The following is a 56,242-nucleotide window of genomic DNA, read 5'->3' as shown; positions in this document are numbered from 1 at the left end:
CTTTCTTGTCGAGTTTGACCCCGGTGTTTTCCAACCCGAGATTGTCCAGCATCGGACGCCGACCGGTCGCGTAGAACACGCAATCGGCTTCCAATTGGCGACCATCCTTGAGCGTGACTTTCAGGCTGCCGTCAGCCTGCTTGTCGATGCGCTCGATGTCCGCGTTGAACTGCAGGTCCATGCCCCGCTTGGTCAGCTCTTCCTGCAAATGCTTGCGCACCGAACCGTCAAAACCGCGCAGGAACATCTCACCGCGATACACCAGCGTGGTTTGTGCGCCGAGGCCATGGAAAATCCCGGCAAACTCGACGGCGATATAACCACCACCCACAACGAGAACTCGCTCGGGCAGTTCTTTGAGGAAGAACGCCTGGTTGGAACTGATCGCATGCTCATGCCCCGGAATCTCCGGGATCTGCGGCCAGCCGCCGGTGGCGATCAGGATGTTTTTCGCGGTGAAGCACTCACCATTGACCTCGACCTGATGCGGATCGACGATCTTCGCGTGCCCCTCATGCAAGGTCACGCCACTGTTGACCAGCAGGTTGCGGTAGATGCCGTTGAGGCGATTGATCTCACGGTCCTTGTTGGCGATCAGCGTCGGCCAGTCGAACTGCGCTTGGCCCAGCGTCCAGCCAAAACCCGAGGCCTGCTCGAAGTCATCGGCGAAATGCGCGCCGTACACCAGCAATTTCTTCGGCACACAGCCGACGTTCACACAGGTACCGCCCAGGTAACGACTCTCCGCAACGGCCACTTTCGCGCCAAACCCGGCCGCAAACCGCGCCGCCCGCACACCGCCGGAACCGGCACCAATCACATAAAGGTCAAAATCGTAGGCCATTTTCAATCTCCTTGGCAGGTGACCAGCATACCTGCGGACGCCCACGGAGCAAGCATTGTGCAGAAATGCGCAGCCCAATCTTCGTTTTCGATCAATGCCCCTCTGCAGATTGCGTTTTCGATGGCCGCAGAGTGCGCCAAGCCATCAAAATCGCCGTGAGCGCCAAGCCGAACGTCACCCACGAAACCAAACCGATCCCACCTTCGAATGCCCTTCCCGCCTGCGCCATCAATTCCCTTGCTTGATCACCCTTCAAACCTGCCGCCACATGATAGGCGCCAGACAGCGTCTCACTCGCCAGCATCATCTGCTCTTCGCTCAGAATCCCCGGAAGCTGCAATGCGCCGCGATAGTAGGCCGTAACGACACCGCCGAGCACTGTCGTCCCCAAAACCACACCCACTTCATATGCCGTTTCGCTAATGGCAGACGCGGCGCCCGCCTTTGCTGTTGGTGCGGATGACAAAATCACATCATTGGATACCGTCGCGATCGCGCCCACGCCAATGTTCAGCAAGGCAAAAGCCACCACTAAAACGGTCAGGCTACTGCCCATACTGGCGACCAGCAAAAACGCCGCTCCAGCAAACGCCATCAAAATCGGTATCAGCACATGCACCTGTAATCGCTGTGCGACAGGCACGACCGCCATCCCCACTACAATCGCCATGACCTGACCAGGAATCAACGCGAGGCTAGCACTCAAGGGCGACATCTGAAGAACGATCTGCAGAAACTGAGTGGTAAAGAATACGAAGCCGACGAGAAACGCGAGGCTCATCAAATTGATCGCGACAGAGCCGCTAAAGGTGCCACTGCGGAACAGAGCCAGGTCCATCAGCGGCACTGGCAAACATAACTGTCGACGCACAAACATCCAGCCCGCAACTACGCCTACTGCTAACGCTGTCAGCGTCATCCAGTCGATACCATTACTCGCGCTGTGTTTAATGCCATAAACGATGGCACCAAGGGCAACCATCGATTGCACGATACTAAGCGGATCCAGTGGTCCTGAAGCGTCTCGCTCAGATTCGGGCAACAACATTGGGCCCAGTATCAGCAGCGGCACCAACACGGGCACCGCCAACAGGAAAATCGCCCCCCAACTGAAGAACTCCAGCAACACACCGCCCACCAAAGGACCGAGTGCCGAGCCAACCGTCAACGTCGTTGCCCAGATCGCGACTGCCAGTCTGCGTTCTTCTCGGTCCTCGAACACCGAACGTATCAAGGCCAACGTTGAGGGCATCAGCATTGCACCGAAAACGCCCATACAAGCTCGCCCGGCAATCAGTTGCGTTGAGGTATCGGAATACGCGGTTAGCACCGACACAATCGCAAAACCCAATGACCCTGCCAGCAACAACTTACGATGACCGACTCGATCTCCCAGACTACCCATCGACACCAGCAACCCCGCCAGTACCAGCGAATAAGCATCGATCATCCACAACTGCTGGCTAGCGCTCGGACCCAGAGCCTCGGCAATTTTTGGCAACGCGAATCCAAGCACCGTATTGTCAACTGTCACCAGGAGTACAGGCAGCATCAGCACGCTTAGGCCTAACCAACGCTTTGATCTCGCTCCGCAGAGTGTCGGCTCACTTATTAATGCCATGGGTAAAACTCCTTACTGCACACAAAAAATTCACGAGGCATTTTCATTGCGCTCGTGAAACCTTTCCTGCGCACTTCCTTGGTGTCGTAGTCAACGCTGCCTATCTCATCCATGCCAGCGGAATTGAGCAACACATGAGTCCCGATAGCGGTAAATAACGAACTAGAATCGCCTGAGGAAATTGCCAAGCGCTCCGCCCAACTTGACCATAGAAACTGGGCTTGTCGGTCCATATCTAGTTTTAATCGACCATAATCGCTCGAAAGCAGACCGCTTGTTACCTCCCCGAAACATCCATTCATCGCGCCCGCAGCTTTTGACGCTGCATTTTTGCGATCCGTCTCACCTATGCGACATACGCTTAGACCTCGTGTTGATAGCTCATAAGCAATTGAGCCACCAACTGCTCCTGCGCCCACGACAATAACGTCGAACACCATGTACACCTCGAACCGTCACCAGCGACGGAGAAATAAATTATCATTCGGGAAACAATTTATTTCTAAAACTTCGGCACACTGCAATTCAATACGTAAATCATTTCATATTATATCCACGTTACAAATGGAAATAGACACATGCAAAATGTATGAAAAAGCCTTCAGACAACAGGAGACAAACAACAAAAAACACCTTAATAAAATTACGCCAACCCTTTTTTGCGAACACACGCGCCCAGCAAAACAAATAATTTACTGCCAGCATTTTAAACGAGTTAGCTATTAGTCTCGCGCAATGGGTGACATCAATATTTGAAAGGTTTTTTTCGACGCGCAAAAAAAACGCCCCGAACAAGTCGGGACGTTTTCTTAGTCTCACCTATGTTTTACACAGCGTGAGTTTATTTTTTCAGTACAAGCAACCAAGGCGCTATCAGTAAGCCTTGCCTGTCTTGTAGAAGTTCTCGAAGCAGAAGTTGGTCGCGTCGATGTAGCCTTCGGCGCCGCCGCAGTCGAAACGCTTGCCCTTGAACTTGTAGGCAATCACGCAACCATCCTGCGCCTGTTTCATCAGGGCGTCAGTGATCTGGATCTCGCCACCTTTGCCTGGCTCGGTTTGTTCGATCAGGCTGAAGATATCCGGCGTCATGATGTAACGACCGATGATCGCCAGGTTCGACGGGGCATCTTCCGGCTTTGGTTTCTCGACCATGTTGCGCACGCGGTACAGGTCGTCACCAATCAGGTCGCCGGCAATCACACCGTACTTGCTGGTTTCTTGCGGATCTACTTCCATGATCGCGACGATCGTGCAGCGATACTGCTTGTACAGCTTGACCATCTGCTTCAGTACGCCATCACCTTCCAGGTTGACGCACAGGTCATCCGCCAACACCACGGCGAACGGCTCGTCGCCGATCAGTGGGCGACCGGTCAGGATCGCGTGGCCCAAACCTTTCATTTCAGTTTGGCGAGTGTAGGAGAACGAGCACTCATCCAACAGGCGACGGATGCCGACCAGGTATTTCTCCTTGTCGGTGCCCTTGATCTGGTTTTCCAGCTCGTAGCTGATGTCGAAGTGGTCTTCCAGGGCGCGCTTGCCGCGACCGGTGACGATGGAGATTTCGGTCAAACCGGCATCCAGTGCTTCTTCGACGCCGTACTGGATCAGTGGCTTGTTCACCACCGGCAGCATTTCTTTAGGCATGGCTTTAGTCGCTGGCAGGAAGCGAGTACCGTAACCGGCTGCTGGGAACAAGCATTTCTTGATCATAAAAGTCCTTGAAAGGGCTGTGTGTACGAGTTTCGGCGCAGTCTAATCAGCCAGTGAGCACCTTACAATGCCCTGCGCTGGCTAACCGATGTCAACATAGAGAAATATTCGCCCGGATAGTTCCCCGCAGGTTTAGCAGACGGCTGCGCAACCCTAGCAGAGACTCGCCGATTTGCACTGACATCAAATAACAAAAACGCCCACCCTGCGCGGGTCAGCACCGGTTCGGTGCATTTGGCGCTATCATGGCGCGATTGAACCAGACAACGAGGCAAATAGATGTCGGCAGAAAAAAGCGTCAACGGGTTCCTGATCAACAAGGCAAAAGATGGTCAATGGTGGGTAGACAGCGTCGGCGGCGAGAATATCGCCGGTCCTTTCCCTTCCGAAGCGATGGCGATCGAAGTGGCATCGGTGTTGCAGCTCGAACATCCAGAGCCCACGCGACGCGGCAAGGACAAGAACTGATAGAGGCCTGACACGCCCACAGCCCTGCCCATGCGCAGGGCTTTTTTATGAAATACCCGCGCCGAAGTGGCCTTTGGCTATAACCTTTTGACTTTGGCGCTGTCACAGCCTTGCCCCCACCTTGACGACGACCACGACATGACCAAATTTTTGCCACTGATCGCAATACTGGCCCTGAGCGGCTGCGCCACCTCTGAAAAGATGTACCTGAACAATGGCGAGCAGGGCCTGGCCATTGATTGCTCCGGGGAGGCCAACTCCTGGGCCGCCTGCTACGAGAAAGCCGAAGCCTCCTGCGCAGGTACCGGGTACCAGATTGTCGGCACCGATGGCACGCCAGCACTCAAGGAAAGCGACAAGACCCTCGGCGCCGATGTGGGCAACTTCAAGAACCGCAGCGTCGTGGTGGTCTGCAAGTAGGCCGCCCTGCCCTACATGTGAATTTCGGCGAATTTGATCCCGAGCCCGCGCACGGTCTCGATCAGCTCGTCGAGACTGACGAAGGACTCGACTTCGTCGTTCTCATCGACCAGAAAAAAGCTGCGCCCGGCGCTCTTCTTGAAAAACACGATCCACTCCCCCGGGTTCGCCGGATTCTGAATCACATGGGTGGCAGAGATATGACCCTCTGCATGCCGCTCCCGTACCCGCTCTCGCTTCATGCCCGACTCCAGAAATGACAATGCCGTCCAAGCCTCGCTTCGACGGCATCGATAACGGTCGACATTCTATCAGCCGGAGATGCACGCATTCACTGCATCGCTGACATCTCGTGGACGCACCGGCACATTGGACATGCTCTCGTGCAGCTTGATGCTGCTGCCGCCGGAGCGTTCTTCGATATCGATAACAGCGGACGGCCCCGACGAAAACTTCTGCGGTACGATCACCCGTTCCCCGTCCTTATGCCGCTCGACTTGCAAGGCACCCCGGCTTTCGGCCAGTTGCTTGCTCAGGCATTCGGAGTATTCATGGGGCTTCTTGCCTGAAATCACGTTCATGGTCGGCATCGTCTCGTTGATATCGGAGACGCTTGCACAACCACTCATCGCCAAAGCCAGCGGCAGAACCCAAAAACCCCACTTCATACAAAACCTCCAATAAAGACCCTCCGACAGCGCAATCACCGTTTTTCTCCGGGAGATTGCGCTTGGGATGCGTAATAACTGTTTTTTATTGCCTCGGTAGCCCTTCCCGGCCGGATAATTAGCTGTACGGGCTGATAAACTGCGCGCCAAATCGCCCATGCTATCGTTTTGATTTTGTAGAAAAAGCCCTTCTGGAGGCGCCCCATGAAATTTATCCACCAGCGCGAGCACCTCAACGAAGACGACATCGTCGTCATTCAATGCTCCCAAACCTGCAACATCCGTTTAATGAACGACGCCAACTTCCGCAGCTTCAAGAATGGCGGTCGTCATACCTATCACGGCGGTGCGTTCGATACTTTCCCGGCCCGCATCACCGCGCCGAGCACCGGTTTCTGGAACATCACGATCGACACGGTCAACCGTCGCCCGATCAGCGTGACCCGCAAACCGACGCTGACTCATTCGATCAAGATCATCCGCCGCTCCAGCACGAAGCTGAGCTGAGTGACGGACCCGATTTAAAAAGGCAGACATCACCGTGGCTCAAACGACCAAATACGTCATCAAATACAAACTCAATGGCGAACGCCGTTTCGAGTTTGCCCAGCTTGAAAACGGCACCGAAGAAGAAGCCAAGGCAGCACTGGCCGCTCTCCATGGCGCTGGCGACGATGTGATCAGCGAAATCAGCGTCAGCAAAGCGTTGTAATCAGTGCCCAGCTGAATTCGACCGCAAGTGCCGGAGCGCTGTTTGCATCAGGATGTTTTCACGATGCGTTATGAGCCCATGAACCCGCAGACGTTCGACCTGTTTGCCGATGCCGAACCCGAGCAACAGCCCAAGTGCGTGCAGATCGGCGAACAGTCCTGCGTGTTGAGAGGGTTCGCCCTGCCGTGGCTGGACCGCGTACTGCCCGCTCTGGAAATCGTGCTGGCTGCCGCGGCGTTTCGTCAGATGGTCACACCGGGCGGTTTCACCATGTCGGTTGCCCTGAGCAGTTGCGGCACGCTCGGCTGGACCACTGACCGCAGCGGTTACCGTTACACCCGTCACGATCCGCAGACGGGCAAGCCCTGGCCAGCAATGCCCGAAGTGTTTTTGCAATTGGCGCAAGCGGCAGCACGGGAGGCAGGATTTGCTGATTTTGTGCCGGATTCCTGCCTGATCAATCGCTATGTCCCCGGTTCGAAGATGTCGTTGCATCAGGACAAAGACGAACAAGACTTCGCTGCGCCCATCGTTTCGGTATCGCTGGGCTTGCCGGCGATGTTCCTGTTCGGCGGTTTTGAGCGCAGCGATAAAAGCCAGCGCATTCCCTTGCTGCACGGCGACATCGTGGTGTGGGGCGGTGTCGATCGCCTGCGTTACCACGGCGTGCTGCCGATCAAGGACGGAACCCATCCGCAGCTGGGTGAGCAACGCATCAACTTTACGTTCCGCACGGCGGGATGAACGCTTCGAATTCGACCGCAAGCGCCGGAGTGCGATGCGGTTGTCACGCGGTTAACGTGCAGGAAATCCCTCAACGGACATGAACCATGGCCAGTCAATCGAACCCGATCAACACCGAAAACGATCCGCGCTGGGCTGCCGTTGTCGCACGCGATCCGAAGGCCGATGGGCAGTTTGTCTACGCGGTCAAAACCACGGGCATCTATTGCAACCCCAGCAGCCTGGCACGTTTGCCCAAGCCGCAGAATGTCGAGTTCTTCGACACGGCCGAACAGGCGCAGGCAGCCGGTTACCGACCCAGCAAGCGCGCGGCAAAGGATCAGAGTGAGGTCGCCGCGCAACATGCCGCGACCGTGGCGGCTGCGTGTCGCCGGATCGAATCTGCGACCACACTTCCCGCACTGGCCGAACTGGCCGATGCGGCGGGCCTGAGCAGTTTCCACTTTCATCGGGTGTTTAAAGCCGTCACCGGCCTGACCCCCAAGGGTTACGCCACGGCCCACCGCTCTCGCAGGGTTCGGGAACATCTGGCCGAGGGCAGTTCGGTGACGGATGCGCTCTATGAAGCAGGCTTCAATTCCAACAGCCGTTTTTATGAAGCGGCTGATCAACTGCTCGGTATGAAGCCTGGGGATTATCGTGCGGCCGGGCAGAACAACGACATTCGTTTTGCCGTCGGCCAGTGCTCGCTGGGTGCGATTCTGGTGGCGCAGAGTGAGCGCGGGGTGTGCGCGATCTTGCTTGGAGATGATCCTCATCAACTGGTGTGCGATCTACAGGACAAGTTTCGGCGCGCCAACCTGATCGGCGCCGACCCTGCATTCGAGCAACTGATCGCCAGGGTCGTTGGGTTTATCGAGGCGCCCGCGATGGGCCTGGACTTGCCGCTGGATGTACGCGGCACAGTGTTTCAGGAGCGGGTCTGGCAAGCGCTGCGCGAGATTCCCGTTGGCAGCACCGCCAGCTACGCCGATATCGCTCAGCGCATCGGGTCGCCAAAAGCGGTTCGCGCCGTGGCTCAAGCCTGCGGCGCAAACAGCCTGGCCGTGGCGATTCCATGCCACCGCGTGGTGCGCAGCGACGGCAATCTGTCAGGCTATCGCTGGGGCGTCGAGCGCAAACGTCAGTTGCTGGAGCGCGAGTCGCTGGCGCTGGACTTACCGTGAGGTGTAGGGCATTGCGAAATCACGACTGGCCTTGCACCAGTCGTTGCGTTACAAATCCTGCTCCACCGTCCCAGCCCGAACTCAACGTCGGAGAACACTGCACATGAACCAATGGCCAGATACCCGCATTCTTGACCTGCTCGGGATCGAACTGCCGATTATCCAGGCGCCCATGGCCGGCGCCACGCTCTCCTCCATGGTCATTGCCGCGAGTAACGCTGGCGGTCTCGGCTCAATGCCGGCCGCCATGTTGAGTACGGAGCAATTGCGCGAAGAACTGAAAACGATTCGCCAACACACCCAGCGCCCTATCAACGTCAATTTCTTTTGCCATCAACCGCCGATGGCGGATGAGCAACGTGCGCTGGAATGGAAAAACCTGTTGCAACCCTACTACCAGGAACTGGGTGCCGACTTCGAGGCGCCGACGCCGGTTTCCAACCGTGCGCCCTTTGATAACGCCACGTGTGAAGTGATCGAAGCGCTTCGTCCAGAGGTCGTGAGCTTCCACTTTGGCTTGCCGGAAAAATCCTTGCTTGATCGCGTTAAAGCCACCGGTGCGAAGGTGCTGTCATCGGCCACCACCGTTGAAGAAGCGGTGTGGCTGGAGCAACACGGTTGCGACGCGATCATCGCCATGGGCTATGAAGCCGGAGGGCATCGCGGGATGTTCCTCAGTGATGACTTGAGCAGCCAGGTCGGGACCTTTGCGCTGGTTCCGCTGATCGTCGACGCGGTGAACATTCCGGTGATTGCCGCTGGTGGCATCACTGACGCACGCGGGGTTGCGGCCGCATTCATGCTCGGCGCTTCGGCGGTGCAGGTCGGAACGGCTTATTTGTTCACGCCGGAAGCGAAGGTCAGCGCATCCCATCACAAGGCGTTGCGCACCGCCAAGGAAAGCGAGACGGCGGTCACCAACATTTTCACTGGCCGTCCGGCGCGGGGCATTCTTAATCGGGCGATGCGCGAACTGGGTCCAATGAGCGCCAAGGCGCCGGCCTTCCCGCTCGCTGGCGGCGCACTGATGCCTTTGCGCGCCAAGGATGAAGCGGATTTCAGCACCCTGTGGGCCGGGCAGGCGTTCAATCTTGGCGTTGAGCTGACCACCGCAGAACTGACCAAACGCCTCGCCGAGGAAGGTTTGGCCAGATTGCTGGGGCGGTAACACGCCACCCTGTTGCAGCTGACGCGCCCTGCTCAGCTGCAACAAAATTGTGATTTGTGCATTTTCGACGTTCCGTTTGCATACAGTTCGTTATATATTTTTGTACATAACGAATAACCCCCTGGCTGCATTTGCCTACGACGGAGCCGTTTCATGATCATCCGCGCCTCACGTTTTGTCCCCACCGGCCTCGCAAGCCTGCTTGCCGTGTTCGCCTTCGGCTCTGCCCAGGCAGACGAAGTGCAGGTTGCCGTAGCCGCCAATTTCACCGCACCCATTCAGGCCATTGCCGCCGATTTCGAAAAGGACACCGGGCACAAACTGGTTACGTCCTTCGGTGCGACCGGTCAGTTCTACACCCAGATCAAGAATGGCGCGCCGTTCGAAGTGTTCCTCTCGGCAGACGACAGCACGCCGAAGAAACTTGAAGCCGAAGGCGATACGGTCAAAGGCTCGCGCTTCACCTATGCGGTTGGCACCCTGGCACTGTGGTCGGCTAAAGACGGCTATGTCGATGCCAAGGGCGATGTGCTGAAAAAGAATGAGTACCAGCATTTGTCCATCGCCAACCCGAAAGCCGCGCCTTACGGCCTGGCAGCGACTCAGGTGCTGGCCAAAGAGGGCCTGACCGACAAGGTCAAGGACAAGCTCGTTGAAGGCCAGAACATTACCCAGGCCTACCAATTTGTCTCCACTGGTAACGCCGAGCTGGGTTTTGTCGCCCTGTCGCAGATCTACAAGGATGGCAAAATCACCAGTGGCTCGGCCTGGATCGTTCCGGCCAGCCTTCACGACCCGATCAAACAGGACGCCGTGATCCTCAACAAAGGTAAAGACAACCCGGCTGCCAAAGCCCTGGTTGACTACCTCAAGGGGCCAAAAGCGGCCGCGGTTATCAAGTCCTACGGCTACGAGATCTGAATGTCGCTATCGAGTGCCGATTTTTCCGCCATTTGGCTGACCCTTAAACTGGCGTCTCTGACGACGGTCATCCTGTTGATCATCGGCACTCCGATTGCGTTATGGCTGTCGCGCACCCGCTCCTGGCTGCGCGGCCCGGTCGGGGCGATTGTTGCCCTGCCCTTGGTGCTGCCGCCCACGGTGATTGGTTTTTACCTGTTGCTGGCCCTCGGGCCCCACGGGTTCATCGGTCAACTCACCCAGTCACTGGGGCTTGGCACCCTCACATTCAGTTTTGCAGGGCTGGTCATCGGTTCGGTGCTGTATTCCATGCCGTTCGTGGTCCAGCCGCTGCAGAATGCCTTTTCCGCGATAGGCACCCGACCGTTGGAAGTGGCCGCAACACTGCGCGCCAATCCCTGGGACACCTTCTTCAGCGTGATCCTGCCGTTGGCCCGCCCCGGATTCATCACGGCGGCCATTCTCGGTTTCGCCCACACCGTCGGTGAGTTCGGCGTAGTGCTGATGATCGGCGGCAACATTCCCGATAAAACCCGCGTGGTCTCGGTGCAGATATACGATCACGTCGAAGCCATGGAATACGCGCAGGCCCACTGGCTGGCAGGGGCGATGCTGGTGTTCTCGTTTGTCGTCTTGCTGGCGCTGTATTCCAGCCGTAAAACCAAAATCGGCTGGAGTTGATTGATGATTCGTGCGCGTCTGAAACTGGCTTACTCGGGGTTCGCCCTCGATGTCGATCTGGAACTGCCGGGGCGTGGCGTCACTGCCCTTTACGGTCACTCGGGCTCGGGCAAGACCACGTGCCTGCGTTGCATCGCCGGCCTTGAGCGGGCTGATGAAAGCTTTATCCAGGTCAATGATGAAGTCTGGCAAGACAGCGAACAGAACATTTTCGTGGCGCCACACAAACGTGCCTTGGGCTATGTGTTCCAGGAAGCCAGTCTGTTTCCTCACCTCTCGGTGCTGGCCAATCTCGAGTTCGGCCTCAAGCGCATTGCGAAGCACGAGCGCCGGGTCGACATGGCGCATGCCACCGAACTGTTGGGAATCAGCCATTTGCTGGACCGACACCCGCAACACCTCTCGGGCGGTGAACGGCAGCGCGTAGGCATGGCCCGCGCCCTGTTGACCAGCCCGAAACTGCTGCTGATGGACGAACCGCTGGCCGCGCTGGACGCCCAACGCAAAAGCGAAATCCTGCCTTACCTGCAACGCCTTCACGATGAACTCGACATCCCGGTGCTTTACGTCAGTCATTCCCAGGATGAAGTGGCGCGCCTGGCCGACCACATCGTCCTGCTCAACAACGGTAAGGCACTGGCCAGCGGCCCGATTGGTCAAACCCTGGCCCGCCTCGACTTACCGTTGGCGCTCGGGGATGACGCGGGCGTGGTGATCGAAGGGTGCGTCAGTGCGTATGACAGCGACTATCAGCTGCTGACCCTGCAACTGCCGGACACCACTTTGAGTATTCGCGTGGCCCATACGCCGATGGCGGCGGGCCATGCACTGCGTTGCAAGGTTCAGGCACGGGATGTGAGTCTCAGCCTGCATAACATTGAGCAAAGCAGCATCCTCAACCGTCTGCCGGTCACGGTAGTCAGCGAAATGAGCGCCGACAATGCCGCACATGTCCTGATACGGCTGGATGCGGCCGGCACTCCGTTGCTCGCGCGCATCACGCGCTATTCCCGGGATCAGTTGGGTGTGCACCCCGGTCAGCAACTCTGGGCACAGATCAAAGCGGTGGCGGTACTGGCCTGAATCTCACGGCACGACCGCATCGGCGCGGGGTCAATCGCAGTAACGGCCACTGACTCCAGCGCAAGGACTCTCACCATGTCCGATGTATTGCCGCCCGACTTGCATTATGTCGATGACACTCAACCCGGCATCACCCGTAAAAAACTGCGGGGCAAGTTCTGCTACTTCGCCCCAACGGGGCAGCGCATGACCGACGCGGATGAGATCAAGCGCCTCAATTCGCTGGCGGTGCCTCCGGCCTACACCGATGTATGGATCTGCGCCGATCCACGTGGGCATCTGCAAGCCACCGGCCGGGATGCCCGCGGTCGCAAGCAGTACCGCTATCACCCGCGCTGGCGGGAGGTGCGGGATGCCGACAAATACTGGCGCCTTCGGGATTTCGGCCGGGTCTTGCCGAAACTGCGTCAACAACTGGACCTAGTGCTGGCCGCGCCGGGCTTCAGTCGCGACAAAGTCATGGCCACGGTCATCACCCTGCTCGATTCGACCCTGATTCGCATCGGCAACAGCCAATATGCACGGGACAACCGCTCCTATGGCCTGACCACCTTGCGCAGCCGTCACGTTGAGATCAACGGCAGTGCGATCCGCTTCCAGTTTCGCGGTAAAAGCGGTATCGAACACCAGATCACGGTGAAAGACCGGCGCTTGGCACGAATCGTCAAGCGTTGCCAGGAGATCCCCGGGCAAAATCTCTTTCAGTACTTAGATGAAAACGGTGATCGGCACACGGTCAGTTCTTCTGACATAAACACGTACCTGCAATCGCTCACAGGTGCCGACTTCACCGCCAAGGATTACCGCACCTGGGCCGGCAGCGTACTCGCGTTGGCCACATTACGTGAATTGCGCTGGGAGACCGAACCGGATGCAAAGCGGCATGTGGTTGAGATGGTCAAGAACGTCGCCAAGCAATTGGGCAATACCCCGGCTGTCTGCCGAAAGTGCTACATCCACCCGGCCGTGCTCGATGCCTTCATTCTGGGAGCGCTGGCGGAGTTGCCCAAACCAAGGCCCCGTAAAGGCCTCACGCCCCAGGAAGTCGGTCTGGCGATGTTTTTGGAAACGATGCTGACCGCGCCCGAACCGACGAACTGACCTGTGTATTTTTTGCACGATCGCCAATGGCTTCTATAGTTGATCTGACATAAATCAACAGCGGAGACGCCATGGAAGACATTTTCGTCGTCAAGCGTTGCAACAAGATCATTATCCATGGCCGCAGAGATGGCGAGTCCGATCACCTGCCTCCGGACGCCGCCGTCTGGTACCGAATTGCGGACACTCGTACCCAGGGTTTCATCGGTGACGGCTACGATCTTGAAGAAGACGCCCAGCGTGTTTGCTTGCAGTTGAATGCCAAATCACAAGTCACAGCCAGACAAGGCTGAAGGACGCTCATCATTTTTTAACGGGTCTATACTCAATAGGCTGAAGGACCAGTGACCCCATCAGCAGTCAGCTCGCTCCCTGCGGGCTTTTTGCTGCCCTATCAGGTTTCTTGAACGGAGGTGTTTCCCATGTCCGAAAAAGAGTCCATCACCACCCTGCTCACCCTTCTTGATTCACGTCAGGCCCGCCTTGCAGCGGCGTGCAAGGAAATCGCCGATTGGGTTGACCATCAAGGCGGGCATCCAACCGCGCTGAGGATCCGTGATCGCCTGAACGACATCGAAAAGGACACGCCGCTGATTCGCAATACGCTGTCTTCGCTACAACCGGTCGACCGGCCGCTGCCTCGGTTCAGATGATCAGATCCGGACACAAGGTACGAGAAAGCGGGTTGAACCCAGGCCTAGGATCGGCGATGCCACGGTCCGCGTGAGCGTGTGCGCCTGATCAAATATTGCGTTTGCCCCCCCAACCCAGCCTGGCGCTGGGTTTTTTGTGGCTTGAAAACAATCGAACGTCACCGTGCCCGTGAGGTCAACCGTTCACACGACACGAAGGAGACGTTCCAATGGTGACTCACTTCAAAATCAGCGGGCACCTTGCCTGTGGTCACAAGGGCAGCAACCTCATATCAACGCGCGAACTCAATCGCGTGAAATGCAGAAGTTGCCGCAACACCGATGCCTACAAAGAAGCGCGCAAGGCCGAACGTAACGCAGTCCGACGCGCGAAGCGTAAAACCAAAACCGCCCGAATCCTCACGGACTGGCGCTCGGCCTGGACTGAAAGGCTGACCGCAATGGAAGGCTTGCAGCGACTGCCACGTGGCTTTACCGGCCAACCCTTCGTTTAATTACCGTCTTCACGCTTAGGGCCCTACTGGAGGGAGATGCGATGAACAGAATTGTTCTGTTCATCATCGCCAGCCTGGGGCCCACATTCGCAATAGCGCTGGGCTGATATGTCATCACGTGAACGCGGTGGCGGCAGCTGGAATTCGAAATGGTTACTGAAGGTCGGACTCAACAATTGCCGGTGCCATGATCTCGCGCAACGACATGCGCTTGAATGCTTCAACCAGCCCTCGTCCCTCCTGCGGCTCGCAGGTGATAGCCAACCGCATTGTCGCCTCGCCCAAGTGCCAGATCAGAAACGCGGCTTCCTCAATCTGTTGTGCGTCGCGTCCTGGATACACGCGAAGCATCGCCTCTGTCAGAAACCTTCCGGCCACCCGACTCTCCTCCAGTTCGAGCTGCAACAGCTGCTTGTCCGCCTGGGTGGCCGACCAGATGTCGCGCATGACCGGTGTCGCAAAAACAATCTCGTAGTACTGATCAAGCAGCCCCGAATACGCTGCCTGCAGTCCGGCCGCATCTTCAACCGCAGCCAACGCCTCTTCAATGCAACGACGACTCTCGGCGTTGTATCGCTCGGCCAGCGTGCGGATGACAGAGCTCTTGTCCGGAAAGTACTGGTACAGGGAACCGATTGAAATGTCGGAACGCTCGGCGATTTCGCTCATTTTGAGCTGGTCGCTGCCCTTGCTCGCAATCAACTGTGTCGCCACACCGAGAATTCGCTCCTGGCGCTCGCGGCTGCGTTGCTGGGTGGGACGGCGTCGAGCCGCTTCCATTGGCTGCTTCAAGGGTTCGATGGTCTTTTTGGGCACGAGCGTGCTTCCCGATCAATAACATGACATGTACTCACCTTAGCACTGCACAGGCGTGCCCCCAAGATGATGTCCATCCGTCGGGTCTTTGAATTCGTAGCGTTGACGAATAAACATGAGCATCTATCATCTTTTAAACGTGAGCATAACTCACATTAACCGATGGAGATGACCGCGATGAAAACCTCTCAAGAAACCGTGCTGGTACTCGGCGCCACAGGCAAAACCGGCCGGCGGATCACAGAACGTCTTCAGACGCTTGGCGTACCCGTTCGCCTCGGCTCTCGAGATGCCAATCCACCCTTTGACTGGGAAGATCGATCGACCTGGGATGCCGTGCTGGACGGGGTGCAGGCGGTCTACCTTTCCTATCAACCGGACCTCGCCGTCCCTGGTGCGCTGGAAACCGTTCGGGCCTTCACCGACCTGGCTGTCAAACAGGGCATCCGCACATTGGTGCTGCTCTCCGGGCGCGGTGAAATCGAAGCGGAACACGCTGAACGTGTCGTGCAGAACAGTGGGATCGACTGGACCATCCTGCGAGCCAGCTGGTTCTGCCAGAACTTCAGCGAGGCGCACTTTCTTGAGCCGATTCTGCAAGGAGAACTGGCGCTCCCCGTGGGTGACATCGCCGAGCCCTTTGTCGATGCAGAAGACATCGCGGAAATCGCCGTCGCGGCACTGACCCAACCGGGGCACAGCCACCGACTCTATGAACTGACCGGCCCGCGAGCCCTGACTTTTGCACAAGCCATTGAGGAGATTGCCAGCGCAACACACCGCCGGATCGATTTCATCACTGTCCCTCGCGAAGCCTATCGCCAAGCACTGGAGCAGGAGCAACTGCCCCCTCAACTGATCGACCTGGTGTTGCATCTGTTCACCACCGTGCTCGATGGCCGCAACACCCCGGTGGCCGATGGCGTGCAGCAAGCACTGGGTCGGCCAGCGCGCGACTTTTCCGAATACGTGCGACGCACGGTCGCTTCAGGGATATGGGGAAGTGAGCGTTGAAGTCCGACGCCCAGCATTGGCGCCATCAAGCTTCCTCGACTAGGGTTCCGTATCGAACTGCAGCACCTTAATTGGCAGGAGCCTGATAAAGGAGGAAGCAATGTCACCCATTCGTAGTGCCGAAAAAACCTACCGCCAGTGGTCCAGCCCGATCTTGCTTGAGCTCAAGGAACGAGAACATCAGTTGGCACCGTCGGACCGCCTGGCGCTGCAGAATATTCTGCAGGAAAGACGGTTGCTCAACCTCGGCAATCCATCCGGTAATGAGCGGCGCAATGCTGGCACGGAGACTGACAACAACTCGCGGTAACAGTCGGCCGCGCCGTTCATAAATCTATTTTTGATAATTATTAATTTCCCAACGCTTCTCCCGTGAGCCTTCAATGCACCTGGGAGGAGATTTTATCCAGAAGCCTGCAGGCGGCGGCTTTTAAGGATGTTCATCGCCGGTAAATCTGCATTTGTAGAGCGGCCCTCTCCTCCCAAGTGCGCTGTTTTGCCCCGTGTCTTGACCCAAGACAGGCAGAACAAAGGCCACATGCCGCACTTCGGTTTTTTCCACGTTCCAGACGCGGCGAAGCCACCACACGGAGGGATTCCAGGATGCTGATAAAAATCGAAAAAGCGAGTACGTCGGAAGGCTGGAATGTCTGGATGGACGGGTGGTGCGTTGCGTTCTGCAGCTATGCACAAGCCTTCGCATTCGTGACCAGGCTGGAAGGCCGAATCAATTCACCGCACCCCCTGCCTGTCAGCGTGGGCAAACTAGAATTGGAACTATCCTGATCACGCTAATACATCAGGAAATCCCTTCTAACTTTACGCCACGCCCATTCGCGTGGCGTTTGCCTTTCAGACGTTTAGCCCCACCCAGACGCGGCAGAAGTTGAACCGACGTTTCCGCTTCAAATGTCCATATTTGATAATTATTAATTTCCCTACTTCCGTCGCCCAGCTTTAAATGCGTCTCGAGGAGGGTTGGTGAAGGTGGGGTTTACAGGTGACGCCTTTAACGGACACTTCAAATCCAGCCCAGTCTGTATTTGAAGAAACCAACCTTCCTCTCCATGTGTACTTCTTTTGCCCCGTATCTTCCCCAGGAGAGCGGGGCTTTTTTTGGTCGGTACACATCGGAACCCCGAACCTCATCTGACCGTTCAGGTTTAACTCGTAACCCCCATCGCCTTTAGAACCACCAGCTGCGATTGTCGTCCAGTTCCTGGCGACACTGCTTGAGTTGGGCATTGTAGATCTCAGACTGCTGTTGCACTTTGCGTGCTACTTGCATCAGCCAAGGTTTACTGCGATAGGTGTTACGGCTATAGCCACCACGTCCCTCGTGGTAAGCCAGGTATTGATTGTAAGTGTCCCATTGGGAGATTCCGAGCTGACGGTGCGTGCCCGTGGCGTACCAACCGATAAACATGATCGCGTCATCAAAGTTGTCACGCGAACCACCGTTGCCAGTCCCCGTCTTGTATTCACCCCATACCGGATCCTGGGCCTGCGCATACCCGTAAGCAGAACTGACTCGCCCCCATGGAATCACCCATAGCAAGTAATCGCGAGGCGGTAATGCGTCAGCCACAAAGCTGCTTTCCTGCTTCATGATGGCCAACGCCACGTGCAGAGGCGTCCCATATTCCTTCTGCATTTCCAGCGAATCCTCGTACCAGTCAGGGTACTCACGATAAATACTGCAGATATTGCCTTGATCACTGGGTGGCGAAGTCACGCACCCAGTCAAAAACATAAACAATAACGTCAGTAGTAAAAACTGTTTCATTCATATCCCTCAAGAAAACAGAGCATAAAACGCCCTGGGTTTGCTGCAAGAAACCCGTGAGAGGTAAGCGCAGGCAAAAATGTCAGAAGACATGCATCTTGGCAGAGTCACTCTTTTGAGAGGCTGCTTTGTAAGTCGCTGTTGCGCGGGGATCCTGAAAATATCATGACTCAAGCATCGAAAGTATGCCTCGGCACAACGTGATAACGCTCCGCAGTCTAGTGATCAAACATACTTTCACTCGCTGGACCGGTATCGCCTCTGGCTCCCACTCTTGAAAATGGGCGCACGCTACGAACGTTCGTGTGTGGGCTTATGTCGTCATGGCGGCACTATTGGGGCTGTGTATCGGGAGTTTCGTGCAAGGATTAGTCGACATTCATTCCGAATGTGCAGCCTACGAGCAACCTGTAGGCCCATGCCTCTTCAAACACATCAGCCCGTAGGGTTTGACAGTGGTCCGGCAGGGAAGCTAGTTCGATTGCCTCCCGGTCGGGCTGCCTGGGTTAGTGATAGGCGTTATCGGTGATGGCTTAAACCTGGATCAGAACGCTGGCCTGCTGCGAATCAATAGTCGGGACCAGCCCCGAGCCCTGTTGATGTGCGAGCCAGGCCCGAGTCAACTTCACGTCGAATCGCCAGCCATGGGTTTCCATCCAAACGAGCGCTGTATGGGTAATTCGATAGTGTCCGCATTTCGCGCAAGCTCTTTCATGGTAATCATCACCAACATCGACATCCGAAGCAGGCGCATCGCAAATTAGGCATTCCATATCTACCTCCATGGTTTGCCAGTGGACATGATGACCGGGGGTCTCGCCGATGAGCCGCGCGAGGTCGTGAAAATCCGGTCTGGAAGAGCGATTTGCAGATGCCGATGCTGGATTTAGAAAACGCTCAGGCAGAAATTACAACCTCCCTGTTTCCTGTCTGTCATACCAGCCTCCACTGCATTACAAATCAGCCAGTGCAATATCTATAACTCACAGTCAATTAATTTTCACAGGCATTACTTACACAATCACATTTTTGTTCATTCTTGCATTCAAACTTAGTTTCTCCACAGATGCATGCTTGCTTTGGGCTTCCTGCGTGACCAGCGGACCCCGCAGCAAGCAGTTGATTTTTATCATGTCTATCCGTCAAAACCGAAGAGCCTTTTACGTTACTTTCTTTGTGAGAATCAGCCGCCAGAGAAAAGCCAGATGATAAGACCATCATCATACAGAACGAACTTATTATTAACCTCATGATCCAACCCTCTAATGGCGGCAATAGTTTTCGAATCGGATTTTTTATACCCTGGAAACTCAATTCACAAATATTACTTGGCTATATAGAAAGGAGGATTACGTGCTGTGCTTTTTTATCGCACACAGCTGACTGTTAAACTAACGTTACACCTCAAACATTGGTTAGCTAACGATCGCGCAACGCCAACAATCGCCATAATAAACATTCAGCAAAGGCCAACGGTTCCTTTGGCAGCGATGGACTTACCCGCCCTGCCCCCCTGCCATTCTAAAGTCAGCCGTTATAGCGACAAGGGCAGGTATTGCCCGATAAAAAACAGTGGTGCTCATCGCAAACGCTATCGTGAATTTTCGGGGCGAATCGTCATCGACACCATTGCGTCTCACAGGGTACACCGTCGTTGTCGCCGTCCATTTCCACTCCTGGACAATTTTGCAGAAAGCTTTTGGCCTCTTTGCACGAGGTCATCTGTGAGCAATATTTGCGCCCATCGCATTTTACTCGAACGGAAACGGGTTTCGGCGCAGCCACAGCCGTAGAGGTTCTCTGGGGATTCGAAAGCCGAGCCTCAACCCAGAACTTTAATTCAGGTGAAAGCTTCAACGCCAACAGACCAATAACAAGCACCACCAGAATCAGTTTCATCTTGATCCATCCATGAAGAGAGACCGTTTGCATTCTCACGTTGCCAAAAACCGCCTACCACCAAAAAAGGTCATGTCCACCGAAGACTCTGGGCCCGAATTCCCCCTAGGGAAGCCCCGTTACATCGCACAAGGCAAACAAATGTTGGTGCGGTACACGCGGGTCGCGGCCACCCTAAGCACATGTGGAATGTGCGTCTCCTCCCGCGCCAGCAAAAAAAACTTCCCAACTGGCTGATCTGAACGATTTACGTAGGTTTCCTAAATCGACTCTGGAAAAGCACCTTACCGTTTAGAAAATGATCTGTTTTATTATATTTTTGCAGCGATATGTTGACGAGTATAGTCGACATCAGGCCACTGTAAGCCCGAGATTTTTCAATAACATCGCTGCCTGACTTTTAGAGATAATCGCCCCCTTGAACTGCTTCGCCTCCATTAGCTTCAGTCCGTGCAAGCTAGCTTCGCGTAGGTCGACATTGTCAAATGCGGGCACCATTTACCCGGACATTACTTAGACTCCAACCTTTGAATACAGAGTGACGAAAATCCACTTCCCTTAGATCAGCGTCGGAAAAATCCAAATTATCCAGCTCACACTTAAGAAAGAAGAAACCAAGGAGAAATGCACCCACCAGCAATGTTTCTTTGAAGGTAACCCCCAATGAAACAGCCCCACTGACATTAGCCCCCGTCAACTTGTATTCCGTAAATGCAACCATGCTCAAACGACAATTCTGCCAGTCATTGTTATTAAAGTCTGAGCTTTCGAATTTTGACTCATTGAGTAGGGCCGATTTAAATTTTGCTTTCGATCCCCTGCATCCTTTCCAAGCGGTAGCTTCAAGCTTTGTGCCAGTAAAGTTTGCGCCTGCCAGGTTACAACAATAAAAGTATGAATCCGGTAAGTCTAGGCGACCATCTATCCACCAGGCGATACGCTCGAATAGTCAACGCGTGGGTGACAGCCATTGGCCTTGACCCACCATGTACGGTACTCACACGCTACGGCGAACCAAGGCATCGTTGATCTATCGCAGGAGAAAAAACCTGAGAGCAGTTCAACTCTTCCCGGGACATACGAAGCTTGAAAGCACCGTCAGGTACTTGGGCATCGAGGTCGATGATGCAAGACCTTCGCTATTCGACCCATTACGGCCGCTCGATGGAATGGTTAAGTAGCTGTCGCGATTGGCCATTTCTCGCCAAGCTTGGAGTCACCATAGGTTTTGATGACCTCAGAGATGATGACTTGATAACCGGCAAGCCAATTTTCCTGAGCAGCCTTTGCCTCAAGGTGACGGGGATGCTCAACCAATACCTGAAGTGCTTCGAGAGAACTCCAGTAGTACACATTGGAGAAGAGACCCGTCTGTGGATTCTCCCAAGCTTCTTCGCCAAGGTAGCCAGGGATCGATTTTGCGATTGCAGCGATTTCCTGATCGAGTCGGTGGAAGGCTTCATCAAACTGCTTTTTGGCAAAGATGAACGTTGAAGAGTACATAGGCTTTGCTCCTTTCGCGGCGTTTGCTTGCCGATGATTGCACTGACCGGACTTGGGTTTGCCTCAAACCTATGCTAGCTGGTTGGCATCCCAACTATCAGTAGACGATGCATCTGGCGTAATGTTTTCCGTCGATTGTGTCTGATAGCGTTCCTTGTCCGATGCGTAACTCCTTGTTCGGCTTTAGTGTCGCGCGGTAATCCCCCCTGAAATCCGAGCCCGGAAGCCTCTGCTAAAAGTAAAGATTTCAATCTCACATGCGTATTTTTCTGCCGTGGAAACCATGGCCGACTTTTTCAACAGAATCCGCCAGAAGCAGTCATTCGCACACGCCTATTTCAAGCCCGATAAAAGCCTGAGCACTTCAGGCTGAACGGGGTTGCGCCGAGACTATTTTCTACTCAGTGACCCAGCGGTCCGTCAGCTTCGCGCGCTAACAACTCATAAATCCGGTCATCTATCGAATGCGCTACATTGAAGCGCATCCAGGGCACTACTCGAGCATCCGGCATAAACAATTGCCCAGGTGCAAGCAGGATTTTTTCATCCCTGGCCTTCATGGCGAGTTCGGTGGAATTCTCGATCAGCGGATGGCGAGCCCACAGAAAAAGTCCTGCGTGTGGCTTCACAAATATTTCCATTCCCACGGATTCCAGCCGCCGAGCCGCGGTTTCGTGAGCGTGCGCCAAATTGTTTTGCAGCTGTTTGATGTGTTTGCGATGCCGTCCTTGCAGTAGCACATCGAGTACCAGTTCTTCGGCTATTTCCGAAGTAGTCAGGCCGCTGACCAGTTTTAGCGGCACCATTTCGTCGATCAATTCCTGGTGAGCGGCGATAAAGCCGACTCGCAGCGCCGGGGCGATGGTTTTGGAAAAACTGCCGACATAGATCACCCGCGATAACTGATCCATGCCGGCCAACGCCTGTTGACCGGTCGGGTCAAGGTCGGCGTAGATGTCGTTCTCGACGATCAGGAAATCGTATTTTTCCGCCAGTTGCAGTAGTCGATGGGCGACGGCCAACGACAGGCTGGTGCCGGTGGGGCATTGCAGGCGGGTGTTGGTGAAAAATACCTTAGGCCGATGAAGGAGAATGAGTGCTTCAAGTACGGCAAGGTCAACTCCGTCGCGGGTGCGCGGTACGCCCAGTAGCTTGGCCCCTTGCATATGCAGGTTGAGGAACAGGTTGTGATAACCCGGCTCGTCGACCAGTACATTGTCACCGCGTTGCACCAGGTAGCGCACCACCAAGTCCAACGCATGGCTACCGCCGCTGGTCAACATGATCTGCTCCGGGTGCGCAGCAATGCGCGTGTCTGCCAGTTTCTCAGCCAGCTTGGCCCGTAATCGTGCGCTACCCTTGGCGAGCCCGTAGCCGGAAAAATCACTCAATTCTCTACGGCCTAAGGCACGCAGGCTGCGTTGCAGGCCTTCGTGATCGGTCCACTGCTCGGGTAACAAACCGACGCCGGGACGCAGTTCCATACCCATTGGCTGAAAGACCTTTTGCAGCAGCAGATAGGCGTCGAAATCGACTTCGTTGTCTGTCGCGGTTGTCGCTGGTGGTGGCTCGGCAAGCGTCCCGCCCGACATGTCGCGCACGTAGAAGCCAGCATTACGCACGGGTGTCAGATAACCGAGCGCAACCAGCCGATCATAGGCCTCGACCGCTGTGAAGTGGCTGACTTTGTGAGTCTGGGAAAATTTGCGAATAGACGGCAATTTGCTACCGGGGCGCAAGCGCTGCTCTTTGATCGCCAGGCTGATACCGGTGACGATCTGGCTGACCAGCGACTCCTCCGAGCTGGGGTCTAAAAACATCATAGAAACAACCGTCCAAGCGTGGCGTTCTGCGGTGGGTGTATCGGTAAAACGACCATAACAGTGATGCAGCCCAGAAGTCTTTTCTGTTCATGGTGCCCCGGTAAAGGGTGTTGCACGATCACCCCATAGCCGGTCGACCAATTCGGTCGAAACATACCATGAACAAGGATGCGTAATGCACGACATCAGCTATCAATTCGATCGTAGCCGGATCTCCAGCGAAGAGTGGGAAACCCGATGCGATCTGGCTGCACTTTATCGATTGCTCGCCCACTTTCGCATGACCGATCTGATCGATACGCATATCTCCGCCCGCGTACCCGGTGAGGAGGGGCACTTCCTGATCAATCGCTACGGTGTGCTGTTCCACGAAATGCGCGCTTGCGATCTGATCAAGATCGATCATGAAGGCAATGCCGTGAACTCACATCACGGCCCCGGGAGTGTCAATCGCGCGGGGTTTAACATCCACTCGGCGATCCATGCGGCACGTCCCGACATCGCTTGTATCGTGCATACCCACACGTCAGCCGGTATTGCGGTTTCCGCACAGGAAGAGGGGCTGCTGCCGATCAGCCAGCATGCACTCAAGTTCTACCGACGGCTTGGATACCACGACTATGAGGGTATCGCGTTAAACCCCGAAGAAGGCGACCGGCTGGTTTTAGACCTGGGTTTGCACATGGCGATGATTCTGCGCAATCACGGATTGCTCGCCGCAGGCCGGTCCATCGCCGAAGCGTTCAATCAGATCTATTTTCTGGAGCGCGCTTGCCAGGCCCAGGTTCAGGCCCTGGCCGGCGGCCGGCCGCTGCGGACGCCCCCTGAGGCAGTGTGCGAATTAACCGCGCGGCAGTCCGATGACGAGATCGATCAAGAGCTGCACCAACTCGCCTGGACTTCCGCACTGCGCCTGATTGCCGGTGATCGAGAGGATTACCGGTGCTGAAGTACGGTCGACGGTCAGACCGTTGCCGATGACAGGAGTCACCCTTCTACTGGCCCCAGAGTCAGGGATGGGATAGCTGTCAGTGATCCCCCTGAACACTGCCAAGCGTGTTTCAAATCTGCCAAAACCAATAATCCTAGAGGTAGACATGAATAAGAAAACAATCGGAGCCTTGTTCCTCACAGCCATCACGTCGAGTGTCATGGCGGGTGAAATGACCGTGATTTCGTTCGGCGGAGTGAGCAAGGACGTGCAGTCGGAAGCGTTCTATAAACCATTCGAAAAAGCCACCGGCAACAAGGTGGTGGCCAGTGAGTACAACGGTGAAATGGGCCGCATCAAGGTCATGGTCGACACCAACAGCGTCAACTGGGATGCGGTACAGGTCGAGGGGCCAGAGCTGCTTCGCGGTTGTGACGAGGGGTTGTTTGAACATCTGGATACGGCACAGTTCGGCAAGCCGTCGGACTTCGTGCCCGGCACGTTCTCCGAATGCGGTGCCGGTCTGCTCGTCTGGTCGATGGCGATAGCTTACAACGCTGACAAACTCAAGGTCGCGCCGACCGGCTGGACCGACTTCTGGGATACACAGAAGTTTCCTGGCAAACGCGGCCTGCGCCGGGGGGCCAAGTACACGCTGGAAGCCGCATTGATGGCCGATGGCGTGGCTTATGCCGACATCTACAAAGTGCTGTCTACCCAGGAGGGGGTTGATCGAGCGTTTCGCAAACTTGACCAGATAAAACCTGATATCCAATGGTGGGAGGCAGGCGCGCAGCCGATGCAGTTCCTTGCCAGCGGTGATGTGGTCATGAGTACAGCGTTCAACGGTCGGGTTTTCGCTGGCCAGGAATCGGGGGCCAATGTACAGATCGTCTGGAAGGGAAGTATCTATGCCATCGACTCATGGGCGATCCCAAAAGGCAGCAAGAACAAAACGATGGCCGAGCAGTTTATCGCGTTCTCCCTTCGCCCGGAAAACCAGAAAGTTCATACTGAAAAGCTAGGTTATGGTTCGACCAACCAGCAAACCGCTGCATTGCTTGAGCCGGCCTTGGCGGCTCGCCTGAACACCGCCCCGACGAACCTGGGACAGGCGATGCCGATCGACAATGAGTTCTGGGTCAACCATGGTGAAGAGCTTGAGCAGCGCTTCAATGCCTGGGTGGCTAAAACGAACTGACGGCGTGTGGCGATGGCAGCCGACAAGGTGACGATTGACTTGACGTAGAGGAGGCAGCGGTCGAGATCAAAGACCGCAGGAAACGACCTCTGTTCAGCCCAGCCACTTCCCCTTCCCTTCACCGCCACACTATGAAAACACAAGCCCAGGATCTTCCTAAAGAACGTCTGGGCTTGTGGTTTTTGACGACTAAAAAAGGGCCGGCGCATGAAGTCTGCCACGCGTTCATAGTCCTCAAACGGAAACTCCACGCCATAGCCGGCGGTCTGCCAATACGGCCGGTCCATGCAGTGGACGGCAGGAGCAGGGTCGTAGCGTTCGGCGCCCGAACACTTGGCGTGAGCGGAGCGCCCACTTGAACTGGCGCACGAACGCTTCGAGGTGGTTCTGCACCACGCGGTACAAAGTCACCAGGTCGCCGTTGATGTCATTGAGCACCTCCTCGACCACGGAGGGTTCAGAAGTCGTATTTGACCCCAAGCATGCCCTCGTAGCTGTGGCTATCACCATCGAAGGCCTTCTGATAGCCCGCGGAGATGTAGAACGTGACTTTCTTGTCCGCCTGATAATCGACGCCCAAATTGGCCTCCCACCAGCTCCCGCCGATATCGGCCTCGAAGGGCACGAAGCCGTCGGCCGAAGAAAACTCGGTTTTTGGCTGGCCCTTGAACTCATGCCAGACGCTGGGACGCAGCCAGCCGTTGGTTCGCAAAGTTTCTCCTTTGTCGTTTTCGCGAAACCAGTCTTTGGTCAGGCGCACGCCCAAGCGGCCGATCAGCGAGTCGACGTCCTTGAAACGCACGTCGGCAGCGATGTCGTTGCTGTCATCGAGGTCGATGCGCGAATAGATCAATTGAGCCTGGGGTTCGAGGTAGAGATTTTCGAACTTGTCCTCGCCTTCACCTTCATCGATCAGGAACGGGTAGCCGCCTTCCAGTGACGCGGTATAACCCCAGCCCTTGCTGTCCAGCTCATCGATATCGCCCGGTTTGGCCTCGATATCGAAATGGTGGAGTTGCAGCACACCATCGACGTAGGCACCTTCGGGACTGAAGTGCGTCCAGTAACCGCCCAGACTGTAAGCACGCAGCACGTTATTCCCGGCACCGAATCCGGTGTAATGCTCCACACCACCGTCAATCTTGCCGATGGCCAGGGACAGGCCTGCTTGGTCGTGGCTGCCATCAGTGTCTTCGCCGTCGGCCTGCTCGGTTCGTAGTTGCATCAAGCACGGCAGCATTCGACTCAAAGCTGATGGTGGCGACCGGTTGAAACCGGCCAGAAGCAACCCGTCATCGATTATGTGGACTCTCGTCTAAGTATCGATTTGGCGGCGGCACGGTCGCCAGTAATGTTTTAGGCAGACGCAAAAGAGCCATGTGTTTTCTCTTATCGTGGTGGTTCGAGGACTGCTTCTAACGCAGGCGCCCTACTCTTCGAATATCGCCACCGCCCGAACAAAACCCGCCGACGCATGCTTGATCTTGTAAGGGAAACACGACACCTCGAAGCCACTGGCCGGCAGGGATTCCAGGTTGGCGAGTTTTTCCATTTGCCCGTAACCGATATCACGTCCGGCCTTGTGCCCTTCCCAAATAATCGAGGCATCGCCGTCAGCTGCAAAACGCTCACGGGTATATTTGAACGGCGCATCCCAACTCCAGGCATCAGTGCCAACGACTCGCACCCCGCGCTCCAGCAGATACAACGTGGCTTCACGACCGATGCCCACACCGGCATCGAGATATCCCGGCTGGCCGAACAGCGCGCCGGCCCGAGTGTTGATCAGCACGATGTCCAACGGCTGCAATGTGTGACCAATTCGAGCCAGTTCCGCTTCGATCTCGTCCGCGGTCACCACATGACCATCGGCCATGTGCCGAAAATCCAGCTTCACACCCGGTTGCAGGCACCACTCGAGCGGCAACTCATCGATACCAAAAGCCGGCTGTCCGCCATCGGTGGTCGAGGCGTAATGCCAAGGTGCATCCATGTGCGTGCCGCTGTGAGTGGTGATGTGCAGTCGCTCGGCGGCCCAGGATTCGTTTCCCGGCATCTGCTCGAGTTGCAAGCCGGGAAACATCGCGGCCATTTCCGGCCAGCCTTGCTGGTGATCCATGTAATCGATCTTCGGCAACAACGGTGGCGGATCGGTGTAGGGGTTGTTGTCGAGGGTGACCGAGAGGTCGACGAGGCGACGTTTTGGCTTAGTTGGCTGCGACATGAAAGGTGTCTCCGGTCAGCGGCATATGTCTGGGATTCGAAGGGTTGAGGGCGTTGCGCACCAGCGTGGCCGCGTTACGGTCATGGTTGAATCCTGCAGCGCGCGCCTGCGGTGTTTTCAAGGGCGGCATACGTCCGAACAATGCTTCCAGTCGGGCGTCCGGCACAAAGCCGATCAATGCGCGGCGCTCCTGCCCATAACGTTCGGCCAATGCGTCGATCACCTGGGCAATCGACAGATGCAGAACCGGCAACTGCCACACCCGTTGCGCCCCAAGCAAGGTGCCATCCAGCTCTGCGGCGTGGATCAGGTTGTTCACGCAACAACGGGCAGACATCCACCACGCCGTCGCTTCTGGAGAAACCGGGCATTGATAGGATTGACCGTCGGCGAAGGCTCGCATCAGGTCGCTCATGAATGCCGAACGCAATCCATTGGGTTCGCGGGGCCGGGCGACGATGCCCGGCAGGCGCAACACACGACCGTCCACATCACCCCGACGGGCTAGATCACTGATGGCGCTTTCCACCATGGCTTTGTGAGTGCCATAGGACAATTCGGGACGCAACTCGGCCGTCTCGTTCATCCGTGCGGGTAGAACACCGCCGTACACCGCCACGCTGCTGGCATACACCAAAACTGGCGGATGGGTTTTGTTGCGCAGCTGATTAAGCAATTCCAGGCTGGCCAGCAGGTTGACCTGGTAGCCGAGGTCGTACTGCTCTTCTGCCGTGCCACCGGGAACACTCACCAGATGGAACACCACATCAATGCCGTCGGCCAATACCCGACGCATCAAGGCCAGATCCGTCACGCTGCCGAAATGACGACGAAGACGGGCATCTTCCGGCAGGCCCTGCAAGTCTTTGTCCAGTACCAGCAACGAGTCGATGGCCTGCCCTCGCAAGCTGCCCAGCGCCAGCAGACAGCGCACGAGTTCACGTCCGACAAAACCATTGGCACCGGTAATCAATACACGCATAAAGCGCTCCTCAGCCTTGGGCCTGAACGATGCATTGATCGATTGCCCCGAACAGCGACTGGCCATCGCTGCCGGTGACATCCATGTGCACGCGGTCACCAAAGCGCATGAAGCCAGTTTGTGCGGCACCCAGCTCAATCATCTCGATGGCGCGCCGCTCGGCAATGCACGCCGATCCCGCGCTTCTGTCGGCATTGGAGACCGTACCGGAACCAATCAGCGTGCCCGCTCGCAGCCTGCGAGTGAGCGCGGCATGGGCAATCAACTGGCCAAAACTGAAGTTCATCTGCCCGCCGTGCGGATGACCAAACCATTGGCCATTCCAGTGCACCTGCAAAGGCAAATGCACACGCCCGTCGCGCCAGGCGTCGCCCAGTTCGTCGGGTGTGATGGCCAGCGGGGCGAAGCTGGAGGACGGCTTGGCCTGCAAGAACCCAAACCCCGTCCTCATTTCCCGAGGGGCCAGGGCGCGCAAGCTGACGTCGTTGATTTGCAGGATCAGTTTGATGTGTTGTTGTGCCACCTCGGCGGCGCAGCCCATCGGCACATCATCCACGAGCACCACAAACTCGCCCTCGAAATCGATGCCCTGGCTCTCGCTCGGCAGCGCGATATCGTCCCGTGCGCCAATGAAATCGTCGCCGGCGCCCTGATACATCAGCGGCGTGTTTTCGACCCCGTCGATGGGGTCAAGGTTGAACGCTTTCTGCATCAGCGCACCGTGACTGAGAAATGCCGAGCCATCGCACCATTGATAAGCGCGGGGCAATGGCGCCATCGCCTGGGCGGGATCGAAGGCGAAGGCATCCGCCACCTCGCCCGCATTCAACTGAGCCGACAGCAACTGCAAGCGAGGCTCGGTAGTGCTCCAGTTCTCGATTGCCTGTTGCAAGGTGAGCGCCACGGAACGGGCATCCACTGCCCGGGCGAGATCCCGCGAGACCACGACGAGCTGACCGTCGCGGCTGCCGTTTTTCAGGGTGGCGAGTTTCATGCCGATGCTCCCTTGCCATTGCTCAACTCAGCGGCGAAACGCCCATCAAGCAGAATGAAGACCATGCGCGCCATCGCTTCGGTTCGGTTGCTCCAGGCGTGGTTGGTGCCACGTTGAACCACCACGTCGCCGCGTTTGAGGTGCACCTCTTCCTTATCCAGCACCAGCCACACCTCTCCTTCGGTGACGATGCCATAGTCGAGGGTCTCGGTGCGGTGCATCAATTTATGCCTGGAGTCGTGTTGACCGGTGCCCGCTTGGGACTCGCCGATTTCAGCGAACACCGCCGCGGCATCTTCGGCGCTGACCTGGTTCTGCACGCTGTCCGGTGGAATATCCACCACGCGAATGACACTGCCCTGTGGCCCGGGACTGAGTTGCAGGGGCTTGCTGCTTGGGTCACTGGCGTTGTCGAGCAAAGCCGGGCTGGTGCTGCTGTTCCACAGTTCGTAAAACACGGTGCCCGGCACGGCCGATAGCGGGAACACGTTCGGCGTGGGTCCGCTACTGGCGACGATGGCCTGGCCCTGCTGATCGTGGCCGGTGACCACTCGTTTGAATTCAGGAAGCGCTTGCATGGAAAATCCTCGTTCAGTTTCCGTCGCCAATGGTCTTGCCACCGGCTTCAACATTCGCGTGCTGCAACAGACCGCCGAGCCTGGGTACGGCCAGGCAAAACACCGCCACCAGCAGTTGCGATCCGCCCACGATCCCTAACGCACGGGGCAGCGCCATGGCGTCACCATGGGTCAAGGCGAGAACCGCCAGGGGGCTGATAAATTCGCCGGCGAAGATGGCCGCGGTAAAACACCCCGCCGCCCGCCCGCGTTGATGGAAATTGACTTGCGCCATGATCCAGGTGATCAGCGTCGGCAACATCAAGCCAATGCCCAAGCCGTTGATGGTCACTGCGACCACGACCTGCACATGGGTCAAGGCCTCAGCCATCAGCAACCCGCCGATACCTGCCAGCACATAGGCGATCAGCAGCATGTGGTGCCCACGCATCCCGCTGAACAAACGAAAGCTCAGCGCACCGATCAGCACGCCCAGTTGGTTGGCGCCCATGGTCATACCGATTTGTTGCGGGGCATCTACTTGCAGAAGATTGAGCAGATAACCGGCCTGCACCGGCACGATAAACAGGCTCAAACCTGCCAGCAGTGACAGCACATACATAGGCATCAGCGCACGCCACGGAAACTTCCCGGTTGGCAACGACTGCAGGGGTTGTCCGGTTTGTGGGCGGGCTTGCGGCTCCCACAACTTCCAGGCCATCAGTGGCAGGAAAATCAAACCCACGGCGTACAACGCAAACGGGGTGCGCCAGTCGTTTTGACCCAGGAAGCCACCCAACGCGATGAACACAGCAGCCGACAACGACGTGGCGACCATCTGCAAGGCAAACAGACGCTCACGCCTGGCACCGCTGTAGTAATCGCCCATCAGCGTGGTGCAGCAGGTCATGATGCCCGCCTCGGCCAATCCGATACCCGCCCGGCTGAGCACGATGGCCTGCAGTGAATCGAGCCAAAGCGGCAGCACACCACAGAGGACATACAGCAGCATGCTCGCCAGCAACAAGGGCTTGCGCCCAAGGCGATCGGCGATCAGCCCGGCGAACGGCGCCAGCAAGGCAATCACCAACGCTGGTAGCGTCAGTACGATGGGAACCAGTACGGCGCTGCCGTCGACGCCAGCAAAGTGCGCCTGCATCCGCGGCAACACCGGGGCCAGCAACACCGCACCCAACACCGGCAGGCAGCTGCCGAGCAGCAACAACATCGACTGCGCCAAACCGGCCTGACGGATGGGTTTTACGAAGGTATCAGCGACCATGGCAGTGCTCCTTGAGGCGCAGGTGATGAACGTCCGCGACCACTGCTGGCTCGGCCCCCGCCCTATGGGCCACCGGCATTGGTACAACGGCGTCCTGCGCATTGCGCCCTGCGGGTAACAGGAAGTACGCCAGCGCCGGCAGCAACACCAATGCACCGACCATGTTCCAGACAAACATGAAGGCCAGCAGCACGCCCATGTCGGCCTGGAACTTGATCGGTGAAAATGTCCAGGTCGCCACGCCGATGGCCAGGGTGATACCGGTCAGCATCACCACCTTGCCGGTGGACACCAGTGCGCGGTAATAGGCTTCGGACAGGCTCGCCCCTTGGCGCAGGTGACCCAGGAGAATGCTCATCACGTACAGCGCATAGTCGACCCCGATGCCGACGCCCAAGGCGATGACGGGCAGCGTGGCGACTTTCACGCCGATGTTCAGCCAGACCATCAAGGCTTCGCAGAGGATGGAGGTGAGCATCAGCGGAATCACCGCGCACACCGTCGCGCGCCAGGAGCGGAAGGTGATCAGGCACAGCAAAATGACTGCGCCGTAGACCCAGACGAGCATTTCGCGATTGGCTTGCTTGACCACAATATTGGTCGCCGCTTCGATGCCGGCGTTACCCGCCGCCAGCAGGAACTGCACCTCGTCGGTGTTGTTCTCGGCGGCAAATTTTTCCACATGCTCAACCAGGCGGGTCAGCGTCTCGGCCTTGTGGTCGGTCAGGTAGGCGTACAGGGTCAACAGGCTGCAATCTTCGTTGTACAACCCTCGCGGCGCGCTGGCGGTGATCATGTTGAGCATCGCCTGATTGTTCTGCAGCTCGTACCACTTCGGGTTGCCTTCACTGAGCCCGACCAGCATGCGCCGGTTCAGCAACGCCAGCGAGTTGGTCGAATCCACGCCTGGCAAAGCGCGCAGTTGCCAGTCAAGGGCATCGACCTTGGCCAGGATGTCGTAGCGTGCACAGCTGCTGGCCGGGGTTTTCACCATCACCGCGAACAGGTCGCTGCTGGCGCCGTAATGACGGGTCAGAAAAGCATCGTCCTGGTTGTAACGCGAGTCCGCACGCAGTTCCGGCGCACCGGCGTCGAGGTCACCGATTTTCAGTTGCAGGCTGACCAGAAAGCCGAGTGCTGCCAAGGCTAGGCTGATGGCGATGCAAAGGCTGGCCCAGCGCCGATGAGTGAACAGGTCCAGAAAACGCCAGAACGCATGGCGCGCCTGCCCGCTTTGCTCGGCCTGTTCGCTCTTGAGGCTCAGCTGCGCGGCACGCGGCGTCACGCCGACATAAGAGAGCAAAACCGGCAGCAAAATCAGGTTGGTGAAAATCAACACGGCCACGCCAATGCTGGCGATCACAGCGAGGTCCTGAATGACCTGGATCTTGATCAGCATCAGTACCGCAAAACCTACAGCGTCACACAGCAACGCTGTCAGCCCGGCGAGGAACAGGCGCCGGAAGGTGAAACGTGCAGCCACCACCCGGTGCATGCCACGCCCGATGTCTTGCATGATGCCGTTCATTTTTTGTGCGCCGTGGCTCATGCCGATGGCAAACACCAGAAACGGCACCAGTACCGAGTACGGGTCCAGCTGGTAATTCAGCAATGGCAGCAGACCGAGCTGCCAGACCACCGCCACCAGCGAGCACAACACCACCAGCACCGTACTGCGCAGACAACGGGTGTACCAGAACAGCACCGCCGTGGTGATCAGGATCGCAACGGCGAAAAACAGCAGGATCTGCTTCAGGCCGGCAATCAGGTCGCCGACTTTTTTTGCGAAACCGGTGATGTGAATCTCGATGTTGGTACTTTGATAGGTGCTGCGCAGGGTCTCCAGTTGTTCGGACAGCACCGCGTAATCCAGCGCCTTGCCGTCGGTGGTGGTTGCCAACAATGGGACGTAGATGATGCTGGAGGTCTGGTCGAAGGCCACCAGTTGACCGAGTTCGTTGGAGCGTTGCACGTTGCGGCGCAGCGCATCGAGATTAGCAGCGGTGCCACTGTAGTCGTCCGGGATCACCGGACCGCCATCCAGGCCATCTTCGGTCACTGCGACCCAGCGCGTGGCCGGTGTCCATAGCGACTTCATGTACGCACGGTCGACACCCGGCAGCAGGTAGAGCTTGTCGCTCAGGGCCTGCAGGGTCTTCAGGTACTCGGCGTCGTAGATGTCGCCGCGCTTGTTCGCTACCACAATCCGCAGGGCATTACCCAAACCCGTGAGCTGTTTCTGATGCTCAAGGTAGTTTGCAATGTAAGGCTGCTGTGTGGGGATCATCTTTTCGAAGCTGGCATTGAGCTCGATACGGGTGGCTTGATAACCCAATACCAGGGTCGTCAGCACACACACCAGCAGGACCCACAGGCGGTGGTTGAACAGCGTGCGTTCCACCACTGAACCGGAGCGTGGATCGAAATTCGCCAGGCTGGCCGTGGCGTTGTCGAAAGACTTCATAACCTCACTCCGAAGCGTTGGCGTTTGACGGCGATAGGCGCGTCAAACCAGTGAAACCCGCCAGCGTCAGGCTGCCATCGGCGGCCTGGATAACACTGGACACGGGCTTGCCGAGCGGTTTGCCATAGGGCACGAGCGTTGCACCGGGCTGGCTGTTGGTGCGAAACAAGGCGCCGCTCTGATTGACCAGCAACAACTGGCCGTCGTCGGTACGGATGGCATCGCTGAAAGACACCGGCATCGAGACCGGCGCAGGCTGGAAGCTCTGGCCCAGGTCGCGGGAGGCAAACGCATTGCCCTTCAACCCGGCCACCAGCAGCACACCGTCGTCGCGCATTTGCACGGTGAAAAAGCTCCCCATGTAAGGGCTTTCCAACTGCGTGAACGATTGGCCCGCATCGTCGGAGCGCGCGAGGTAGCCCTGCTCGCCGGCGAGGAACCAGTGTTGCCCCTGTTGAGTGATCGCGGACAAATGCGCGCCCGTGGGGTTATCGATTTGCCCCGCGATGGATTGCCAGGTGGAGCCGCCATCGTCGGTGCGAAAGGCCAGGCCGTACGCCCCTACAATCAGGCCGTGTCGGGCGTCGACGAACTGCACGGCCAGAAACGGTTTGTCAGCCCCGTCACCCACCAGTCTTTCAGCCGTTTGCACACGCGCGGCGGCGGCATCCTGGTCGTTGGCCAAAGGCAGTTGTTGGCGCGCGGCAGCCAACTCAAGCTGTGCGGCACGCAGGCCATCCAGTTGCACCACCCAGTGCTCACCTCCGTCATGCGATGCCAATACAACACCCGCATGCCCGACGGCCCAGCCCGTCTGGGCGTCGACGAACTGCACCGCCGTAAGGCTGACCGAGACCGGCACCGCCGCTTGACGCCAGCTGACGCCATTGTCATCGGACAGCAACACAATGCCCCGCTCACCCACCGCCACCAGCCGTGCGCCCGCCCGTGCCAGGTCCAGCAACACCGCAGATTTCGCTTGCGGCGCCTGCATCGCCGGCGTTTCGAGTGCGTCGCCCACCGTAGCGGCGTGCGCGTGGCACAACGGCAACGCCATAAGGCACATCAGCCGACCCATCACCTGACAGAATCTGTTCATTACCGACCTCGACAAACCTTTTGAAACCGGATCACGATTCGCAAACCGTGATCCGGTCCGTCTCAACGAACCCCGGCACCCGCCATCGCCGCCGGCGAAAACTCGGAGGCCTTGTAGCGATCCACGATGCCGTACTGCTCGGGCTGACCGGTGTAGACGTTCTGGATAAACCAGGCGCCGGAGGTCAGGTCGTAAAAGCCCGAAGACAATTGCGCTTGCGCAGGCAGGTCCGGGAGTACTGCCGGCAACGACCACAGGGTCTTGGCCAGTTGACCATTGGCGTCCCAACGGTCGCCGAGCATGGCTTGCCAGGTGTCCTCATCGAGGTAATAACGACCCTTCGGCAACTGATGGCGCTTGCCCGGTGCCAGGTCCGCTTCCACAACCCACACTCGGTGCAATTCCCAGCGCACGTAATCCGGGTTCATGTGGTGAGCGAGAAACAGGTCTTCAGGTTTGGCAGCGGCCTGAACTTTGTTGGTGTTGTAGGGGATGTACATCTCCTGCTTGCCCACCAGCTTCCAGTTGAAGCGGTCCATGCGACCCTGGAATACGCTCAACTCGTCGAACGACATCACCCCGGCAGTCGCCGGCGTCGGCGTGTCGCAGCAGGCATTCGGCAGCTTGCGCACGCGACGTTGGCCGGTCAGGTAAACGTGCGCCTGGGACAGGTCGCCGTTGATGTTGGTACGGCCCATGATCTGTTCACCGGCGCGCAATGGCGGACCGACGTTGAGCAGTCGGAACATCCAGTAGTCACCGGCAAAGGACTCCGGTGTCCCTTCCTGGTAGTAATACGGCATCTCCTGAATGGCCTTACCGTCAGTGGTCATGACCTGCTTGCCGTCGGCGGTCATCAGGTAGTGACGAAAATGCATCGACACCGAGGTACCGCGCCAATTCAACACGTGGTTCCACATGGCTTCGGCGCCGTTTTGCGGGATCGGAAACGGGATGCCGCCAAAGGCGCCTTCGGGTACCGGGCCGGCGCTGCTATCCACCAGCTTGGCGCGGGTGGCATTTTTCAGGGTGTTGTCATACACCCACTGCGGCGCGGCAGCGGTGCGGCGTGTCGGGTAAACGTCGATGCGATACGTGTCCGGGAAACGCTTGAACATTTCCTTGGTGCCGTCGCTGAGTTTGCCGGCGTATTGCGCAAGGTTCTTCGAGGTAATGCTGAACAGCGGTTTGTCCGCCGCGAACGGGTCGGTACGCTTGCCGCCTTCCTTGAACGACGGATCGACTTTGGTGTAACCACCGTCCCAGGCGGGAATGGAGCCGTCGGCGTTACCGGCGCGCTCGGCCCCGAAGGGTGTCAGGCTTTTCGAGAGTTTGGCCGCGTCTTCAGCCGTCGCCGCCAGTGTCACTTGGCTGCAAATGGCCAGGCTGCCGAGCAGTGCCAGGCAAAGGGCTTTGAGCTTGAAGGCTCCGGATTTCTTGTTGTAGGTCATGCGCAAGTCCTCTTAAAACGTGGTCTTGACGGAGAAAGCCAGGTAGTCCCGGTCTTTCAGCGATTGCTTGTAATTGAACTGGCTGGCCGCGTTGAGGTTGGTGTCCTCGGCGCCGTAGTAATGCGTGTAGGTCAGGCCGGCGGTGACGCGATCCAGGTAAGTGGCGGTGATGCCGATGTTCATGTCGCCGCCGTTATCCGGGCCAAAGGAGCTGACAACGGCCGACTTGCCCAACGGGAAATAGCTGACGCCGATTGGAATGCTGATATCGATGCCGGAGAAAAACTGGCGGTAGGTCGGGGTGTAAACCATCTTGAATCCGAGGCCGTCATCAGTGGCGTTGGGGTCAAGCGCAGCGCGGTTTTTCGTGACGCTCAGCAGTCGGTTCCAGGCGATCTCACCGACCAGTCCCGATTCCCTGGCAATGAAGTTGGGGCCGAACGAAGCCAACACGTTGAGGTTGACGTGAGCGGTACGACCCACGGCGTACAGGGCATCGTCATCGTTATCGGCGACAACGCCCGGCAAGACGGTTTGACCGTTGGAAACCAGCGGCATGTTCCAGCGCATCGACGCTTCACCGGCAAAGCTGTACTCATCGACGGTGGTCGAAAAACTGGTACCGAATGCGCGAATGTCTTCCGGGTAAACCCAGTAGTACTCGCCGATCTGGCCCGTGCTGAAATTCGGTGCACCGCTGTTGGGCTTGAGGTAAAGCTTGGGGGTTTTGTCGTGGTACTGAATCGCGTAGAGACCGTACTCGACGGTTTCCGCGCTGTACTTCAACTGCAGCCCGCCCTGCCCCGAACTCTTCGCCTCCTTGTCATTGCCGTGGAAAAACGCCGCCGGGCTGCCGGGATTACCGCCGAGGAATGGGGGAAATGGCGCGCCCACGATCAAGCGTTCGTTGCCTTCACCAATGGTGTCGCTGGTGGAGAAGTAACTGCCGGCACCCGGCAGGCGCGTCTCCTCCCACTCCAGCTGGTAAAAGGCGCCGAGCGAGACGTCATCGGTCAGCTGGAAAGTCCCCGACAGTTGATTGACCGGCCGGGTGATTTCCTTGAACTGGGTGTTGGGTACGGACTGCGCTTTCACCACGTCGACCGGCGCCATGCCACCGGCAATGCCGTTGGCCCCGAAGAACAGGCTCTCGCCCCAGATCAAGCCGTGGCGGCCGGCGCGCACGGACGTGGCGTGATCGGCCAGCTCGCCGTTCCAGTACACGAACGCATCGAGCAATTCACCGTCACCGCCATGCAGGTGGCCGGTGTCATCGGTAAATTCGTCGTAGGCTACGGAACGGGCGTTGGCACGCGCCGGATCGTCGTTATCGTTGTCGTGCTGATATTCAGTGTCGTACCAGGCGGCGCCACTGAGGCGCGCGCCGACGTTTTTGAACGACATGTCCAGCTCGGAAAGGATATCCGTGCGGTTGGAGATCAAGCCCTTTTTGAACGCCCGATCGCCGTCGTCCTGATTGAGCGCAACCCGCCCCTCACTTAGTTTGCTGCTGGGATCCTGGGCGCGCCATGCGGCGCTGTACTTGACGGTGTTGTCCCAACGCAGGCTGAAATCCGGATTGCCGGTATCCACCTGAAAGGCGTGTGCAGCCTGGCTGCACAGCACCAACGCTGCGGCCAACGAGAAACCAAAGGGTGCAGACATGCAGACCGGGCGGCGCGCAAGCGTCGCAGTCATGGAGCTAACCATCGCGTTAACCTCTTGTTTTTATAGTGGTAACTGCTGTGGGTGACGGCCCTGTCGAATCAGATCGGCTCAGCCGTGCGCGCAAGCATTTGCTTGACCAGGCCGATGCGGTCGAACTCGCGGTCGTGTTGCATTTCCTTGTCGCCCGCCAGCACCGAGCTTTCGCTGATGAACTTGCAGCGTTCGAAACGGCGTTCCATGAAACGCTGGAGAATTTGCTCAATACTGCCGTCGCCGGTCAGTTCTTCACTGAGCACGATGGCATCTTCTATCGCCATGCCCGCCCCCTGCCCCAGGTGTGGTGTCGTCGCATGGGCGGCGTCGCCGATCAACAAAACGCGGCCGCGGTACCAAGGCTCATTGACGAAAACCACTTCCATTGGCTTGTAAACCACTTGGCTGCTGTCGGTGATTTGTTCACGTAACTGGCCGACCAGGCCGGTAAAGCCTTGCAAGCGCTGACGCATCTGCTCGGCCAGCGTCTGCGGGTCCATCCAGGGATTGGATGGTTCGTGGGAGGTGAGGAACAGGTACATCAAGTCACCGGCCAGCGGCACCAGGCCAGCGTTGCCGTCAGCACTCTGGTAGTTGGCGAGGTGATCGATTTGCGGGTCGCGCGGGAAGTTGTAGCGCCATACCGATTGGCCGGTAAACCTGGGCGTGTACGTGTCACCAAACAGCAAATCGCGCACTTTGGAGAACAAACCATCGGCCCCCACCACCAGGTCATAACGACCGTGGCTGCCGTCGGTGAACAACACGTCGACGCTGTCGTCCTGGTCATTCAGGGTTTCTACGCTGAGTCCAAGGCGTACTTTGGCGCCCAGTTCCAGGGCCGTTTCACTGAGGACTTTATGCAGTGCCAGGCGTGAGATACCGACGTTCGCCGGGTAGGCAGGCCCAGCCAGGCGCTGACCCGGGATGCGTGCCAATTGCTGACCGGCCGGGCCATAGATGGCGACGTCTTCAAAGGCATACGCCGCATCGAGATAACCGTCGAGCACGCCCAGCTTGGCCATTTCGCGAACGACGTTGCTTTGCTGGATGATCCCGACACCGTAAACGGTCCATTCTGACTTGAGTTCGATCAGGTCGACTTCAATGCCCTTGCGCCGCAGTGCGATGGCTGCACACAAGCCGCCAATACCACCGCCCACGATCAGAACTTTGTTCACTGCACTCATGGTGTACTCACTTTTTATTCTTGTGATTCGATGCAGCGCCGGGCACTGCGTCGTTAGGTCCAGCTTCTCGTCAAAGCAGGGATTTGACTAATCGCGAGTAGGGATGCGATGTATCGCCAAACGCGATACCTCATCCGCCCCTGATATCGCCGTCTTTACAGGTATTTCCAACACCACCCAGCCCTCCTCCAGACGCCATGACAGCGCGTCCAGCCGTTGGCCCAGACACGGGCCGTAGACACATTCGCCGGTGTCCGGAAGGAACTGCGCACCGTGGGCGTAACAGACGATCAACTGACCGTCAGCCGACAAAAACCGGTCCTTGCGGTACTCCAGGCGTACATCGAGATGCGGGCAACTGTTGCGATAAATCCGCACCTGCCCTTCGTGCACCAGTGCAAAAACTGTGTCCCTGCCGCACTGCGATGGATCGAATCCGCGCGCCTGCCCTTCTGCCAATTCGTCCATCCGGCACAGGAAAAAATCGCTGTGGTCCATGACAGAAACCTTTGTAGGAGCGAGCCTGCTCGCGAAAAACCTGAGAGCACCGCGGGGCATCAGGCTCCCCGCATCATCGTTTGCCTCCATCGCGAGCTTGCTCGTTCCTACCGGGGCGGACCGCCCGGCGCCCATTTTTCTTTCGAGGTGAACAGGAACAACTGCGAGTTATCCGCCGACAGTGGTGCGCGGCGCGCCTCCCAGGCGTCATCGTGTTTGTCCATGTCGGCGTCGTATTCGATGTGGCAGCCCAGCGGACTGTTGAAGTACCAGAACCAGTTGGAACCAAAGAGATGACGGCCAGGGCCCCAGAAACTGGTCCAGCCTTTTTGTTCGAAGCGTGTACCGGCCAACAACACTTCAGTGCCACTGCCCATGTGAAAAGTGAAGTGTTCGCAGCCCTTCATGTGCGGCGGAGTCTGGATCATGAACAGGCAATGGTGGTCATCGGACCCCGCCGGACGCATGAATGGCCCTGCCCCGATGAAAGTGTCGGTGGTTCGAAAACCCAGGCGCTCGGCGTAGAAGGCTTCGGCCTTGGCGGCATCCGGGACGAAATACACCACGTGCGACAGCGTGCGCGGCGTGGCGCTCATCTCGAGGGTGATGCCCGGTTGGTTAAGCGGACGTTGTGGCGCGTGGCCGGCGGCGTTGGTCAAATCGTCTGGCGCGACGTAGGACTTGCGGACGGTGACCTGGAAAGCGATGGCAAACCCCATGTCGTCGACGCTGTGCAGCACGCCGTTTTCTCGGGTGACCTGACGGTCTCGCGCCAACTCGTCTTCGATGGCGTCGAGGTCAGCCACGCTGGCAACGCCGTAAACGGTTTCGCGAATCGACGGCGCCGGGCCGATGGCAATCGGTAGCGTCGGATCGTCCGCACGGCGAATGATTACGGCCGTACCGTCCAATGCTTCAAAACGCCCACCGCTGCTGTCGACGTCAACCGGCGCGAGGCCGTAATCACGCAGGCAATCGGTACAGGCTTGGATGTCATCGACGCCAAAGATCAGGGCATCAAGGCCAATGATGTTCATCGCTACCACTCCATTGAAATTAGTATCCGGAAGCAGGCACTGGCGGCTCGCAAGCGCACTCAGCGATGCATGGAATCCGGTGGTGGTGTCGGCAACAAGGCCGACTGCGGCGAAGATTGCCGTGCGGTTTGGCAGTTGACTAATCGCGAGTGAGGATGCGACCTATCGGCAAACGCGATACCTGAGTGCGCGGGATAACGGCAGACGGACGGGGTTGACGGAACGATGAATTAACCGGAATGTATCGCGAAAATAAATACAAAAGCGGATATGCCTGATGCGTTTCAACCACTTGGACCTGAACCTGTTGGTCGCACTCGATGTATTGCTTGAAGAGCAGAACATCACCCGTGCCGCCGAACGCCTGCACATGACGCAGTCCGCCACCAGTGGGGTATTGGGACGCCTGCGAACCTATTTCGAAGACGAATTGCTGGTGCAAGTGGGGCGTAAAATGCAGCCAACGCCTTACGCGCAAGAGCTTGCCAAACCCATCCGTGAAGTGCTGCTGACGATCCAGTCGTCGATCACTGCCAAGCCGGTGTTCGACCCTACGACCAGCAAACGTCATTTCCGCCTGGTGACTTCGGACTACCTGATCAGCGTGCTGTTTGCCCAGGTGATACAGAAGATCCATCAGGAAGCGCCCAACATCACCTTCGAAATGATCGGCCCCGGAGACAGTTCCGCTGATTTGTTGATTCGTGGCGAGGTCGATCTGATGATCGTGCCTGAGCGCTACATCATCGAAGGTCACCCTCACCAGTTGTTGTTCGAAGAAGAGCACGTCTGCGTCGTCTGGCAGGGCAATACCCAGGTCGGCGACAGCCTGACCCTTGAGCAGTACATGGACATGGGCCATGTCTCTGTCGGTTTTGGTCGCAGCCGGCACTTGAGCATCGAAGAGTGGTTCATGAACCAGTACGGTTTCAACCGCCGCATCGAAGTCATCACCAACGACTTCAACACCCTGCCGCAACTGGTCGTCGGTACCCAGCGCATCGCCACCATGCACCAACGTCTGGCACGGTTGTACGCCGAGCATTTGCCGCTGCGCATCCTCAATCCACCGGTAAAGATTCCGGTCATGTGCGAGTTCATGCTCTGGCACCGCAGCGTCGACGGTGACCCCATGCACCGCTGGCTGCGCGAACGCATCAGCGCATTCATCCAGCATCTTGAACACGATCATATCGCCGCTCGCGATACCTCCCATCCGGAGTCACGATTGGCTAATTAGCCGGGGCGTCCTTAACGTGCCTTGTGAACGACAAGGCAACCACAAGGACAACAACAACCATGTTCCGTTACTTCCCGACCAATTACGTATGGAATCTCTCCGTCGACCTGGCCATCGAGATGGGCGCCCGTATGGGCGAAATTGAAGAGATGTGCGCACCGCTACAGGAAGCCGCCCAGCAACCCGATGCTGCTGGAACCAAGGCGTTTCGCGAAACCTGGGCAAAGATGGCCGACAAACTCTGCGGCCTTGCTGAAGAAGATGAAGGCAATGGCCGACTGCTGTCTGCTGGTGAAAAGTACAACCGCGCCGCCACCTACTACCTGACCTGCGAACGTTTGCAAGCCCACGGCGCGCCGGGCCGGACAGAGCTGTACCAGCGTTTTCTGCAGACGTTCAAACGCGGTATCGAACTGTCTCGCGAGAACTGTGAGCGCGTAGAAATCCCCTACGAGGGCAAACATATTTCCGGTTTACTGGTACGTGCCGAAGGCGTGACCGGTCCGGCCCCGATCCTGGTGCAGGTCAATGGACTGGATTCGACCAAAGAAATGAAATATCGCGTCGGGCTGCCAGCGTGGCTGGCGAAGCGCGGTATTTCATCATTGATCATCGATCAGCCCGGCACAGGAGAAGCGCTGCGATTGCACAATCTGGTCGCCCGTTTCGACAGCGAGCATTGGGCCAGTCGGGTGGTCGACTGGCTGGAAAGCCGTAGCGACGTGGATGCCAAACGTATTGGCCTGGAGGGCGTCTCGCTCGGCGGCTATTACTGCCCGCGTGCGGTGGCGTTCGAACCACGGTTTGCGTGCGGTGTGGTGTGGGGCGCCAACCATGACTGGCGCGATGTGCAAAAACGTCGCCTGGAAAAAGAAGGCAGCTTCCCCGTTCCGCACTATTGGGCACACGTGTGCTGGGTGTGGGGAGCGAAAGATATGGATGAGTTCATGGCCATCTCCGAAAACGTGCACCTGGATGGCGTACTGGACCGGATCAAGGTTCCATTCCTGGTGACCCACGGTGAAAAGGACTCACAGATTCCATTGAAGTGGGCACATCGCACGTACGAGCAACTGATCAACAGCCCCAAACGCGAGCTTAAAATCTTCACCGAACGCGAAGGTGGCGTGCAGCATTCCAGCTTCGATAACAGCATCAACGCGGGCCAATACATCGCCGACTGGATTGCCGAAACATTAGGCGGCCACACCGCGTAACCTGCGTCCTCTACAAACTCGCTTGCCAGCGATGGCGATGTCACATTCGCCATCGCCAGCAAGCCGGCTCCTACCGATTTATGTGGTACCAAACAATCCGAACTCCCCCTCGATCCTGTAGGAGCTGGCTTGCCGGCGATGGCGTTTTGTCGAGCGCTGAACGAGCTCAGTTGGGTGCTCGAGGTACAGCAGCTATTGACGCCATCAATACGCGAGCATTGATGCAAGTTGCTGGTGGCATGCATGGCCCTGCCCTAGCCTCGCTTTGCATAACAACCCACACAGTGAAACGCCATGCCCGCCCTACACCTGAAATGCCAGACCCTGTTCGACGGTACCGGCCTGCAAACCCGTCAACAGCAAACCCTTATCGTGGAAAACGGCCTGCTGTCGTACGTCGGCCCGACCGCCCTCGCGCCGCCGACGCAACCGGGCGACACCCTGCTGGACGCCGGCGATAATTTTGTCATGCCGGGCCTGGTGGATGTGCACACCCATTTGGCCTTCGGCAACGCGCAGAGCGAAGAAGACATTGATATCTGGACCAGCGACGAGTTCCGTGCGCTGCGCGGCATGTTCTTCGCCCAACACGTGCTGGCCGCCGGTGTGACCAGCATGGTCTGCCCGGGCGATAGCGGCCAACTCAGCATCGCTGTGCGCAACGCAATCGCTGCCGGTTTGTTCGAAGGCCCGCGTATCGCCGCCAGCAGCCGGGTCATCACCAATCGACAGAGCCTCAACGACTGGTTTCCGAGTCGAGTAGGTGCTCCGGAGTATTTCACTGCGCGCCTGGTCACCAGTCGCAGCGAAGCGTTGGCTGAAATCCGCAAACAGGCCAAGGATGGCGTCGACCTGATCAAGATCGCCATGGACGGCACCCACCGCCGCCCGAACGGCGAAATCATCGCCGCGTTCACCGCCGAAGAAACCTATGAGATGGTCGAAGAAGCTCACCGCCTGGGCTGCAAAGTGGCGACCCACGCCTATGGCCGAGAAGCTGTGATGTACGCCGCACGCGCCGGTGTCGATCTGGTGTTCCATGCCTTCTACATGGACGACGACTGTATCGAGGCATTGCTCGAAGCCGGCAGTATTCTCGCGCCGACCATGACCTTCCCGCAAAACACCGTGGACTTCTGCCAACCCCACGATCCAGCCATCAGCACCGGTTATGCCGGTTACTGTGCCCGCACCCTGGAAGTCGGTTCGGCGGTGCTCAAACGTGCCAAGGCCGCTGGCGTGCCGTTCGCGTGTGGCAGCGACAGCGGTTTTGCGGTAACGCCCTATGGCGAGTGGCACGCTCGTGAGCTGGAACTGTTGGTCACCCGGCTGGGCTTCACCCCCGCAGAAGCGCTGTATGCCGCCACCAACGTCGGTGCGCGCTGCATGCCACGCGGTGAGACCATCGGCACCCTCGAAGTGGGCAAGCAAGCAGACTTCCTGTTGCTCGACGGTTCGCCGTTGCACGACATCCGCATCCTGCAAGACCGCTCTCGCCTTAAAGCCGTGTACAAGGCTGGCCAGTCCGTGCGCATGGAGCGCAGCCCCTACAACCCCAAACAGGTCTCTGATTTCAACTCGCTGAAATGGACTGATCTTTACACCCGGGACCGCGTGACCCAATTGGGCAAGTGGGCACAATGAGGACCAACGCCATGCAGCAACTCGACCTGATGACCGCCACCAACATCGCCAGCCATGCCATCCGCATCGCTCGGGAAACGGGCATCAACCCCCTTGCGGTGGCCGTGCTGGATGCTGCGGGTCATCCGCTGGCAGTCTTGCGTGATGAACATGCCAGTTTCCTTCGACCACAGATCGCCACCGGCAAGGCACGGGGTTGCTTGGGAATGGGCTTTGGCGGGCGCGAACTGGCCCGGCGCGCACAAGCGATGCCGGCGTTCTTCGACGCTATCAACAGCCTGACCGGCGGTGAGGTGATTCCCGTCGCCGGAGGCGTGTTGATTCGCAATGCCGAGGGACTGATTCTGGGTGCCATTGGCGTCAGCGGTGACACTTCAGACAACGACGAGCGCTGCGCTTTACAGGCTATTGAACAGGCTGCGCTGGTGGCGGATACCGGTGATCAGGTAGAGCACTGATCAAGCAACGCGGCCTGCTGCGATAACAGGCCGCGAAACCACACCATCGCCGGGTCATGATCTTGATAAGGGTGCCATTGCAATACCTGAACGGCATCAGGAAATGCCAGCGGTGCCGGGTGAATACGCAACGGATAATGTTGAGCGAAGCGCTGCGCCTGGCGGCGAAACACGGTGGCGATCCGGGCAGTACCGACGATGAATTCGGGCATCAACACAAAGCTTTCCAGGGCCACTGCCACTCGGCGATGAACGCCCGACTCATGCAAGTGCGCTGCATCCATCGCCAGATTTCGACCCTCGGCAAACTCGCGTACCACGTGCTCCGCCGCGCAATAGTCGGCCAGGCTCAAGCCTTCGGCGAACCGGGGTTGCCGAGCGCAGACGATGCAACAGAGCTCGTCGTTCATCAGCGGGATATGGGGGTAAGCCGGGTTCAATCGCCGCTGAGGCACAATCACACAATCGCTGCGGCGATAGTCGAGCGCTTCGCTGACCACGTCACTGTCACGCGGCACAGGCATGTCCCGCAGACTCAAGCGCACACCAGGTGCGATTCGGGCCAACTCAAGACTGACGGCTGGCAGCAGGACGCCAGCTACGTAGTCGGAAGCCACCAAAGTGAAGTGCCGAGTGCAACTGGCCGGTTCAAAATTGACCGGTGCATCGACAATCTCACGAGTCAGAGCCAACGCTTCACGCACTTTGGGAAGCAGTTCCAGACCCAACGCCGTGGGTTCCAGACGCCGTCCAATCTGGACCAGCAACGGATCGTTGAAATGCTCACGCAAACGTCCGAGCGCCGAACTGGTTGCCGACTGCCCCAGGCACAATCGCTCGGCGGCCCTGCTGACACTACATTCGCTCAACAAGGCGTCCAAGGCGACCAGCAGGTTCAAGTCAAGACGTCGATAACGCATGTCGTATCCAGTTTAAGTTTTCAGGTGTTTGAACTACGTCGCTGATCACACCCAGCGGGAGTGCTTCAGGTGTCGCGGTGAAACGCCCCTACCGCTTCACCAAGGCTGACGCTCAGGCGCTGCAAGTCGCCATTCGCTGTCTCCAGCCGAGCACACTCCTCGGCATTTTGCTCGACTACCCTGTCCACCTGCCCAAGCGCTGCATCGACTCGACAGGCTATGTCATGTTGCGATGCTGCAGCGTGGGCAATTCTCTGTCCGCTGTATTCAACTCGCGAGATGGCCTCGGTAGTCGCACCCAGGACCTGACTGGCGCGCACTGTCAGCTCAACGCCTTCGGCAGTCCGTCGCTGACTGTCGAAAAGACTGGTTGCTGTGTCGCCGGTGACCTTCCAGAGGCGTTGAATCATGCTATCAATCTCGCCTGTCGATGCTCGCGTTCGACTGGCGAGCACCCGAACCTCGTCGGCCACTACAGCAAAACCGCGACCCTGCTCACCGGCTCGCGCTGCTTCGATGGCGGCATTCAAGGCCAATAGATTGGTCTGTTCGGCGAGTGCGCTGATCACATCCAGCACACTGGTAATGGCCTGGCTTTCGCTTTGCAACAGTTGCATGGAACCCACACTGCTGGTCATTTCCCGCGATAGCTGCTGAAGGCTTTGACTCGCCTGTCGCACCAGGTCGTCGCCATGATGAATCAGCTTGCAAGCATCGCCCAGGCTCGCCTGGCTTCCCGCGACTTGCTGGTTGACCTGTGCCGCCGCTTGGGTCATATGCTGCATGGCCGCAACCACCTCGGCGGTCTGCTCGCGCTGTGCGCGCACACCCTGCCCTGTGCGATCGACCATTGCACCCAGCGAGACGGCCGCGGCGTCCAGTTGTTGCACGTCGCTGCCGATTCGCCCCACAAGATGGCGCAGCGCCTGCAACATCAGGTCAATAGCACTACCGAGCTGGCCCAACTCATCTTGTCGATCAAGCAGCGCGGGACGATCCTTCAGATTTCCCGCAGCCACCCGTTGCGCCAGACCCAGCATCATTTTCAGTGGCGAAACAATTGAACGCTGGATCAAAAGGCACGCGCCGATACTGAGCAACACGGCAAGCAGCACCATCACTGCAAGTTGCTGATCCAGACGTCTTTGGAGTAATTCATAAGATTGTGCAGCCCTCGCCCGCTCGGTTTCCAACACCATCGTCACTTGTTCAGCCGACACCGACATGCTCACTTGTTGCGCCATGGCCTGCTCACCGCTGCTGGCAAAACCCAGAAATGCCTCGCGGTACTCGGCCAACGCTGCACTGGCCTCATCCAGTGCTCGACGACGATCGCCATCGAGCTGCGAATTCAGACTGCCTAGCGCGCTGGCAAGCTCATTCACCCGGTTCACCCAATCGTCCCGATAACGGTTTTGCGGATCGAGGGAAAAATACAGCTCGCTGTCACGCAGATTGGCCAAGCGCTCGCGCAATGCCACCGCCTCTTCCAACTGCTGCATTGACTGCGCTTGGGGCAGCTGGTGTTGCTCAAGATTGAGGTTGATATCGTCTAATTGGTCGAGGAATACTTCGCTGAATCGCTGCCCTGTCGTTTCCGCCAGCACTTGCATACGCAGCCTCGCCCGAATCGCCTGGTAGCGCGCTTCGGCATAGGCCTGAAATGCCTTCAGGTAACGGTCGGATGACTGGACGAGCGTCTGCCTGAAACGCTCTCCCGAAAGAGCAAGCGACGGTCCGACTTGTAGTTGACGTAAAGAATCCTCGACCTGCGCAACCGATTCTCGTGACGGCAGCAAACCAAAATCCCGCTCGGCAAGCCGCGCCTGGGCAAGACTGGCTTTCTGGCGATCCAGCTCCCGTAACTGTGTGGTGCTTGATTGCGTTACCCGCACCGAATACCAAGCGGTGAGCGCCATGCCCATCGTGCAGATCAGGACCAGACCGAAGCCGAGCGTTAACTTGCCGCCGACACTGAGGCGGTTCAGCGAAGCACCCAATCGATGGACTCTCACTTGCTCGGCCTGTATGCGGCGATAGAGCGATCAGCCATCGAGTGAACCCCATTATTGTTTTAATCGGGGCAGGTTGACGTGACAGTGCGAAGCTGACCAATCGCTTGTGTGGATGCGACCCATCGGCAATCGCGATACCTGAAAGGCACTCGAGTTTCAGGCACCCAGATTCAAGCGTCTTCGGGGTCGTACTCGTTCACATTGGCGACCTGGGAATGCAGTCGGCCCAACAACTCGACGAGGGTGTCCACTTCCGAGGCAGATAGCTCGCTGAGCAGCCGCCGCTCACGTTCCAGTGCAACCTTCAGGACTCGCTCATGCAGGGCTTTGCCGCTGTCCGTCAGGCTGACGGTATAGCGCCGCGCATCCTTTGAATCGACCTGGCTGCAAATATGCCCGGCACCTTCCAGCGACTGCAATGAACGGCTGACCGCGCTCTTGTCGAGGCCGATCGTCTGGCAGATTCGGTTGGCGGTGATGTCATTTTCCACAGCAAGCATCGAAAGCATTCGCCATTCGACGACACCGATTCCGAAATGCTTGCGATAGCACTGCGATGCGCCTGAGGAGAGCTTGTTGGACAAGAAATTCAGCAGTGCCGGGACATAACGCGTGAGGTTCAGTTGGGATTCTGCAGACATTGAGCGAACACCTTGGATCGGCGGGGCCTTGGAATATTAGTTGACACCGCAACTAAATAATCGGAGGATTTCTCTACCGAACGTCACGGGCGATTCGCTGCATGATATGCCGCCGCCCTGCCTCATAAAAATAATTATCAGGTTTTGGTCATGAACCCCTTCAATCTCATCGCCTTCGTCTTTCTCGTGCCAGCACCCGGCTGATCCGTCCCCGGCCAGTGCTCTAACCGACGCTTTTTTTTCAGCAGCCACTTCAGTGTGGAGGGACAAGTCATGCTTCAAGTCAACGTCACCCGCAAAGCAGACGAAGCCGAAGGCATCTGCAGTTTCGAACTATGTGCCGCCGATGGCAGCACGCTGCCGGCGTTCGAGGCCGGCGCCCATATCGACATTCACATTGCCGATGGCCTCACCCGCCAATACTCCTTGTGCAACGACCCCAAGGAACGCCACCGCTACCTGATCAGCGTGCTCAAGGACCCGAGCTCTCGGGGCGGCTCCAGAGCCATGCACGAGCAGATTCAGTCTGGGCAAACACTCAGCATCAGCGCTCCGCGCAATCTTTTCCCGCTTGATCACTCAGCCAAGCGACACCTGCTGTTTGGTGGAGGTATCGGTATCACGCCCATGCTGGCGATGGCGTGGGAGCTGTCACATCAAGGGGCCGATTTCGAATTGCACTACTGCTTCCGTTCGAGCCAGCGCGCAGCGTTCGTCACGATGCTTGCTGATACCCCTTTCGCCGACCGCATAAAGCTTCATGACGACAGCGGCCCCCAGATGCAGAAGCTGGACGCGCCAGCCTTGCTCACGCCCTTCCACGCTGACACCCATCTGTATGTGTGCGGGCCGGCCGGCTTCATGAACTACATCCTCGCTTCAGCGCAGAACGCCGGGTGGCCGCAAGACCGGGTACACAAAGAATTCTTCGCCGCCGACCCTATCGATCAAAGCGCCAATGCATCGTTCGAAGTTGAACTGGCAAGCAGTGGCCAGGTTTTTCAGATTCCTGCCGAACGTACGGTGTTCGAAGTGCTCGACGAGGCCGGCATAGCGATCGAGTCATCTTGCGAGCAAGGCGTCTGCGGGACCTGCGTCACTCGCGTACTGCAGGGCATACCCGAACACCGGGACAAGTTCCTGACAGTGGCCGAACACGCCGCAAACGACCGCTTTACCCCCTGCTGCTCTCGCGCCAAGTCATCACGCCTGGTGCTCGACCTGTGAATTCAAACAACAACATCAACCGTGCCTCCTGGAGAACACCATGAACACTTCCACTCTCCAAACGCTTGCCGAAGAAATTCCGGCGCCTGCCTTGCCCAGCTTTCCCCTCAACCAATGGTACGTCGCTGCCCTGGGTTGGGAGTTGAAAGACAAACCGGTAGGCCGGACATTACTCAACAAGCCTGTCGTGCTGTTTCGCAAGGCCAACGGCGAGGTCGCGGCATTGGAAGACCGTTGCTGCCACAGAGCATTGCCACTGTCGAACGGAACGCTGGAAGCGACCGGCATTCGTTGCGGGTATCACGGCCTGCTGTTCGATGACCATGGAAAATGCGTCGAAATCCCGGGCCAGGACAAGATCCCGAGCAAAGCCAAAGTGCCTGCGTATCACGTGCGTGAGCAGGACCAGATCGTCTGGATATGGTTTGGTAGCCAGGCTCAACCCGAGCCGATGTGTGAGCCGCCGACTTACTCCGTTCACAGCAGCGGCAAATACCTGTTCGACGGCAACGTCTACCACTACGACGCGCCTTATCAATTAATCCACGACAACCTCATGGACTTGAGTCATTTGGGGTATGTCCACCTGCGCACCATCGGTGGCAACGCCAGCATCCATATGAATGCGCAGATGAATGTGGAAAGTGAAGACAACGTCGTACGGGTCGTGCGCCATATGCCGGACTCTGTGCCACCACCCACCTACACCGCCGCCTACCCCTTCAAAGGCAACGTGGACCGCTGGCAGGAAATCGAATTTCACGTCAGTCACTTGCGGATCTGGACCGGTGCGGTGGATGCCGGTACCGATTCACTGGATAACCCTGATCGCGGTGGCTTCCACATGCGCGGGTTCCACGGGGTAACGCCGGAAACCGACACCACCAGTCACTACTTCTGGACCATTGCCACCAACCCGGCGAGTGATCCAGAAACCATCAAGGCCAAGGTCGTTGAGCAAACCATCCTGACCTTCGATGAAGACAAGGAAGTGATCGAAGCCCAGTACCAGAACATGTGCCGGTTCGGCGAGCGTCCGATGATCGACATCCACGTCGATGTCGGCGCCAATCGCGCCCGCCGAATCATCGAGCAGCTTCGCCAATCCAGCGTTTGAGTCCTTCAGACCAAACTCAAGGTTCCAGGACATTGGCTGCCCCGAAGGCAGCATTTTGCAGCGCAACATAACAACAACTTCCTCGAGGAAAAAAGCATGTCTGGCAATCGTGGTGTGGTGTATCTCGGCGCTGGCAAGGTCGAAGTACAGAAAATCGACTATCCAAAAATGCAGGACCCGCGCGGTCGCAAGATCGAGCACGGGGTCATTCTCAAGGTGATTTCCACCAACATCTGCGGCTCCGACCAGCACATGGTGCGCGGCCGGACCACGGCACAAACCGGCCTGGTGCTGGGCCACGAAATCACCGGCGAAGTGATCGAAAAAGGCAGTGACGTCGAGCACCTGAAAATCGGCGACCTGGTGTCCGTGCCATTCAACGTGGCATGCGGACGCTGCCGCTCTTGCAAAGAGCAACACACCGGTGTGTGCCTGACCGTCAACCCGGCCCGCGCCGGCGGTGCTTATGGTTATGTCGACATGGGCGACTGGACCGGCGGCCAGGCCGAATACGTGCTGGTGCCCTACGCCGATTTCAACCTGCTGAAACTGCCGGACCGCGACCGGGCCATGGAAAAAATCCGCGACCTGACCTGCCTCTCTGACATCCTGCCGACCGGTTACCACGGCGCTGTAACCGCAGGTGTTGGCCCGGGCAGCACCGTGTACATCGCCGGCGCCGGTCCGGTCGGGCTGGCGGCGGCTGCATCCGCTCGCTTGCTGGGTGCGGCGGTGGTGATTATCGGCGACGTCAACACCGTGCGCCTGGCCCACGCCAAGGCCCAGGGTTTTGAAATCGTCGACCTGTCGAAAGACGCGCCGCTGCACGAACAGATCGCCGCGCTGCTCGGCGAACCGGAGGTGGATTGTGCGGTGGACTGCGTCGGCTTCGAAGCCCGCGGCCACGGTCATGACGGCGTCAAACACGAAGCACCGGCCACCGTTCTCAACTCGCTGATGGGCGTGGTGCGTGTGGCCGGCAAGATAGGTATCCCCGGCCTCTACGTCACTGAAGACCCAGGCGCCGTAGACGCCGCTGCGAAAATGGGCAGCCTGAGCATCCGCTTCGGCCTCGGCTGGGCCAAATCCCACAGTTTCCACACCGGCCAGACGCCGGTGATGAAGTACAACCGGCAGTTGATGCAGGCAATCATGTGGGACCGCATCAACATCGCTGAAGTAGTCGGTGTGCAAGTCATCAGCCTGGATCAGGCGCCGGAAGGTTACGGCGAATTCGATGCCGGTGTGCCGAAGAAATTTGTGATTGACCCGCACAAGTCTTTCAGTGCGGCCTGAGCCTTAGATCAACGTCGCCCAGCGCTTCTCGAGCCTGAGCACCGTACCGCCCCGGAGTCGAGCCGCCGGCTCCCAGGCACCTTGCATGCACCACTGACCAACAAAAACAAGAAGGTATCGACATGTACACACTGCAACCTCCGCATAGCGAGGCGGCTTCGGCTGCCCGTCGTTCAAAGCATTTTTCCACCCACAGCTTCGGAGCCTGACGCCATGAGCCAGTCGATTGGGCAACAGCTGGACGAAAAACCCATGGTCAGCTTCCAGTGGGGCGTGGTTGCGCTCTGCTTTCTGATAAACATGCTGGATGGCTTCGATGTATTGGTGATGGCTTTTACCGCCGCGTCCATTTCCGCCGATTGGGGCCTGAGCGGCATTCACCTCGGCTACCTGCTCAGTGCAGGGCTTGTCGGAATGGCTATCGGCTCGTTGTTCATTGCCCCTTGGGCCGATCGCTTCGGGCGACGTCCGCTGATTCTGCTGTGTGTAGGCATCGCCGGGCTCGGCATGCTGGCGTCTTCGAAGGCGACATCCCCCGAGATGCTCGCGGTGCTGCGCCTGATAACCGGACTCGGCATCGGTGGCATCCTGGCCAGCAGCTACGTCATTGCCGGGGAGTACGCCAACAAGAAGTGGCGCAGTCTGGCCATTAGCCTGCAATCCACGGCCTATGCACTGGGCGCGACCATCGGCGGCCTCATCGCGGCGCAAATCATTCCGTCCCTGGGTTGGCGTTCGGTGTTCTTTTACGGTGGCATAACGACGCTGCTGATCCTGCCGATCCTTGCATTCTGGTTGCCCGAGTCCCTGGCTTTCCTACTGTCTCGCCAACCCCGGCGCGCGCTGGAGCGTATCAATGTTCTGCTGCAACGAGTCGCGATCACGTCCCTCGAGCGGTTGCCCGAGGCGTTGCGTGAATCCAGGAAACCGCTACGAGCCACCTTCGCCGAGCTCTTTTCGCCAGCGCTGCTGCGTTCAACCTTGCTGGTGTGGAGCGCCTTCTTTCTGGTGATGTTCGGTTTCTATTTCGTCATGAGCTGGACGCCGAGGCTGCTGGTGTCGGCCGGCCTGTCGAATACGCAAGGCATCACGGGCGGTGTGCTACTCAACGTCGGCGGCATTCTTGGCACCTCACTGATCGGCTTGCTGGCGGCACGTTTTCGTCTGTCCCAAGTACTCATGACCTACCTTCTGGTCAATGCGGTGCTGCTGGCCGTCTTCGTGCAATTCACTGCCAACCTGAACCTGGCCTTCGCCCTGGTGCTGATGATCGGAGTTTTCGTCAACGGCTGCGTCGCGGGGCTCTATGCGCTTACCCCGAGCATTTACAACGCCACCCAGCGCGTCACTGGCCTGGGTTGGGGCATTGGCATCGGTCGCGCCGGTGCGATTCTCTCGCCATTGGTGGCTGGCCGTTTGATTGATGCGCAGTGGCAGCCCGCCGACCTTTACCTGCTGTTTGCCCTGTCCTTCGTCCTTGCGGCCGGCGCCGTCTGGCTTTTGAAGCCGCAACGGCTGCTGCAACTGAACACCGTCAGCAACGCCTGATTCGACCGTCCATAACAATAAAAGCAGGACCGATCACATGCAAAAAAACACTTTATGCCCTTGGCGCTACAGCCTGGGCATGGCGATAGCCTGCGCCTCTTCCACTGCCTACGCAGGGTTCGTGGATGACAGCAACGCGACCCTGACCACGCGCAATTACTACCTGGACCGGGACTACAAAGGCGACAGCCCCTATTCGGCCGCTCGCGAGTGGGCCCAGGGATTCATCCTCAAGGCCAACTCCGGTTTTACCGACGGGACCGTCGGGTTCGGCCTGGACCTCACGGGGATGCTGGGACTCAAACTGGACTCGTCGCCCGATCGGACCGGCACACAACTCCTGCCTTTTGACCCGATGACCCGTGAGGCTGAGGACGAATACTCTGAACTGGGTGTGGCGCTGAAGGCGAAAATCTCAAAGACCCGGCTATCCGTTGGAACGCAGTTCCCTGCCCTGCCGGTCATCACCGCGAGCCCTGCACGTTTGGTTCCGCAATCCTTTCGTGGTGCGTATGCGATGTCCGAAGACATCGACAAACTCACGCTGCACACCGGCCGTATGGATCGAGTGAACCTGCGGGACTCCACTGACTATCAGCCAATCTCACTGGCGTCGCCCAATGGCCGCTTCAAAAGGGGCGCCAGCTCGGAGCGTTTTGACTTCATGGGCGGTGACTATCGCTGGTCTGACACGTTGACCCTTCGCTATTTTCACGCCGAGCTGAAGGACATATACAGCCAGGACTTTGCGGGAGGCATCCACCAGTTCCCCCTCGGCCCAGGCAAACTCAAAACGGACGTGCGGATCTACAACAGTCGGGAGAACGGTCGCGCAGAAGCCGGCAAGGTCGACAACCTGAACGCCGGTGCCATGTTCAGCTACCAGATCGCGGCCCACACCTTGGGCATGGGCTACATGTACCAGACGGGCGACACAGCAATGGCCTACATTGCTGGCGGGGAGCCAACGGTGCTCAGCGACGGCACCATGAGTGCGGACTTCGTCAACCCGAAGGAGCGGACCTGGGTAGCGCGTTATGACTACAACTTCGCCGCTGTTGGGCTACCGGGCCTGACCGGTATGGCTCGCTATTTGAGAGGTAGCCACATTGACCTGCCCCAATTGGGGGGAACTGACCTGACAGAGTCGTCGAAGGACGTGGAGTTGGCCTACGTCATACAGTCAGGCCCGGCAAAAGGCCTCGCCTTGCGCCTGCGCCATGCCTTGTATCGCAATGAGCAAAGTGCAGCCTCGACATTCAGGAGCGACAACGAAACCCGGATTAATGTCGACTACACGATTCAGCTTTGGTAACTGATAAGAGTCATTAACACTCGAGGTCAAGGCCGCCAGTTGATCCACAAGGAAGCGGATTAGCTGGCGGGCCCAGTAGGCGAATGGCGCAGCGGGTTAACAGCGAGATGACCGAACGGCCATGCCCCCAAATCTGCCCCCCCCCAACTTTTGGCTGCCTAGGTCAGTTTCGGCAACCACAGACAATAAAAAGCCCGCACTAGGCGCACTAGGCGGGCTTTTTGTTGGCTTTCGGATGATTCTGAAATCACCTGAAAATGATTAATAGTGCCGAAGCCGGGGTCGAACATACCACATAAATCCCCCTAAATTACTGGTCATGTCCACTATTAAGCTCGCCCTGTATACCTAAACGTATACCTAAAACGGGAAGTACTATTATCTTCTCCGCCTCCAGTCGGTCGCCTATGCCGACGCCCTCCCCCGTTTTGCCGTCGCCGGGTGGCGCTTGTGATCATCATTGCTCTCCCCGTTTAGGATGGTGGTTAGGAATGCACGTTTTGAAGAGATGGAAAAATAGTTTGGCCGCAGGGGCCGATTCTGCGAACGCTAATCCTTTTGACGCAGCACTTCCCAACATTCCCCCCCAAATTCGCCCAACGCGGCAATTTCCTAAAAAACTACGAATTAATGATTGAAGCAGGCAGGGAGCGGTCGTTGGGGCGAGGGCTCCAGACTTTTGACCTGCCCCCTCC

56 protein-coding genes and 3 pseudogenes (1 of these 59 cut by a window edge) are annotated in these 56,242 nt (G+C 57.8%); 28 read left to right on the top strand and 31 right to left on the bottom strand.

What is annotated here, in order from left to right; translation table 11 throughout:
• The 4 genes from gorA to galU all read right to left on the bottom strand — a co-directional run.
• A protein-coding gene (gorA, locus tag QYH43_RS23785) for a glutathione-disulfide reductase (protein ID WP_301158229.1) crosses the window boundary here: on the bottom strand, positions 1-844 show its 5' portion. It extends 515 nt beyond the left edge of the window; 844 of the gene's 1,359 nt are visible here — the first part of the coding sequence; the start codon lies at positions 842-844; the stop codon falls past the left edge of the window.
• A gap of 91 nt (positions 845-935) precedes the next feature.
• The gene (locus QYH43_RS23780) at positions 936-2,465 is read right to left on the bottom strand and encodes an MFS transporter (RefSeq protein WP_095152926.1); all 1,530 of its coding nucleotides are present in this window, start codon (positions 2,463-2,465) and stop codon (positions 936-938) included.
• Entirely contained in the window at positions 2,456-2,902 is a 447-nt protein-coding gene (locus QYH43_RS23775; protein WP_256583277.1) for an FAD-dependent oxidoreductase, read from the bottom strand. The genes QYH43_RS23780 and QYH43_RS23775 overlap by 10 nt, the downstream gene beginning before the upstream one ends.
• A 436-nt stretch (positions 2,903-3,338) precedes the next feature.
• Positions 3,339-4,178, bottom strand: coding sequence for a UTP--glucose-1-phosphate uridylyltransferase GalU (gene galU, locus QYH43_RS23770; RefSeq protein WP_046027377.1), 840 nt, complete (start codon positions 4,176-4,178; stop codon positions 3,339-3,341).
• Positions 4,179-4,457: 279 nt separating this feature from the next.
• Here galU and QYH43_RS23765 point away from each other — a divergent pair, with 279 nt between their 5' ends.
• Positions 4,458-4,646 (top strand): hypothetical protein, encoded by a 189-nt coding sequence (locus QYH43_RS23765; protein ID WP_095152927.1) that lies wholly within the window; start codon positions 4,458-4,460, stop codon positions 4,644-4,646.
• Positions 4,647-4,784: 138 nt separating this feature from the next.
• Positions 4,785-5,066: a hypothetical protein gene (locus QYH43_RS23760; protein ID WP_095056035.1), complete on the top strand. Its 282-nt coding sequence runs from the start codon at positions 4,785-4,787 to the stop codon at positions 5,064-5,066.
• Between the two features lie 11 nt (positions 5,067-5,077).
• Here the strand turns inward: QYH43_RS23760 and QYH43_RS23755 are convergent, their stop codons facing one another.
• The gene (locus tag QYH43_RS23755; RefSeq protein ID WP_095056034.1) at positions 5,078-5,308 is read right to left on the bottom strand and encodes a hypothetical protein; all 231 of its coding nucleotides are present in this window, start codon (positions 5,306-5,308) and stop codon (positions 5,078-5,080) included.
• 69 nt (positions 5,309-5,377) lie between these two features.
• Positions 5,378-5,734 (bottom strand): hypothetical protein, encoded by a 357-nt coding sequence (locus tag QYH43_RS23750; RefSeq protein WP_095056033.1) that lies wholly within the window; start codon positions 5,732-5,734, stop codon positions 5,378-5,380.
• A gap of 204 nt (positions 5,735-5,938) precedes the next feature.
• Between QYH43_RS23750 and QYH43_RS23745 the strand changes: the two genes are divergently transcribed.
• The 12 genes from QYH43_RS23745 (at position 5,939) to QYH43_RS23690 (ending at position 14,457) form a co-directional block, all read left to right on the top strand.
• Positions 5,939-6,241, top strand: coding sequence for a DUF1883 domain-containing protein (locus QYH43_RS23745; RefSeq protein WP_007946189.1), 303 nt, complete (start codon positions 5,939-5,941; stop codon positions 6,239-6,241).
• 34 nt (positions 6,242-6,275) lie between these two features.
• Positions 6,276-6,446: a hypothetical protein gene (locus QYH43_RS23740; protein WP_095056241.1), complete on the top strand. Its 171-nt coding sequence runs from the start codon at positions 6,276-6,278 to the stop codon at positions 6,444-6,446.
• A 63-nt stretch (positions 6,447-6,509) separates the two neighbouring features.
• Positions 6,510-7,190, top strand: coding sequence for a DNA oxidative demethylase AlkB (gene alkB, locus QYH43_RS23735; RefSeq protein ID WP_095152928.1), 681 nt, complete (start codon positions 6,510-6,512; stop codon positions 7,188-7,190).
• Between the two features lie 86 nt (positions 7,191-7,276).
• Positions 7,277-8,356: a bifunctional DNA-binding transcriptional regulator/O6-methylguanine-DNA methyltransferase Ada gene (gene ada / locus QYH43_RS23730; RefSeq protein ID WP_095152929.1), complete on the top strand. Its 1,080-nt coding sequence runs from the start codon at positions 7,277-7,279 to the stop codon at positions 8,354-8,356.
• Positions 8,357-8,459: 103 nt separating this feature from the next.
• The gene (locus tag QYH43_RS23725; protein ID WP_095152930.1) at positions 8,460-9,524 is read left to right on the top strand and encodes a nitronate monooxygenase family protein; all 1,065 of its coding nucleotides are present in this window, start codon (positions 8,460-8,462) and stop codon (positions 9,522-9,524) included.
• Positions 9,525-9,677: 153 nt separating this feature from the next.
• Entirely contained in the window at positions 9,678-10,445 is a 768-nt protein-coding gene (modA, locus tag QYH43_RS23720) for a molybdate ABC transporter substrate-binding protein (RefSeq protein ID WP_095056029.1), read from the top strand.
• Positions 10,446-11,126: a molybdate ABC transporter permease subunit gene (modB, locus tag QYH43_RS23715; RefSeq protein ID WP_095056028.1), complete on the top strand. Its 681-nt coding sequence runs from the start codon at positions 10,446-10,448 to the stop codon at positions 11,124-11,126.
• Positions 11,127-11,129: 3 nt separating this feature from the next.
• Entirely contained in the window at positions 11,130-12,209 is a 1,080-nt protein-coding gene (gene modC, locus QYH43_RS23710) for a molybdenum ABC transporter ATP-binding protein (protein ID WP_095056027.1), read from the top strand.
• 75 nt (positions 12,210-12,284) lie between these two features.
• Positions 12,285-13,310 (top strand): DNA topoisomerase IB, encoded by a 1,026-nt coding sequence (locus tag QYH43_RS23705; RefSeq protein ID WP_301158228.1) that lies wholly within the window; start codon positions 12,285-12,287, stop codon positions 13,308-13,310.
• Positions 13,311-13,381: 71 nt separating this feature from the next.
• Positions 13,382-13,603, top strand: coding sequence for a hypothetical protein (locus QYH43_RS23700; RefSeq protein ID WP_095056025.1), 222 nt, complete (start codon positions 13,382-13,384; stop codon positions 13,601-13,603).
• Positions 13,604-13,732: 129 nt separating this feature from the next.
• Positions 13,733-13,963: a hypothetical protein gene (locus QYH43_RS23695; RefSeq protein WP_046038414.1), complete on the top strand. Its 231-nt coding sequence runs from the start codon at positions 13,733-13,735 to the stop codon at positions 13,961-13,963.
• A gap of 209 nt (positions 13,964-14,172) precedes the next feature.
• Positions 14,173-14,457: a hypothetical protein gene (locus QYH43_RS23690; protein WP_095056024.1), complete on the top strand. Its 285-nt coding sequence runs from the start codon at positions 14,173-14,175 to the stop codon at positions 14,455-14,457.
• A 153-nt stretch (positions 14,458-14,610) separates the two neighbouring features.
• Here the strand turns inward: QYH43_RS23690 and QYH43_RS23685 are convergent, their stop codons facing one another.
• The gene (locus QYH43_RS23685; RefSeq protein WP_177408755.1) at positions 14,611-15,273 is read right to left on the bottom strand and encodes a TetR/AcrR family transcriptional regulator; all 663 of its coding nucleotides are present in this window, start codon (positions 15,271-15,273) and stop codon (positions 14,611-14,613) included.
• A gap of 177 nt (positions 15,274-15,450) precedes the next feature.
• Here QYH43_RS23685 and QYH43_RS23680 point away from each other — a divergent pair, with 177 nt between their 5' ends.
• Together QYH43_RS23680 and QYH43_RS23675 are read left to right on the top strand one after the other, a co-directional pair.
• A complete protein-coding gene (locus QYH43_RS23680) occupies positions 15,451-16,287 on the top strand; it encodes an NAD(P)H-binding protein (RefSeq protein WP_301158227.1) in 837 nt (278 codons plus the stop codon).
• 100 nt (positions 16,288-16,387) lie between these two features.
• On the top strand, positions 16,388-16,597 hold the full coding sequence (locus tag QYH43_RS23675; RefSeq protein WP_301158226.1) for a hypothetical protein: 210 nt from the start codon (positions 16,388-16,390) through the stop codon (positions 16,595-16,597).
• A gap of 876 nt (positions 16,598-17,473) precedes the next feature.
• Here QYH43_RS23675 and QYH43_RS23670 read toward each other — a convergent pair.
• From QYH43_RS23670 to QYH43_RS26945, 5 genes and pseudogenes are all read right to left on the bottom strand, one after another.
• A complete protein-coding gene (locus QYH43_RS23670) occupies positions 17,474-18,073 on the bottom strand; it encodes a hypothetical protein (RefSeq protein ID WP_095056020.1) in 600 nt (199 codons plus the stop codon).
• A gap of 533 nt (positions 18,074-18,606) precedes the next feature.
• Positions 18,607-18,846 (bottom strand): hypothetical protein, encoded by a 240-nt coding sequence (locus QYH43_RS23665; RefSeq protein WP_095056019.1) that lies wholly within the window; start codon positions 18,844-18,846, stop codon positions 18,607-18,609.
• Between the two features lie 844 nt (positions 18,847-19,690).
• Positions 19,691-19,972 (bottom strand): excalibur calcium-binding domain-containing protein, encoded by a 282-nt coding sequence (locus QYH43_RS23660; protein WP_301158225.1) that lies wholly within the window; start codon positions 19,970-19,972, stop codon positions 19,691-19,693.
• 481 nt (positions 19,973-20,453) lie between these two features.
• Positions 20,454-20,693, bottom strand: coding sequence for a pentapeptide repeat-containing protein (locus QYH43_RS23655; protein WP_301158241.1), 240 nt, complete (start codon positions 20,691-20,693; stop codon positions 20,454-20,456).
• 21 nt (positions 20,694-20,714) lie between these two features.
• Positions 20,715-20,849: pseudogene (locus QYH43_RS26945) on the bottom strand (pentapeptide repeat-containing protein); the annotation flags it as partial.
• Between the two features lie 41 nt (positions 20,850-20,890).
• Between QYH43_RS26945 and QYH43_RS23650 the strand changes: the two are divergent.
• Positions 20,891-21,153, top strand: a pseudogene (locus QYH43_RS23650) (tyrosine-type recombinase/integrase); the annotation flags it as partial.
• Here QYH43_RS23650 and QYH43_RS23645 read toward each other — a convergent pair.
• Both QYH43_RS23645 and QYH43_RS23640 read right to left on the bottom strand, forming a co-directional pair.
• Positions 21,146-21,475, bottom strand: a complete 330-nt coding sequence (locus QYH43_RS23645) for an antibiotic biosynthesis monooxygenase (RefSeq protein WP_095056016.1) — start codon at positions 21,473-21,475, stop codon at positions 21,146-21,148. The pseudogene QYH43_RS23650 and the gene QYH43_RS23645 overlap by 8 nt on opposite strands.
• Before the next feature lie 401 nt (positions 21,476-21,876).
• A complete protein-coding gene (locus QYH43_RS23640) occupies positions 21,877-23,298 on the bottom strand; it encodes a PLP-dependent aminotransferase family protein (protein WP_095056015.1) in 1,422 nt (473 codons plus the stop codon).
• A 175-nt stretch (positions 23,299-23,473) separates the two neighbouring features.
• Here QYH43_RS23640 and QYH43_RS23635 point away from each other — a divergent pair, with 175 nt between their 5' ends.
• On the top strand, positions 23,474-24,247 hold the full coding sequence (locus QYH43_RS23635; protein WP_095056014.1) for a class II aldolase/adducin family protein: 774 nt from the start codon (positions 23,474-23,476) through the stop codon (positions 24,245-24,247).
• A gap of 148 nt (positions 24,248-24,395) precedes the next feature.
• Positions 24,396-25,430: an ABC transporter substrate-binding protein gene (locus tag QYH43_RS23630; protein WP_095056013.1), complete on the top strand. Its 1,035-nt coding sequence runs from the start codon at positions 24,396-24,398 to the stop codon at positions 25,428-25,430.
• 200 nt (positions 25,431-25,630) lie between these two features.
• Here QYH43_RS23630 and QYH43_RS23625 read toward each other — a convergent pair.
• From QYH43_RS23625 to QYH43_RS23560, 14 genes and pseudogenes are all read right to left on the bottom strand, one after another.
• Positions 25,631-25,871: pseudogene (locus QYH43_RS23625) on the bottom strand (DNA adenine methylase); the annotation flags it as partial.
• A gap of 16 nt (positions 25,872-25,887) precedes the next feature.
• Positions 25,888-26,655 (bottom strand): autotransporter outer membrane beta-barrel domain-containing protein, encoded by a 768-nt coding sequence (locus tag QYH43_RS23620; RefSeq protein WP_301158224.1) that lies wholly within the window; start codon positions 26,653-26,655, stop codon positions 25,888-25,890.
• A 204-nt stretch (positions 26,656-26,859) separates the two neighbouring features.
• The gene (locus tag QYH43_RS23615) at positions 26,860-27,654 is read right to left on the bottom strand and encodes a cyclase family protein (RefSeq protein ID WP_095152805.1); all 795 of its coding nucleotides are present in this window, start codon (positions 27,652-27,654) and stop codon (positions 26,860-26,862) included.
• The gene (locus QYH43_RS23610; RefSeq protein WP_095152804.1) at positions 27,638-28,636 is read right to left on the bottom strand and encodes an NAD-dependent epimerase/dehydratase family protein; all 999 of its coding nucleotides are present in this window, start codon (positions 28,634-28,636) and stop codon (positions 27,638-27,640) included. Before QYH43_RS23610 ends, QYH43_RS23615 begins: the two co-directional genes overlap by 17 nt.
• A gap of 10 nt (positions 28,637-28,646) precedes the next feature.
• Entirely contained in the window at positions 28,647-29,630 is a 984-nt protein-coding gene (locus QYH43_RS23605) for a fumarylacetoacetate hydrolase family protein (RefSeq protein WP_095152803.1), read from the bottom strand.
• The gene (locus tag QYH43_RS23600; RefSeq protein ID WP_095056008.1) at positions 29,627-30,208 is read right to left on the bottom strand and encodes a cupin domain-containing protein; all 582 of its coding nucleotides are present in this window, start codon (positions 30,206-30,208) and stop codon (positions 29,627-29,629) included. Before QYH43_RS23600 ends, QYH43_RS23605 begins: the two co-directional genes overlap by 4 nt.
• Positions 30,209-30,221: 13 nt before the next feature.
• On the bottom strand, positions 30,222-31,469 hold the full coding sequence (locus QYH43_RS23595) for an MFS transporter (RefSeq protein ID WP_095056007.1): 1,248 nt from the start codon (positions 31,467-31,469) through the stop codon (positions 30,222-30,224).
• A complete protein-coding gene (locus QYH43_RS23590; RefSeq protein ID WP_301158223.1) occupies positions 31,459-33,933 on the bottom strand; it encodes an MMPL family transporter in 2,475 nt (824 codons plus the stop codon). The genes QYH43_RS23595 and QYH43_RS23590 overlap by 11 nt, the downstream gene beginning before the upstream one ends.
• Before the next feature lie 4 nt (positions 33,934-33,937).
• Positions 33,938-35,032, bottom strand: a complete 1,095-nt coding sequence (locus QYH43_RS23585; protein WP_301158222.1) for a YCF48-related protein — start codon at positions 35,030-35,032, stop codon at positions 33,938-33,940.
• A gap of 62 nt (positions 35,033-35,094) precedes the next feature.
• Positions 35,095-36,483, bottom strand: coding sequence for a DUF1329 domain-containing protein (locus QYH43_RS23580; protein WP_095056004.1), 1,389 nt, complete (start codon positions 36,481-36,483; stop codon positions 35,095-35,097).
• A gap of 12 nt (positions 36,484-36,495) precedes the next feature.
• Entirely contained in the window at positions 36,496-38,193 is a 1,698-nt protein-coding gene (locus QYH43_RS23575; protein ID WP_301158221.1) for a DUF1302 domain-containing protein, read from the bottom strand.
• A gap of 56 nt (positions 38,194-38,249) precedes the next feature.
• The gene (locus tag QYH43_RS23570; protein WP_095056002.1) at positions 38,250-39,374 is read right to left on the bottom strand and encodes an FAD-dependent oxidoreductase; all 1,125 of its coding nucleotides are present in this window, start codon (positions 39,372-39,374) and stop codon (positions 38,250-38,252) included.
• A gap of 87 nt (positions 39,375-39,461) precedes the next feature.
• A complete protein-coding gene (locus tag QYH43_RS23565) occupies positions 39,462-39,872 on the bottom strand; it encodes a Rieske 2Fe-2S domain-containing protein (protein WP_095056239.1) in 411 nt (136 codons plus the stop codon).
• Positions 39,873-39,979: 107 nt separating this feature from the next.
• On the bottom strand, positions 39,980-40,909 hold the full coding sequence (locus tag QYH43_RS23560) for a VOC family protein (RefSeq protein ID WP_095056001.1): 930 nt from the start codon (positions 40,907-40,909) through the stop codon (positions 39,980-39,982).
• Between the two features lie 277 nt (positions 40,910-41,186).
• Here QYH43_RS23560 and QYH43_RS23555 point away from each other — a divergent pair, with 277 nt between their 5' ends.
• From QYH43_RS23555 to QYH43_RS23540, 4 genes are all read left to right on the top strand, one after another.
• The gene (locus QYH43_RS23555) at positions 41,187-42,149 is read left to right on the top strand and encodes a LysR family transcriptional regulator (protein WP_095056000.1); all 963 of its coding nucleotides are present in this window, start codon (positions 41,187-41,189) and stop codon (positions 42,147-42,149) included.
• 59 nt (positions 42,150-42,208) lie between these two features.
• A complete protein-coding gene (locus QYH43_RS23550) occupies positions 42,209-43,366 on the top strand; it encodes a S9 family peptidase (protein WP_095055999.1) in 1,158 nt (385 codons plus the stop codon).
• A gap of 294 nt (positions 43,367-43,660) precedes the next feature.
• On the top strand, positions 43,661-45,010 hold the full coding sequence (locus tag QYH43_RS23545; RefSeq protein WP_095055998.1) for an amidohydrolase family protein: 1,350 nt from the start codon (positions 43,661-43,663) through the stop codon (positions 45,008-45,010).
• Positions 45,011-45,021: 11 nt separating this feature from the next.
• The gene (locus QYH43_RS23540; RefSeq protein WP_095055997.1) at positions 45,022-45,468 is read left to right on the top strand and encodes a heme-binding protein; all 447 of its coding nucleotides are present in this window, start codon (positions 45,022-45,024) and stop codon (positions 45,466-45,468) included.
• Here QYH43_RS23540 and QYH43_RS23535 read toward each other — a convergent pair.
• The 3 genes from QYH43_RS23535 to QYH43_RS23525 form a co-directional block, all read right to left on the bottom strand.
• Positions 45,453-46,388, bottom strand: coding sequence for a LysR family transcriptional regulator (locus QYH43_RS23535; protein WP_301158220.1), 936 nt, complete (start codon positions 46,386-46,388; stop codon positions 45,453-45,455). The genes QYH43_RS23540 and QYH43_RS23535 overlap by 16 nt on opposite strands.
• 65 nt (positions 46,389-46,453) lie before the next feature.
• Positions 46,454-48,388 (bottom strand): methyl-accepting chemotaxis protein, encoded by a 1,935-nt coding sequence (locus QYH43_RS23530; RefSeq protein WP_095055995.1) that lies wholly within the window; start codon positions 48,386-48,388, stop codon positions 46,454-46,456.
• Between the two features lie 185 nt (positions 48,389-48,573).
• Positions 48,574-49,044 (bottom strand): MarR family winged helix-turn-helix transcriptional regulator, encoded by a 471-nt coding sequence (locus QYH43_RS23525; RefSeq protein ID WP_053160863.1) that lies wholly within the window; start codon positions 49,042-49,044, stop codon positions 48,574-48,576.
• A gap of 273 nt (positions 49,045-49,317) precedes the next feature.
• On the opposite strand from QYH43_RS23525, the gene QYH43_RS23520 reads away from it, so the two are divergent.
• The 5 genes from QYH43_RS23520 to QYH43_RS23500 all read left to right on the top strand — a co-directional run bounded on the left by QYH43_RS23520 (position 49,318) and on the right by QYH43_RS23500 (position 55,547).
• The gene (locus QYH43_RS23520) at positions 49,318-50,271 is read left to right on the top strand and encodes a PDR/VanB family oxidoreductase (protein WP_301158219.1); all 954 of its coding nucleotides are present in this window, start codon (positions 49,318-49,320) and stop codon (positions 50,269-50,271) included.
• 40 nt (positions 50,272-50,311) lie between these two features.
• Positions 50,312-51,388 carry an aromatic ring-hydroxylating dioxygenase subunit alpha gene (locus QYH43_RS23515; RefSeq protein WP_301158218.1) on the top strand — a complete coding sequence of 359 codons (1,077 nt, stop codon included), beginning with the start codon at positions 50,312-50,314 and terminating at the stop codon, positions 51,386-51,388.
• 96 nt (positions 51,389-51,484) lie between these two features.
• Complete coding sequence (gene fdhA / locus QYH43_RS23510) at positions 51,485-52,684, top strand: formaldehyde dehydrogenase, glutathione-independent (protein ID WP_301158217.1); 1,200 nt, start codon at positions 51,485-51,487, stop codon at positions 52,682-52,684.
• Between the two features lie 213 nt (positions 52,685-52,897).
• Complete coding sequence (locus QYH43_RS23505; protein ID WP_301158216.1) at positions 52,898-54,232, top strand: MFS transporter; 1,335 nt, start codon at positions 52,898-52,900, stop codon at positions 54,230-54,232.
• Between the two features lie 37 nt (positions 54,233-54,269).
• Positions 54,270-55,547 carry an OprD family porin gene (locus QYH43_RS23500; RefSeq protein WP_301158215.1) on the top strand — a complete coding sequence of 426 codons (1,278 nt, stop codon included), beginning with the start codon at positions 54,270-54,272 and terminating at the stop codon, positions 55,545-55,547.
• Positions 55,548-56,242 lie beyond the last annotated feature (695 nt).

The sequence above is a fragment of the Pseudomonas sp. C32 genome (assembly GCF_030417915.1).
Classification (GTDB): domain Bacteria; phylum Pseudomonadota; class Gammaproteobacteria; order Pseudomonadales; family Pseudomonadaceae; genus Aquipseudomonas.
This window is presented reverse-complemented; position numbering and strand designations above follow the sequence as displayed.

What these genes read in the sequence shown, in the direction of transcription:
- QYH43_RS23780 (WP_095152926.1), bottom strand. Translation starts at nt 2,465, where the DNA reads ATGGCATTAATAAGTGAGCCGACACTCTGCGGAGCGAGATCAAAGCGT.
- galU (WP_046027377.1), bottom strand. Translation starts at nt 4,178, where the DNA reads ATGATCAAGAAATGCTTGTTCCCAGCAGCCGGTTACGGTACTCGCTTC.
- QYH43_RS23765 (WP_095152927.1), top strand. Translation starts at nt 4,458, where the DNA reads ATGTCGGCAGAAAAAAGCGTCAACGGGTTCCTGATCAACAAGGCAAAA.
- QYH43_RS23760 (WP_095056035.1), top strand. Translation starts at nt 4,785, where the DNA reads ATGACCAAATTTTTGCCACTGATCGCAATACTGGCCCTGAGCGGCTGC.
- QYH43_RS23755 (WP_095056034.1), bottom strand. Translation starts at nt 5,308, where the DNA reads ATGAAGCGAGAGCGGGTACGGGAGCGGCATGCAGAGGGTCATATCTCT.
- QYH43_RS23750 (WP_095056033.1), bottom strand. Translation starts at nt 5,734, where the DNA reads ATGAAGTGGGGTTTTTGGGTTCTGCCGCTGGCTTTGGCGATGAGTGGT.
- QYH43_RS23745 (WP_007946189.1), top strand. Translation starts at nt 5,939, where the DNA reads ATGAAATTTATCCACCAGCGCGAGCACCTCAACGAAGACGACATCGTC.
- alkB (WP_095152928.1), top strand. Translation starts at nt 6,510, where the DNA reads ATGCGTTATGAGCCCATGAACCCGCAGACGTTCGACCTGTTTGCCGAT.
- ada (WP_095152929.1), top strand. Translation starts at nt 7,277, where the DNA reads ATGGCCAGTCAATCGAACCCGATCAACACCGAAAACGATCCGCGCTGG.
- QYH43_RS23725 (WP_095152930.1), top strand. Translation starts at nt 8,460, where the DNA reads ATGAACCAATGGCCAGATACCCGCATTCTTGACCTGCTCGGGATCGAA.
- modA (WP_095056029.1), top strand. Translation starts at nt 9,678, where the DNA reads ATGATCATCCGCGCCTCACGTTTTGTCCCCACCGGCCTCGCAAGCCTG.
- modB (WP_095056028.1), top strand. Translation starts at nt 10,446, where the DNA reads ATGTCGCTATCGAGTGCCGATTTTTCCGCCATTTGGCTGACCCTTAAA.
- modC (WP_095056027.1), top strand. Translation starts at nt 11,130, where the DNA reads ATGATTCGTGCGCGTCTGAAACTGGCTTACTCGGGGTTCGCCCTCGAT.
- QYH43_RS23705 (WP_301158228.1), top strand. Translation starts at nt 12,285, where the DNA reads ATGTCCGATGTATTGCCGCCCGACTTGCATTATGTCGATGACACTCAA.
- QYH43_RS23700 (WP_095056025.1), top strand. Translation starts at nt 13,382, where the DNA reads ATGGAAGACATTTTCGTCGTCAAGCGTTGCAACAAGATCATTATCCAT.
- QYH43_RS23695 (WP_046038414.1), top strand. Translation starts at nt 13,733, where the DNA reads ATGTCCGAAAAAGAGTCCATCACCACCCTGCTCACCCTTCTTGATTCA.
- QYH43_RS23690 (WP_095056024.1), top strand. Translation starts at nt 14,173, where the DNA reads ATGGTGACTCACTTCAAAATCAGCGGGCACCTTGCCTGTGGTCACAAG.
- QYH43_RS23680 (WP_301158227.1), top strand. Translation starts at nt 15,451, where the DNA reads ATGAAAACCTCTCAAGAAACCGTGCTGGTACTCGGCGCCACAGGCAAA.
- QYH43_RS23675 (WP_301158226.1), top strand. Translation starts at nt 16,388, where the DNA reads ATGTCACCCATTCGTAGTGCCGAAAAAACCTACCGCCAGTGGTCCAGC.
- QYH43_RS23670 (WP_095056020.1), bottom strand. Translation starts at nt 18,073, where the DNA reads ATGAAACAGTTTTTACTACTGACGTTATTGTTTATGTTTTTGACTGGG.
- QYH43_RS23665 (WP_095056019.1), bottom strand. Translation starts at nt 18,846, where the DNA reads ATGGAATGCCTAATTTGCGATGCGCCTGCTTCGGATGTCGATGTTGGT.
- QYH43_RS23660 (WP_301158225.1), bottom strand. Translation starts at nt 19,972, where the DNA reads ATGAAACTGATTCTGGTGGTGCTTGTTATTGGTCTGTTGGCGTTGAAG.
- QYH43_RS23655 (WP_301158241.1), bottom strand. Translation starts at nt 20,693, where the DNA reads ATGGTTGCATTTACGGAATACAAGTTGACGGGGGCTAATGTCAGTGGG.
- QYH43_RS23645 (WP_095056016.1), bottom strand. Translation starts at nt 21,475, where the DNA reads ATGTACTCTTCAACGTTCATCTTTGCCAAAAAGCAGTTTGATGAAGCC.
- QYH43_RS23640 (WP_095056015.1), bottom strand. Translation starts at nt 23,298, where the DNA reads ATGATGTTTTTAGACCCCAGCTCGGAGGAGTCGCTGGTCAGCCAGATC.
- QYH43_RS23635 (WP_095056014.1), top strand. Translation starts at nt 23,474, where the DNA reads ATGCACGACATCAGCTATCAATTCGATCGTAGCCGGATCTCCAGCGAA.
- QYH43_RS23630 (WP_095056013.1), top strand. Translation starts at nt 24,396, where the DNA reads ATGAATAAGAAAACAATCGGAGCCTTGTTCCTCACAGCCATCACGTCG.
- QYH43_RS23620 (WP_301158224.1), bottom strand. Translation starts at nt 26,655, where the DNA reads ATGCAACTACGAACCGAGCAGGCCGACGGCGAAGACACTGATGGCAGC.
- QYH43_RS23615 (WP_095152805.1), bottom strand. Translation starts at nt 27,654, where the DNA reads ATGTCGCAGCCAACTAAGCCAAAACGTCGCCTCGTCGACCTCTCGGTC.
- QYH43_RS23610 (WP_095152804.1), bottom strand. Translation starts at nt 28,636, where the DNA reads ATGCGTGTATTGATTACCGGTGCCAATGGTTTTGTCGGACGTGAACTC.
- QYH43_RS23605 (WP_095152803.1), bottom strand. Translation starts at nt 29,630, where the DNA reads ATGAAACTCGCCACCCTGAAAAACGGCAGCCGCGACGGTCAGCTCGTC.
- QYH43_RS23600 (WP_095056008.1), bottom strand. Translation starts at nt 30,208, where the DNA reads ATGCAAGCGCTTCCTGAATTCAAACGAGTGGTCACCGGCCACGATCAG.
- QYH43_RS23595 (WP_095056007.1), bottom strand. Translation starts at nt 31,469, where the DNA reads ATGGTCGCTGATACCTTCGTAAAACCCATCCGTCAGGCCGGTTTGGCG.
- QYH43_RS23590 (WP_301158223.1), bottom strand. Translation starts at nt 33,933, where the DNA reads ATGAAGTCTTTCGACAACGCCACGGCCAGCCTGGCGAATTTCGATCCA.
- QYH43_RS23585 (WP_301158222.1), bottom strand. Translation starts at nt 35,032, where the DNA reads ATGAACAGATTCTGTCAGGTGATGGGTCGGCTGATGTGCCTTATGGCG.
- QYH43_RS23580 (WP_095056004.1), bottom strand. Translation starts at nt 36,483, where the DNA reads ATGACCTACAACAAGAAATCCGGAGCCTTCAAGCTCAAAGCCCTTTGC.
- QYH43_RS23575 (WP_301158221.1), bottom strand. Translation starts at nt 38,193, where the DNA reads ATGGTTAGCTCCATGACTGCGACGCTTGCGCGCCGCCCGGTCTGCATG.
- QYH43_RS23570 (WP_095056002.1), bottom strand. Translation starts at nt 39,374, where the DNA reads ATGAGTGCAGTGAACAAAGTTCTGATCGTGGGCGGTGGTATTGGCGGC.
- QYH43_RS23565 (WP_095056239.1), bottom strand. Translation starts at nt 39,872, where the DNA reads ATGGACCACAGCGATTTTTTCCTGTGCCGGATGGACGAATTGGCAGAA.
- QYH43_RS23560 (WP_095056001.1), bottom strand. Translation starts at nt 40,909, where the DNA reads ATGAACATCATTGGCCTTGATGCCCTGATCTTTGGCGTCGATGACATC.
- QYH43_RS23555 (WP_095056000.1), top strand. Translation starts at nt 41,187, where the DNA reads ATGCGTTTCAACCACTTGGACCTGAACCTGTTGGTCGCACTCGATGTA.
- QYH43_RS23550 (WP_095055999.1), top strand. Translation starts at nt 42,209, where the DNA reads ATGTTCCGTTACTTCCCGACCAATTACGTATGGAATCTCTCCGTCGAC.
- QYH43_RS23545 (WP_095055998.1), top strand. Translation starts at nt 43,661, where the DNA reads ATGCCCGCCCTACACCTGAAATGCCAGACCCTGTTCGACGGTACCGGC.
- QYH43_RS23540 (WP_095055997.1), top strand. Translation starts at nt 45,022, where the DNA reads ATGCAGCAACTCGACCTGATGACCGCCACCAACATCGCCAGCCATGCC.
- QYH43_RS23535 (WP_301158220.1), bottom strand. Translation starts at nt 46,388, where the DNA reads ATGCGTTATCGACGTCTTGACTTGAACCTGCTGGTCGCCTTGGACGCC.
- QYH43_RS23525 (WP_053160863.1), bottom strand. Translation starts at nt 49,044, where the DNA reads ATGTCTGCAGAATCCCAACTGAACCTCACGCGTTATGTCCCGGCACTG.
- QYH43_RS23520 (WP_301158219.1), top strand. Translation starts at nt 49,318, where the DNA reads ATGCTTCAAGTCAACGTCACCCGCAAAGCAGACGAAGCCGAAGGCATC.
- QYH43_RS23515 (WP_301158218.1), top strand. Translation starts at nt 50,312, where the DNA reads ATGAACACTTCCACTCTCCAAACGCTTGCCGAAGAAATTCCGGCGCCT.
- fdhA (WP_301158217.1), top strand. Translation starts at nt 51,485, where the DNA reads ATGTCTGGCAATCGTGGTGTGGTGTATCTCGGCGCTGGCAAGGTCGAA.
- QYH43_RS23505 (WP_301158216.1), top strand. Translation starts at nt 52,898, where the DNA reads ATGAGCCAGTCGATTGGGCAACAGCTGGACGAAAAACCCATGGTCAGC.
- QYH43_RS23500 (WP_301158215.1), top strand. Translation starts at nt 54,270, where the DNA reads ATGCAAAAAAACACTTTATGCCCTTGGCGCTACAGCCTGGGCATGGCG.